This window comes from Rhodococcus sp. PSi06 (assembly GCF_054960675.1).
In genome coordinates this window covers 56,417-111,801 of sequence record NZ_JBHNYO010000014.1, presented here as the reverse complement: position 1 = coordinate 111,801, position 55,385 = coordinate 56,417, and the positions used below count along the sequence as shown (strand labels likewise).

Annotated in this window: 57 protein-coding genes and 1 pseudogene (2 of these 58 running past the window's edge); 34 read left to right on the top strand and 24 right to left on the bottom strand. The window is 63.7% G+C overall.

Features of this window, described 5'->3' with window-relative positions; all coding sequences use genetic code 11:
• From ACFI9K_RS18630 to ACFI9K_RS18615, 4 genes are all read right to left on the bottom strand, one after another.
• Positions 1–131, bottom strand: the 5' portion of a protein-coding gene (locus ACFI9K_RS18630) for a phosphatidylserine decarboxylase (protein WP_462664871.1). It extends 586 nt beyond the left edge of the window; only the first 131 of its 717 coding nucleotides appear in the window; the start codon lies at positions 129–131; its stop codon lies off the left edge, out of view.
• Between the two features lie 128 nt (positions 132–259).
• Positions 260–529, bottom strand: coding sequence for a GlsB/YeaQ/YmgE family stress response membrane protein (locus ACFI9K_RS18625; RefSeq protein ID WP_027498459.1), 270 nt, complete (start codon positions 527–529; stop codon positions 260–262).
• Positions 530–617: 88 nt separating this feature from the next.
• Positions 618–1,082: an SRPBCC family protein gene (locus ACFI9K_RS18620; RefSeq protein WP_462664870.1), complete on the bottom strand. Its 465-nt coding sequence runs from the start codon at positions 1,080–1,082 to the stop codon at positions 618–620.
• Positions 1,083–1,183: 101 nt separating this feature from the next.
• Positions 1,184–2,011: a DUF1206 domain-containing protein gene (locus tag ACFI9K_RS18615; protein ID WP_462664869.1), complete on the bottom strand. Its 828-nt coding sequence runs from the start codon at positions 2,009–2,011 to the stop codon at positions 1,184–1,186.
• 424 nt (positions 2,012–2,435) lie between these two features.
• Between ACFI9K_RS18615 and ACFI9K_RS18610 the strand changes: the two genes are divergently transcribed.
• From ACFI9K_RS18610 to ACFI9K_RS18590, 5 genes are all read left to right on the top strand, one after another.
• Complete coding sequence (locus ACFI9K_RS18610) at positions 2,436–4,091, top strand: NAD(P)/FAD-dependent oxidoreductase (protein ID WP_462664868.1); 1,656 nt, start codon at positions 2,436–2,438, stop codon at positions 4,089–4,091.
• Complete coding sequence (locus ACFI9K_RS18605) at positions 4,088–5,557, top strand: ATP-binding protein (RefSeq protein WP_462664867.1); 1,470 nt, start codon at positions 4,088–4,090, stop codon at positions 5,555–5,557. Before ACFI9K_RS18610 ends, ACFI9K_RS18605 begins: the two co-directional genes overlap by 4 nt.
• On the top strand, positions 5,554–5,898 hold the full coding sequence (locus ACFI9K_RS18600; protein WP_462664866.1) for a UBP-type zinc finger domain-containing protein: 345 nt from the start codon (positions 5,554–5,556) through the stop codon (positions 5,896–5,898). Before ACFI9K_RS18605 ends, ACFI9K_RS18600 begins: the two co-directional genes overlap by 4 nt.
• A gap of 81 nt (positions 5,899–5,979) precedes the next feature.
• Positions 5,980–6,657, top strand: coding sequence for a GOLPH3/VPS74 family protein (locus ACFI9K_RS18595; protein WP_462664865.1), 678 nt, complete (start codon positions 5,980–5,982; stop codon positions 6,655–6,657).
• Positions 6,658–6,663: 6 nt separating this feature from the next.
• Entirely contained in the window at positions 6,664–7,266 is a 603-nt protein-coding gene (locus ACFI9K_RS18590) for a DJ-1/PfpI family protein (RefSeq protein ID WP_462664864.1), read from the top strand.
• Here the strand turns inward: ACFI9K_RS18590 and ACFI9K_RS18585 are convergent.
• Positions 7,246–7,593: a DoxX family protein gene (locus tag ACFI9K_RS18585; RefSeq protein ID WP_462664863.1), complete on the bottom strand. Its 348-nt coding sequence runs from the start codon at positions 7,591–7,593 to the stop codon at positions 7,246–7,248. The genes ACFI9K_RS18590 and ACFI9K_RS18585 overlap by 21 nt on opposite strands.
• Before the next feature lie 79 nt (positions 7,594–7,672).
• On the opposite strand from ACFI9K_RS18585, the gene ACFI9K_RS18580 reads away from it, so the two are divergent.
• A complete protein-coding gene (locus tag ACFI9K_RS18580) occupies positions 7,673–8,002 on the top strand; it encodes a winged helix-turn-helix transcriptional regulator (RefSeq protein WP_222093966.1) in 330 nt (109 codons plus the stop codon).
• Positions 8,003–8,045: 43 nt separating this feature from the next.
• Here the strand turns inward: ACFI9K_RS18580 and ACFI9K_RS18575 are convergent, their stop codons facing one another.
• Positions 8,046–9,908, bottom strand: a complete 1,863-nt coding sequence (locus ACFI9K_RS18575) for a BCCT family transporter (protein WP_462664862.1) — start codon at positions 9,906–9,908, stop codon at positions 8,046–8,048.
• A gap of 258 nt (positions 9,909–10,166) precedes the next feature.
• On the opposite strand from ACFI9K_RS18575, the gene ACFI9K_RS18570 reads away from it, so the two are divergent.
• Positions 10,167–11,084 (top strand): serine/threonine-protein kinase, encoded by a 918-nt coding sequence (locus tag ACFI9K_RS18570; protein WP_462664861.1) that lies wholly within the window; start codon positions 10,167–10,169, stop codon positions 11,082–11,084.
• Positions 11,085–11,146: 62 nt separating this feature from the next.
• On the opposite strand, the gene ACFI9K_RS18565 is transcribed toward ACFI9K_RS18570, so the two are convergent.
• Complete coding sequence (locus ACFI9K_RS18565) at positions 11,147–12,628, bottom strand: amino acid permease (protein ID WP_462664860.1); 1,482 nt, start codon at positions 12,626–12,628, stop codon at positions 11,147–11,149.
• Positions 12,629–13,045: 417 nt separating this feature from the next.
• Here ACFI9K_RS18565 and groL point away from each other — a divergent pair, with 417 nt between their 5' ends.
• From groL to ACFI9K_RS18550, 3 genes are all read left to right on the top strand, one after another.
• The gene (groL, locus tag ACFI9K_RS18560) at positions 13,046–14,671 is read left to right on the top strand and encodes a chaperonin GroEL (RefSeq protein ID WP_008713461.1); all 1,626 of its coding nucleotides are present in this window, start codon (positions 13,046–13,048) and stop codon (positions 14,669–14,671) included.
• A gap of 163 nt (positions 14,672–14,834) precedes the next feature.
• Positions 14,835–15,614 carry an RsiV family protein gene (locus tag ACFI9K_RS18555; RefSeq protein ID WP_462664859.1) on the top strand — a complete coding sequence of 260 codons (780 nt, stop codon included), beginning with the start codon at positions 14,835–14,837 and terminating at the stop codon, positions 15,612–15,614.
• Positions 15,615–15,644: 30 nt separating this feature from the next.
• On the top strand, positions 15,645–16,547 hold the full coding sequence (locus ACFI9K_RS18550; RefSeq protein WP_462664858.1) for an alpha/beta fold hydrolase: 903 nt from the start codon (positions 15,645–15,647) through the stop codon (positions 16,545–16,547).
• On the opposite strand, the gene ACFI9K_RS18545 is transcribed toward ACFI9K_RS18550, so the two are convergent.
• The 4 genes from ACFI9K_RS18545 to ACFI9K_RS18530 all read right to left on the bottom strand — a co-directional run bounded on the left by ACFI9K_RS18545 (position 16,544) and on the right by ACFI9K_RS18530 (position 19,784).
• A complete protein-coding gene (locus tag ACFI9K_RS18545; protein ID WP_462664857.1) occupies positions 16,544–16,867 on the bottom strand; it encodes a putative quinol monooxygenase in 324 nt (107 codons plus the stop codon). The genes ACFI9K_RS18550 and ACFI9K_RS18545 overlap by 4 nt on opposite strands.
• 61 nt (positions 16,868–16,928) lie before the next feature.
• Positions 16,929–17,954, bottom strand: coding sequence for an NAD(P)-dependent alcohol dehydrogenase (locus tag ACFI9K_RS18540; RefSeq protein WP_057475466.1), 1,026 nt, complete (start codon positions 17,952–17,954; stop codon positions 16,929–16,931).
• A 5-nt stretch (positions 17,955–17,959) separates the two neighbouring features.
• Positions 17,960–18,739 (bottom strand): iron-sulfur cluster assembly protein, encoded by a 780-nt coding sequence (locus tag ACFI9K_RS18535; RefSeq protein WP_462664856.1) that lies wholly within the window; start codon positions 18,737–18,739, stop codon positions 17,960–17,962.
• A gap of 1 nt (position 18,740) precedes the next feature.
• A complete protein-coding gene (locus tag ACFI9K_RS18530) occupies positions 18,741–19,784 on the bottom strand; it encodes an amidohydrolase family protein (RefSeq protein WP_283315827.1) in 1,044 nt (347 codons plus the stop codon).
• 150 nt (positions 19,785–19,934) lie between these two features.
• Between ACFI9K_RS18530 and ACFI9K_RS18525 the strand changes: the two genes are divergently transcribed.
• Both ACFI9K_RS18525 and ligD read left to right on the top strand, forming a co-directional pair.
• Positions 19,935–21,395: an AAA-type ATPase lid domain-containing protein gene (locus ACFI9K_RS18525; RefSeq protein ID WP_462664855.1), complete on the top strand. Its 1,461-nt coding sequence runs from the start codon at positions 19,935–19,937 to the stop codon at positions 21,393–21,395.
• A gap of 34 nt (positions 21,396–21,429) precedes the next feature.
• Entirely contained in the window at positions 21,430–22,383 is a 954-nt protein-coding gene (gene ligD, locus ACFI9K_RS18520) for a non-homologous end-joining DNA ligase (RefSeq protein ID WP_462664854.1), read from the top strand.
• Positions 22,384–22,455: 72 nt separating this feature from the next.
• Here the strand turns inward: ligD and argG are convergent, their stop codons facing one another.
• Both argG and ACFI9K_RS18510 read right to left on the bottom strand, forming a co-directional pair.
• A complete protein-coding gene (gene argG, locus ACFI9K_RS18515; protein WP_462664853.1) occupies positions 22,456–23,871 on the bottom strand; it encodes an argininosuccinate synthase in 1,416 nt (471 codons plus the stop codon).
• A gap of 71 nt (positions 23,872–23,942) precedes the next feature.
• On the bottom strand, positions 23,943–24,650 hold the full coding sequence (locus ACFI9K_RS18510) for a FadR/GntR family transcriptional regulator (RefSeq protein WP_462664852.1): 708 nt from the start codon (positions 24,648–24,650) through the stop codon (positions 23,943–23,945).
• 99 nt (positions 24,651–24,749) lie between these two features.
• On the opposite strand from ACFI9K_RS18510, the gene aspA reads away from it, so the two are divergent.
• Genes aspA through ACFI9K_RS18490 form a run of 4 tightly spaced genes read left to right on the top strand, consistent with a single transcriptional unit; the run spans position 24,750 to position 28,881 of the window.
• On the top strand, positions 24,750–26,189 hold the full coding sequence (gene aspA / locus ACFI9K_RS18505) for an aspartate ammonia-lyase (RefSeq protein WP_462664851.1): 1,440 nt from the start codon (positions 24,750–24,752) through the stop codon (positions 26,187–26,189).
• Between the two features lie 4 nt (positions 26,190–26,193).
• On the top strand, positions 26,194–27,627 hold the full coding sequence (locus tag ACFI9K_RS18500; RefSeq protein WP_462664850.1) for an amino acid permease: 1,434 nt from the start codon (positions 26,194–26,196) through the stop codon (positions 27,625–27,627).
• Complete coding sequence (locus ACFI9K_RS18495; protein WP_462664849.1) at positions 27,620–28,504, top strand: asparaginase; 885 nt, start codon at positions 27,620–27,622, stop codon at positions 28,502–28,504. The genes ACFI9K_RS18500 and ACFI9K_RS18495 overlap by 8 nt, the downstream gene beginning before the upstream one ends.
• 56 nt (positions 28,505–28,560) lie before the next feature.
• Positions 28,561–28,881, top strand: coding sequence for a hypothetical protein (locus ACFI9K_RS18490; protein WP_462664848.1), 321 nt, complete (start codon positions 28,561–28,563; stop codon positions 28,879–28,881).
• Here the strand turns inward: ACFI9K_RS18490 and ACFI9K_RS18485 are convergent.
• Positions 28,846–29,652, bottom strand: a complete 807-nt coding sequence (locus ACFI9K_RS18485; RefSeq protein WP_462664847.1) for an MOSC domain-containing protein — start codon at positions 29,650–29,652, stop codon at positions 28,846–28,848. The two genes, ACFI9K_RS18490 and ACFI9K_RS18485, sit on opposite strands and share 36 nt — an antisense overlap.
• 21 nt (positions 29,653–29,673) lie before the next feature.
• Here ACFI9K_RS18485 and ACFI9K_RS18480 point away from each other — a divergent pair, with 21 nt between their 5' ends.
• A complete protein-coding gene (locus ACFI9K_RS18480) occupies positions 29,674–30,246 on the top strand; it encodes an isochorismatase family protein (RefSeq protein WP_462664846.1) in 573 nt (190 codons plus the stop codon).
• Here the strand turns inward: ACFI9K_RS18480 and ACFI9K_RS18475 are convergent.
• The gene (locus ACFI9K_RS18475) at positions 30,243–30,845 is read right to left on the bottom strand and encodes a hypothetical protein (RefSeq protein ID WP_462664845.1); all 603 of its coding nucleotides are present in this window, start codon (positions 30,843–30,845) and stop codon (positions 30,243–30,245) included. The genes ACFI9K_RS18480 and ACFI9K_RS18475 overlap by 4 nt on opposite strands.
• A 60-nt stretch (positions 30,846–30,905) precedes the next feature.
• On the opposite strand from ACFI9K_RS18475, the gene ACFI9K_RS18470 reads away from it, so the two are divergent.
• From ACFI9K_RS18470 to ACFI9K_RS18460, 3 genes are all read left to right on the top strand, one after another.
• Positions 30,906–32,318, top strand: coding sequence for a glucose-6-phosphate dehydrogenase (locus ACFI9K_RS18470; protein WP_462664844.1), 1,413 nt, complete (start codon positions 30,906–30,908; stop codon positions 32,316–32,318).
• 95 nt (positions 32,319–32,413) lie between these two features.
• Entirely contained in the window at positions 32,414–32,557 is a 144-nt protein-coding gene (locus tag ACFI9K_RS18465; protein ID WP_462664843.1) for a hypothetical protein, read from the top strand.
• A 140-nt stretch (positions 32,558–32,697) separates the two neighbouring features.
• Positions 32,698–32,853 (top strand): hypothetical protein, encoded by a 156-nt coding sequence (locus tag ACFI9K_RS18460; RefSeq protein ID WP_462664842.1) that lies wholly within the window; start codon positions 32,698–32,700, stop codon positions 32,851–32,853.
• Positions 32,854–32,936: 83 nt separating this feature from the next.
• Here ACFI9K_RS18460 and ACFI9K_RS18455 read toward each other — a convergent pair whose 3' ends face one another.
• The gene (locus ACFI9K_RS18455) at positions 32,937–33,143 is read right to left on the bottom strand and encodes a PspC domain-containing protein (RefSeq protein ID WP_462664841.1); all 207 of its coding nucleotides are present in this window, start codon (positions 33,141–33,143) and stop codon (positions 32,937–32,939) included.
• Between the two features lie 283 nt (positions 33,144–33,426).
• Between ACFI9K_RS18455 and ppk2 the strand changes: the two genes are divergently transcribed.
• From ppk2 to ACFI9K_RS18440, 3 genes are all read left to right on the top strand, one after another.
• Positions 33,427–34,371, top strand: a complete 945-nt coding sequence (ppk2, locus tag ACFI9K_RS18450) for a polyphosphate kinase 2 (RefSeq protein WP_462664840.1) — start codon at positions 33,427–33,429, stop codon at positions 34,369–34,371.
• A gap of 867 nt (positions 34,372–35,238) precedes the next feature.
• Complete coding sequence (locus ACFI9K_RS18445; protein ID WP_462664839.1) at positions 35,239–36,072, top strand: alpha/beta hydrolase family protein; 834 nt, start codon at positions 35,239–35,241, stop codon at positions 36,070–36,072.
• Positions 36,073–36,295: 223 nt separating this feature from the next.
• Positions 36,296–37,267 (top strand): alpha/beta hydrolase, encoded by a 972-nt coding sequence (locus tag ACFI9K_RS18440; RefSeq protein ID WP_462664838.1) that lies wholly within the window; start codon positions 36,296–36,298, stop codon positions 37,265–37,267.
• 2 nt (positions 37,268–37,269) lie between these two features.
• Here ACFI9K_RS18440 and ACFI9K_RS18435 read toward each other — a convergent pair whose 3' ends face one another.
• Entirely contained in the window at positions 37,270–39,303 is a 2,034-nt protein-coding gene (locus tag ACFI9K_RS18435) for a prolyl oligopeptidase family serine peptidase (protein WP_462664837.1), read from the bottom strand.
• Between the two features lie 115 nt (positions 39,304–39,418).
• On the opposite strand from ACFI9K_RS18435, the gene lpdA reads away from it, so the two are divergent.
• From lpdA to ACFI9K_RS18385, 10 genes are all read left to right on the top strand, one after another.
• Complete coding sequence (gene lpdA / locus ACFI9K_RS18430) at positions 39,419–40,834, top strand: dihydrolipoyl dehydrogenase (protein ID WP_222093942.1); 1,416 nt, start codon at positions 39,419–39,421, stop codon at positions 40,832–40,834.
• Positions 40,835–41,302: 468 nt separating this feature from the next.
• Positions 41,303–42,043 carry an ABC transporter permease gene (locus ACFI9K_RS18425; RefSeq protein WP_462664945.1) on the top strand — a complete coding sequence of 247 codons (741 nt, stop codon included), beginning with the start codon at positions 41,303–41,305 and terminating at the stop codon, positions 42,041–42,043.
• Between the two features lie 8 nt (positions 42,044–42,051).
• Positions 42,052–42,924: an MlaE family ABC transporter permease gene (locus ACFI9K_RS18420; RefSeq protein ID WP_462664836.1), complete on the top strand. Its 873-nt coding sequence runs from the start codon at positions 42,052–42,054 to the stop codon at positions 42,922–42,924.
• 2 nt (positions 42,925–42,926) lie between these two features.
• The gene (locus tag ACFI9K_RS18415) at positions 42,927–43,967 is read left to right on the top strand and encodes an MlaD family protein (RefSeq protein WP_462664835.1); all 1,041 of its coding nucleotides are present in this window, start codon (positions 42,927–42,929) and stop codon (positions 43,965–43,967) included.
• 5 nt (positions 43,968–43,972) lie between these two features.
• Complete coding sequence (locus ACFI9K_RS18410) at positions 43,973–44,968, top strand: MCE family protein (protein ID WP_462664834.1); 996 nt, start codon at positions 43,973–43,975, stop codon at positions 44,966–44,968.
• A complete protein-coding gene (locus ACFI9K_RS18405) occupies positions 44,965–46,002 on the top strand; it encodes an MlaD family protein (RefSeq protein ID WP_462664833.1) in 1,038 nt (345 codons plus the stop codon). The genes ACFI9K_RS18410 and ACFI9K_RS18405 overlap by 4 nt, the downstream gene beginning before the upstream one ends.
• On the top strand, positions 46,002–47,129 hold the full coding sequence (locus ACFI9K_RS18400) for an MCE family protein (protein ID WP_462664832.1): 1,128 nt from the start codon (positions 46,002–46,004) through the stop codon (positions 47,127–47,129). Before ACFI9K_RS18405 ends, ACFI9K_RS18400 begins: the two co-directional genes overlap by 1 nt.
• Entirely contained in the window at positions 47,126–48,148 is a 1,023-nt protein-coding gene (locus ACFI9K_RS18395) for an MlaD family protein (RefSeq protein ID WP_462664831.1), read from the top strand. Before ACFI9K_RS18400 ends, ACFI9K_RS18395 begins: the two co-directional genes overlap by 4 nt.
• Positions 48,145–49,089 carry an MlaD family protein gene (locus ACFI9K_RS18390; protein WP_462664830.1) on the top strand — a complete coding sequence of 315 codons (945 nt, stop codon included), beginning with the start codon at positions 48,145–48,147 and terminating at the stop codon, positions 49,087–49,089. Before ACFI9K_RS18395 ends, ACFI9K_RS18390 begins: the two co-directional genes overlap by 4 nt.
• Before the next feature lie 57 nt (positions 49,090–49,146).
• Positions 49,147–49,758, top strand: a complete 612-nt coding sequence (locus ACFI9K_RS18385; RefSeq protein WP_462664829.1) for a hypothetical protein — start codon at positions 49,147–49,149, stop codon at positions 49,756–49,758.
• A gap of 7 nt (positions 49,759–49,765) precedes the next feature.
• Here ACFI9K_RS18385 and ACFI9K_RS18380 read toward each other — a convergent pair whose 3' ends face one another.
• The 3 genes and pseudogenes from ACFI9K_RS18380 to ACFI9K_RS18370 all read right to left on the bottom strand — a co-directional run bounded on the left by ACFI9K_RS18380 (position 49,766) and on the right by ACFI9K_RS18370 (position 51,086).
• Entirely contained in the window at positions 49,766–50,005 is a 240-nt protein-coding gene (locus tag ACFI9K_RS18380; RefSeq protein ID WP_462664950.1) for a hypothetical protein, read from the bottom strand.
• 3 nt (positions 50,006–50,008) lie between these two features.
• Positions 50,009–50,298: pseudogene (locus ACFI9K_RS18375) on the bottom strand (class I SAM-dependent methyltransferase); the annotation flags it as partial.
• A gap of 227 nt (positions 50,299–50,525) precedes the next feature.
• Positions 50,526–51,086 (bottom strand): carboxymuconolactone decarboxylase family protein, encoded by a 561-nt coding sequence (locus ACFI9K_RS18370; RefSeq protein WP_462664828.1) that lies wholly within the window; start codon positions 51,084–51,086, stop codon positions 50,526–50,528.
• 557 nt (positions 51,087–51,643) lie between these two features.
• On the opposite strand from ACFI9K_RS18370, the gene ACFI9K_RS18365 reads away from it, so the two are divergent.
• Entirely contained in the window at positions 51,644–52,564 is a 921-nt protein-coding gene (locus ACFI9K_RS18365) for an ABC transporter substrate-binding protein (RefSeq protein ID WP_462664944.1), read from the top strand.
• 58 nt (positions 52,565–52,622) lie between these two features.
• Here ACFI9K_RS18365 and urtE read toward each other — a convergent pair whose 3' ends face one another.
• The 4 genes in view from urtE to urtB are tightly spaced (each overlapping or abutting the next) and all read right to left on the bottom strand, a layout consistent with a single transcriptional unit that may run on beyond the window.
• The gene (gene urtE, locus ACFI9K_RS18360; RefSeq protein WP_462664827.1) at positions 52,623–53,315 is read right to left on the bottom strand and encodes an urea ABC transporter ATP-binding subunit UrtE; all 693 of its coding nucleotides are present in this window, start codon (positions 53,313–53,315) and stop codon (positions 52,623–52,625) included.
• Positions 53,308–54,138 carry an urea ABC transporter ATP-binding protein UrtD gene (gene urtD, locus ACFI9K_RS18355; protein ID WP_462664826.1) on the bottom strand — a complete coding sequence of 277 codons (831 nt, stop codon included), beginning with the start codon at positions 54,136–54,138 and terminating at the stop codon, positions 53,308–53,310. Before urtD ends, urtE begins: the two co-directional genes overlap by 8 nt.
• Positions 54,135–55,226: an urea ABC transporter permease subunit UrtC gene (urtC, locus tag ACFI9K_RS18350; RefSeq protein WP_462664825.1), complete on the bottom strand. Its 1,092-nt coding sequence runs from the start codon at positions 55,224–55,226 to the stop codon at positions 54,135–54,137. The genes urtD and urtC overlap by 4 nt, the downstream gene beginning before the upstream one ends.
• Positions 55,223–55,385, bottom strand: the end of a protein-coding gene (gene urtB, locus ACFI9K_RS18345) for an urea ABC transporter permease subunit UrtB (RefSeq protein ID WP_222093926.1). The gene runs 722 nt beyond the window's last position; only the last 163 of its 885 coding nucleotides appear in the window; its start codon lies beyond the right edge, outside the window; its stop codon occupies positions 55,223–55,225. The genes urtC and urtB overlap by 4 nt, the downstream gene beginning before the upstream one ends.

The following is a 55,385-nucleotide window of genomic DNA, read 5'->3' as shown; positions in this document are numbered from 1 at the left end:
ACGGCGAGCGGACCACCCACGAACGTGAGTCCTGCCGGGTGTAGCGGTGGAACCGTTTCGCGAACCAAGTCGACGATGTGAGCCACTCCGGTGCGGGGCGGTTGACCAATCGGGGCGGGACGGCGTGCCACGGTCTCCTCTAACTTTTCGTAGGACAGGTGTTGGCAGGTCGTGGTACTGAAAGTAGGTGCAGACGCACGACTGCCGAGGCCCTCACAGCGTACGTGAGATGCCCCGGCAGTCGGGAGGTGCGAGTCGATCAGACGCGGCTACGGCCTGTCACGAGCTTGACCAGGAACAGCAAGATGCATGCACCGAGGATGCAGGTGATGAAGCTGAAGATCAGACCGCCACCCTCGACGTCGACGCCGAAGACCTTGAGCAGGTATCCGCCGATCAGGCCGCCGATGATGCCGACGACGATGTTCAGGATGATGCCCATCTGAGCATCCGTCTTCATGATCTTGCTGCCGATCCAGCCGGCGAGTCCACCGATGATGATCCAGCCGATGATTCCGAGACCCAACATGTGTTGCCCCCACTTTCCGTTCGTGTCTTTTGCTTGTCGAACCGCCGGATGCCCGAGAGGAACAAACCTGAAACATTCCTGAGAAAAATTATTTTCTGCCCAGCTTTTCGCTCTCGGTCTTGATGCGACGAAGGGTGCTGTTCATGCCCTCGACCAGCTCGACGTCGAACTCGTCGGTGCCGCCGAGGATGCGCTTGACCGCCAAAGAGGAGACCGCCGACGTCCCGTTGGGTGCCTGACGCTTCTCGACGACTGTCGTCCCGGTGGCGGTGGGCGTGAGGGTGTAAGACCAGATCGTCTTGTTCTCCACCACCCGAAACGCGAGTTCACGATTGGGCTCGAACGTGACCACCTTGGCCGTCGTCGGCCAGACGAGCAGGCCCTTGCGGTTGACGTTGAGCGTCCGGGTGCCTTTGCCGACCGGCCCGCCGAACACCTTCATCTTCTTGCACTGCGGGCTCCACTCGCCCATGCGCTGAAGGTCGGAGACGATCGACCAGACGGTCTCGGGGCTCGCGGCGATATCGATCGTGGCTTCGAGGGTCTTGCTCAACGGGGGCCTCCAGGTAGGGAATAGCTGCAACTGACTGTTACACCAATCGTGCGCATCCTATGTGTCCTGTGTGTCGGCAAACACAGTCGGCCACCTCCCGCTCACATACGGGCGAAGCGAGCCAGCACGAATGAGTACACCCCGTACAGTGCAATTCCCACTCCGGCCAGGATCAGGAGAACCTGTCCGTAGGGCTGAGCGCCCAGGGTCTTGACGGCACCGTCGATTCCGGTGGCCTTGGATGGATCGGACTGCAGTACCGCCACGACGACGAGGATTCCCGCACCGACCAGCGCTGTGCCCTTGGCTGCGTATCCGGCGATGCCGAGCTTTTCGACGGCTCCGCCCTGGTGACCCTCGAGATCGTCGAGGAAGTTCTTCGAGACGCCCTTGTAGACGTGGTATCCGCCGACACCGATGACGACCAGGGCGATGACGATCAGGACCAGTTTGCCGCCACCGGATTCCATCAATCGCGCCGAGTAGCCGGCGTTCTGCTGCCCGCTGGATTTACCCGATCCGGTCGCGAAACCGTAGGTCGAGAATGCGAAGGCGATGTAGACGACGGCCAGCGCAGCTGCCTTGAGCCGGTCCATCACGCTGCCCTCGTCGGAATCCGATTTCTTGCCGATGATCGCCTCGACGATGCGCCACAGGGCGAGCGCCACGAACGCGACGACAGCAACCCACAGTGCGATCTTGCCGCCTGGCTTCTCGGCGAGTTCGGCGAGTGCACCGGACTGATCGGCGTTACCGCCCTGGCCGAACGCCAACCGGATCGCGATGTACCCGATCAGGATGTGCAGCACTCCGCTGACGAAGTGGCCGCCCCGGGCTGCTTTCTCGAATGCACCGTTGTCCTGGACCGAGCCGGCCAACGATTTACCCGATCCCGAATGTCCCGATGTGGAGTTTCCCGACGTGTTCACTAACGTTCCCCGATCAGTAGATTTGGCCGCCTGTTTACCCGAAGTAGGGGTGGAGGAAACCGTTTTCGCCAGCGAAACGCCGCACGAGATCCCACCGCTGCGTTAACACCGAGCGGACACTGATCGATGTAGCAAGCGGAGTGTCGGGACCAACGAAGAAATTGTTCGGAGTGATCCACCGTGAAATTACAGTCGATAATGCGTCGTACCAGCAGCGATCTACCCCTGTTGAAGACCGCCAGAATGAGTGGGAGCCCACGCACCTGGCCCGCCGAGAAGCTCGAACGACTCCTCACTCCCCACGAACTCGATCTGATCAGGCGCGGCCGCATCTGACCCGGTTGCTTCCAGGCCCGCTTGCCTCCCATTCGGGGCCGGCCGGTGGCATGCTCATGAGGTTGGTGAGCATCAGTCCTGGAGGGTCATGAAACCGGTCATTCTCAGCGTCGACGACGATCCCGGAGTATCGAGGTCGGTAACCCGCGATCTACGCCGCCGCTACGGCGAGCAGTACCGCATCGTGCGAGCCGAATCCGGTGCCGGCGCGTTGGACGCACTCAAGGAACTCACGCTGCGCGGCACCCCGGTCGCCATCCTGCTGGCCGATTACCGGATGCCGCAGATGAGCGGCATGGAGTTTCTCGAGAAGGCAATGGACCTTTTCCCGACGGCCCGTCGCATCCTGCTCACCGCCTACGCGGACACCGACGCCGCGATCGACGCCATCAACGTCATCGATCTCGACTACTACCTGCTCAAGCCGTGGGATCCGCCGGAGGAAAAGCTCTACCCCGTGCTCGACGCCCAACTCGAGGCCTGGTGCGCCTACGACCACCGGGCCGTCGAGGACACCAAGATCGTCGGCCACCGCTGGTCTGCGCGGTCATCGGAGATCAGGGAGTTCCTGGCCCGCAATCAGCTGCCGTACCGGTGGTACATGTCCGACGAGTCCGAGGGCGCGCGACTGTTGGCCGCGGCAGGCGTGGACGACGACCGACTTCCGGTGGTCATCACCACCGAGGGCGATGCGCTGATCGAACCGTCCGACGCCGAACTCGGTAACCGGCTCGGGTTGACGGTGTCGCCGTCCGAGGAGTTCTACGATCTCGTCGTCATCGGCGGCGGCCCGGCGGGACTCGGAGCGGCTCTGTACGGTGCGTCCGAAGGTTTGCGGACCACGTTGATCGAGCGGACCGCGACGGGTGGTCAGGCCGGACAGAGTTCTCGCATCGAGAACTACCTCGGCTTTCCCGACGGCGTCTCCGGTGCTCAGCTGGCCGAACGAGCCCGGCGACAGGCACTGAAATTCGGTGCGGAGGTCGTCACCACCCAGGACGTGGTGGGTCTGGATGTCAACGGATCCGCACGCACCGTGCGGTTCGCGGACGGTCGCAGCATCAGTGCGCAGACGATCATCCTGTCCACCGGCGTCGCGTATCGCCGGCTGGATGCACCCGGGATAGACGACTTCACCGGCCGCGGAGTGTTCTACGGATCTGCGATGACCGAGGCCGCGCGTTGCGCCGAGCAAGACGTTTACATCGTCGGCGGCGCGAACTCGGCCGGTCAGGCGGCGGTGTACCTCGCGCGCGGGGCCAAGTCGGTCACCATCTTGATCCGCGCCACCTCGCTCGAGGCGTCCATGTCGTATTACCTGATCAAGCAGATCGAAGAGAATCCGAAGATCAGCGTTCGGCCGTGTACCGAGGTCGCGGGCGTGTCGGGTGACGGTCATCTGGAGTCGATCACGCTGCGCAACCGAGCCACCCAGGAGACGACGACCGTCGACGCGCAGTATCTGTTCCTGTTCATCGGTGCGGCTCCGCGCACCGAATGGCTCGACGGAGTGCTCGTTCGGGACGATCATGGATTCGTGGTCACCGGACCGGATCTCGTCGTCGACGGACGCGGGCCTGCCGGGTGGACGGCCAACCGCCTGCCGCACCACCTCGAGACGAGCGTGCCCGGGGTGTTCGCGGCGGGCGACGTTCGATCCGACTCGGCCAAACGTGTCGCGTCGGCAGTGGGAGAAGGAGCGATGGCCGTGATGCTGGTGCACAGATATCTGGCGAATCCATGAGTGGGCAGGAGCGGAGCCTGCGGAGCGACCCGAATACGCAGCCCGCATGCGATCCGGAGGAATTACGGACCCTGTTCCTGTTCGAGCATCTCACCGACGCTCAGTTGGCGGAGCTGTGCCGGGACGGTCGAATCGAGACCATCGAACCGGGTCCGGTGTATGCAGAGGGCGACCCGGCGACGTGTTTCTACGTCCTGATCGACGGGGCCGTGGTGCTCTCGAAGCTCTCGGGCGGCGAGGATCTGGTGATCAACAGAACGTCGCAGCGCGGGGTATATGCCGGTGCGTGGCAGGCCTATCTGGGTGATCGGGTGCCGCAGACCTACCAGGGATCGATGCGAGTGAGTGAGCCCTCGCGCTTCTTCGTGCTCGACGCGGACTGCTTCGCGTCGATCGTGCGCGAGTGGTTTCCGATGGCCCTGCACCTGCTCGAAGGGTTGTTCTTCGGAAATCAGAACACCAAACAGGTGGTGGAACAGCGGGAGCGCTTGCTGGCGTTGGGTTCTCTGTCGGCCGGGTTGACGCACGAGCTCAACAACCCCGCGGCGGCTGCGGTACGGGCGACGTCTGCGTTGCGCAATCGGGTGGGGCACATGCGGCAGAAATTGGCGATGATCGCCGGCGGCACCCTCGACCGTGCGAGCCTTTCTCGTCTGGTCGGACTGCAGAACGAGGCCGTGGAGTTGGTGGCGAAGGCACCCAAGTTGACCGCCATGGAGGCGTCGGACCGCGAGGACGAACTCGGAGAATGGTTCGAGGACAAAGATATTCGAGACGGCTGGGATCTGGCCCCCACTTTCGTCTCGGCGGGGCTCGATGTGCCATGGCTCGATCGGGTCTCGGCAACCGTCGACGATCCGGCCATGCTCGAGGGTGCGATCAGGTGGCTCAACTACACCGTCGAGACCGAGTTGCTGATGAACGAGATCTCGGATTCCACCACCCGAATCTCCACGCTGGTCGGTGCCGCGAAGCAGTACTCGCAGATGGACCGTGCGCCGTACCAGACCGTCGACGTGCGGGAACTTCTCGACAGCACCCTGATCATGTTGGGCCGCAAAATCGGTGACGATATCCGGGTGGTGAAGGAATACGACCCGGCGGTGCCGCCCATCCCCGCCTACGCTGCCGAACTCAACCAGGTGTGGACGAACCTGATCGACAATGCCGTGCAGGCGATGGGGGGTTCCGGAGTGCTGACCGTGCGCACGTCGTTGGACGAGGATCAGGTGCAGATCGAGATCTGCGACACCGGACCGGGTGTGCCCCAGGAGATTCGGTCACGGATTTTCGAGCCGTTCTTCACCACCAAGGCCGTCGGAGAGGGCACGGGTCTCGGCCTGGACATCTCGTGGCGGATCGTGGTGAAGAAGCATCAGGGTGATCTCCAGGTGGTGTCCGAACCCGGAAACACACGCTTCATCGTGAGGCTGCCCGTCAACCCTGCAATCGAGGAGGCAACATGACCATCGAAGGTATCGACCCCGCAGTTCCGCCGTCGGGTCCGGGCTGTGTGGAGTGCACGCAGACGGAAGGGTGGTGGGTTCACCTGCGTCGCTGTGCGCAGTGCGGCCACATCGGCTGCTGTGATTCGTCGCCGTCGCAGCACGCGAGCAAGCACGCCGAATCCACTCGGCATCAGTTCGTGCGCAGTTACGAGCCCGGGGAGGACTGGTTCTACAACTACGAAGACGAGCAGATGTACGACGGGCCCGAACTTGCTCCGCCGCAGCATCATCCGCTGGACCAGACTGTTCCGGGCCCCAGTGAACGGGTGCCGTCGAACTGGCAGAGTTTGGTCAACTGACCTCGTCGGGGCCGGTGAAACAGTTCATTTCCAAAAAGTGAACAACGCAAATCGGGCGCGTCTTGTGGGTAATCTCGCTCCATGACGTTGATTGCGGAGGACCTGCTGCTGCTGTTGCTCGACGACGACTCCGGCAAGCCGTCGGCCGACAGCACGAAGTTACCGCGGGTGCTGGCCGGTGCGCTGGTCGTCGAGCTCGCGCTGGGCGGGTCGCTCCGGATCATCGGACCTGGTGAGCAGGTCAAGAAGGATCATGTCGTCGTGGCAGGCGAGCCGCCCGCGGACCCGCTGCTGCGTCGGGTGTTCGATCTCGTGGCCACGTCACCGCGGCCGATGAAGCCGCAGAAGGTGATCGAGAAGTCGCAGAAGAATCTGGTGAACGAGCTGGCTGCACGTCTGGTGTCGCAGGGTTTCGTCACCGAGAACCGGGACAAGGTCTGGGGGCTGTTTCCGGCGACGACGTGGCCGGCGCGTGACACCTCGCGGGAGAAGGTCCTGCGAGATGCACTACGGAGCGCTCTCGTCGACGGCACGACGCCCACGCCGCATTCGGCTGCCCTGATCTCGCTGATCTCGGCAATCGATCTGACCCACAAGGTGATCGTCGATGCCGACAAGAAGCTACTGAAGAACAGAGCCAAGCAGATTGCCGAGGGTGAGTGGGCGGGCGCGGCTGTGCGCAAAGCGGTCTCGGACGTCAATGCCGCGGTGACGGCCGCGATCATGGTGCCCGTCATCGTCTCGACCACGAGCAGCTGAGGCAACATGAGAACCATTGCGATTCTGCTGTTCGACGACGTCGAGGTACTCGATGCCTGTGGGCCGTTCGAGGTGTTCTCGGTGGCCGGTCGGGTGGCCGAACGTGCCGGTAGTGCGGTTCCTTTCGAGGTCACGCTCGTCGGGGTCGATGACGGAGCGGTACGCGCCCGAGGTGGCATGAGGATCGGCGTCGACACCACGATCGACGATCCACGGACCTACGACCTGGTGTTGGTTCCCGGCGGCGTCGTCGACGCGGTCGAAGCGGACGGCCGAGTTCTGGAGTGGTTGAAGCGAATTCGACCCACGGCAGAAACTGTCGCATCGGTGTGCACCGGTGCGTTCGTGCTCGCGGCGGCGGGGTTGCTCGATGACCGTCCGGTCACCACGCACTGGGAAGATCTGGAATTGCTTCGCGCCCGGTGGCCCGAACTCGTTGTGCACGAGGGCGTTCGGTACATCGATCACGGCGATCTGGCGACATCGGCCGGGATCAGCGCCGGTCTCGATCTGGCGCTGCATCTGGTCGCGCGGTGGGCGGGCGCGGATCATGCCCTCGCCACCGCGGGCCAGATGGACTACGACTGGTCAGGCGCTGAGCACCCGTAGTACCAGCGCGACGACGGCGAACACGGCGAGTCCGGCGGCCGGGGCGAATTCCTTGTCCTTGGCCCGCAGGTGTGCGGCGACCGCGCCGACGAAGTACAGAACGACGCCGACGGCAGCTGCCACACCGATCGGCCAGATCACCAGCCCCACGAGGAGGCCGACGGCGCCGAGTATCTCCGCGTAGGCCAACCACGGAATCCTGTCGGCGGGAACGCCCACCTGCTCGAGCATCGGAATGACGGACGGATTCTTCGTCAGTTTGCCGATTGCCGAGAACGTGAGCGCCACGGCGAGCAGAACCGAGACGACGAGGGTTGCGATGAACATGATCCCTGCTTTCATTTCTGAGGCCACTAGTAATTCAGAAGTAGCAAGGCGGACTGTAGCACCTCGGTAGGGTGGGGTCATGGTCACGAACGAGCAGCCACACGACCCTCGGGCCTGTGATGGAGCGCTGACCAAAGCCTTCGGCTTTCTCGGTAAGCGATGGAACGGAATTCTTCTTGCGACACTGATGAACGGGCCGATGGGATTTTCGGACCTGCGCCGCGCCGTCGGCGGAATCAGTGACTCGGTGTTGTCCGAGCGACTCGGAGAGCTCGGAAAAGCGGGGCTCGTAGCACGCGCTGTGACGGACGGACCGCCGATCTCGGTGGAGTACAGCCTCACGACGTCGGGCGAGGCATTGCTGCCGTCACTCGATGCGCTCACCGAGTGGGCTTCGAAAAACCTCTGACCCCCGCAACGCCTGTCGCGAGGGCCAGAGATGGATCTAGCGATCAGCCGGGGTGGTTGCTGTCCTTCTGACCCTCGGCCGAGTCGGCGAACTCCTGAGTGTCGAACACCTCGCCGCCCAGCGGATCGACGGGAGCGTTGTCATTCGAATATTCGACGGCTCCGGTCTCGGGATGAACCTCGAGCTGTTCGGTGGACACCTCGTGCACCGCAAGTACGACGGTTCCGCTGCGCGTAGGTGACGTCAGCCCGTCCCGTGACGGCGCAAGTCCGGCGAACGTGCTCGAAATTCCGGCCGTCGCCCTCTTGCGTGGTGCCGACTGTGCTGGACTGTCCGACTCGCTGCCCGAAACCTCCGGTGTAGTGGTCACGCGCACGTACCGCGGAGTGGTAGCGACGTCGTAGCGGAATGCCTTGAGCATCGACACGCACGCGAGCACCAGAATGATCGAGAACGGCACCGCCGTCGCTATCGACATCGTTTGCAAGGCCGTCAACGATCCTGTTCCGCCGATGAGCAACAGAACCGTTGCGGCCACGCCTTCGAGAATCGACCAATACACACGGGTGATCTTCGGGGGCTCGAGGTCGCCGCCGGTCGAGAGGATGTCGATGACCAGCGAGCCGGAGTCGGAGGAGGTCACGAAGAAGAACACGATGACGAAGATCGCCAGCACACTGCTGATCGTGGCCAACGGCAACGTGTCGAGCAGCTGGAACAGGCTCGTATTGGTATCGACGGCACCGTCGACCAACAGGTCGCCGTTCTCGCGCTGACGCAGGATGCCGGCATCACCGAAGATCGTGAACCACAGCGATCCGATGACTGTCGGTGCCAGCAGCACTCCGAACACGAACTCGCGGATGGTGCGGCCACGGGAGATGCGGGCAATGAACATGCCGACGAACGGCGCCCAGCTCATCCACCAGCCCCAGTAGAAGATGGTCCAGGCACCGGCCCAGCCGTCGTCGGAGAACGGTGACGTGCGCAGCATCAATTCGGGCAACGCCTGGATGTAGCCGCCGAGGTTCTGCACCCAGGATTGCATGAGAAACAGGCTCGGTCCGGCAATCAGAACGAAGACGGCCAGAGCTGCGGCCATTCCCATGTTGATGTTGGAGAGCCATTTGAGACCGCGTGAGACGCCGGATACAACAGAGAACGTCGCGAGACCGGTGACTCCGGCGATGATGATGACCGTCACCCAGTTGTTGGTGTCGATCCAACCCAGGTATTCGAGGCCGGCCGAGATCTGTTGCACACCGAAACCGAGCGAGGTGGCGACGCCGAACAGTGTTCCGATGATGGCGACCGCATCGATCGCGTGGCCGATACCGCCCTCGATGCGCTTGCGTCCCAGTAGCGGCTCGAGCAGCCAGCGCACGGACAGCGGGCGTCCCTTGCGGTACGTCATGTATGCCAGTCCCAGGCCGACGACCACGTAGATGGCCCAGGCGTGCAGACCCCAGTGGAACAGGGTCAGCTCCATCGCCTGACGGGCGGCCGGGTCGGTGCTTCCGGGAACACCGCCGGCCTCGGGTGGTGTGACGTAGTGCGAGAGAGGCTCGGCGACGCCGTAGAACACCAGGCCGATACCCATGCCCGCGCTGAACAGCATCGCGAACCACGAGAGAACGCCGAACTCGGGCTTCTCGTCGTCGCGCCCGAGTCGGATGTTGCCGACTTTGCTCAGTCCGCAGTACAAAGCGAACACGACGAATCCTGTGGTGGCCAGGATGTACCACCAGCCGACTCCATCGGTTATGGCGTTGTTGAGCTTGTCGAATGCGTCGGCGGCAGTGCCGGCGTAGATCACCGAGAAGGCGATCATGACGAAAATGACGACAGATGCGGGGACGAAGACCGGCTTGAGCAGGCCTCCCCAGGCTTCTTTGACTGCTTTCACTTACTTGACTTCCTTACAGCTCGAATCGCGGCTGACCACTATCGGTATGCCGTTGCATTTCTCTTGTTTCGGTCAAGTACCGGTAAACACCATAGGGGACATCGGCGCTGGTGGCGAAACTGCCGAAGGTTCCTGCGGCACCACCGAGTCGCCGGAACGTTCTTTGCGGACTACAGTTCTGTCGATGCTGCGGACCCGTCCGATCGTCTTTCTCGAGAGCCCGTGTGCCGCGAGTGAGGCTGGGCAGCAGGTGATTCCGTGACACCCGGTCGGTTGCAGTCGGGCACGAACTTCGCTGGTTTTCACGTGCAGCGTCGCCTCGGGGTCGGCGGCATGAGTGAGGTGTACCTCGTACTCGGCCGCGGACACGACAGGTTCGAAGCTCTGAAGATTCTCGACCGCGACGCCTCGCGTTCGCCGCGACTGCGCACGAAATTTCGTACCGAGGCCACGGTGGCCACACTGCTGGTGCATCCGAACATCGTCTCGGTGCACGAGCACGGTGAGTTCGAGGGCCAGTTGTGGATGTCGATGCACTACGTCGACGGATACAGCGCTGCGCGGTTGGTTGCTCGCGGACAGATCCCTCTCGACGTCTCCCGTGTGGCGCGCATCGTCGCCGAGGTGGCCAAGGGGCTGGACTACGCCCACTCGAACGGAGTGCTGCACCGAGACGTCAAGCCGTCGAACATCCTCATCTCCACCGAGCGCGTGGACGGCTACGAGCAGGTGTTGTTGTCCGACTGGGGAATTGCACGTCTGGTCGACGACTCGACACCGCTGGTGGTCGGCGGAACGGTACTGGCATCCATTCATTACGCGGCACCGGAACTGCTCCGCGGGGGAGTGCTGACCGCGCAGACCGACGTCTACGCGTTGGGGGCGACCCTGGTCGAACTGCTCACCGGGCAGACGCCGTATCCGTTGGCGACGCCACTGGCGATCACCGCCGCACATCTGTCGACCGAACCGCCTGCGGTGACGAGGCGTCGGCGATCACTGCCGCCGGGGCTCGACGCGGTGGTCGCACGCGCGTTGGCCAAGGACCCGGCGGATCGATTCGACACCTGCGTGGAATTGGCCGACGCTGTCGCCGCGGCCATCGTTGCGGGGGCGCCGGAACCGCCGGTTCGGCGTTCGCCGTTCACTCGATCGAGATGGCTCAGGTTCTCCTGACCAGATGAGAAAGGGCCCCGCATCGGATCGATGCGGGGCCCTTTTCTCGGGGTACGGCGGTGTCACTCCTCCGGTTCGGTCGGACGATTCGCCACCACCGGGTACTGGCCGGTGTAGCCCATTCGCTCCTCGGCCACGGCGAGCACTTTGGTGCGTACCAGGAACCAGCCACCGATCAGTGCGGGAATGATGACCACCAGGGTGGCGATGGTCCACGACCCGATCGGAGCGTCGAAGGCCATCAGGACCAGCACGCCGAACAGGAACACCAGCGTCGCGTAGCTGGTGTACGGCGCCCCGAACAGGCGGAACTTGGGCCGCTCCACGATGCCCTTCTTGGACCAGCGATACAGCTGGATCTGGCACAGCACGATGGTCGCCCAGCTGGCGATGATGCCCAGTGCAGACATGTTCAGCACGATCTCGAACGCCTCGCCGGGGGCGATCGCGTTGAGGGCGACACCGAACAGCGTGATGAAGCAGGTGAGCAGAATGCCGCCGAACGGCACCCCACCCTTGGTCATCTTCTTGGTGAACTCCGGCGCGCTGCCGTTCATGGCCATCGACCGCAGGATGCGCCCGGTCGAGTACAGACCGGCGTTCAGGGAAGACAGCGCCGCGGTCAGCACCACGATGTTCATGATGGTGCCTGCACCGCCGAGTCCGATGCTCGAGAAGAACGTGACGAACGGCGAGGTGCCGGCCTGGTAGGCGGTGTACGGCATCAGCAGGGCCAGCAATACCAGTGAACCGACGTAGAACAGGGCGATACGGGCAATGACCGAGTTGATCGCCCGCGGCATGATCTTCTCCGGGTTCGCGGTCTCGCCGGCCGCAGTTCCGACGAGTTCGACTGCGGCATAGGCGAACACAACACCCGAGATGACGATGACCAGCGGCCAGGCACCTGTCGGGAACAAGCCGCCGTTGTCGGTGATGAGGCTGATACCCGGCATCTGCGAGCCCACCGGGATGCGTCCGGCGAGGAAGACGATGCCCACGATCAGGAACGTCACCAAAGCGACAACCTTGATGATCGCTGCCCAGAACTCCATCTCGCCGAACCACTTGACCGAGACCAGGTTCACGCTCATGACGATGACCAGCGCGATCAACGCGATGACCCACTGAGGGATCACCTCGAAACTGCCCCAGTAGTGCATGTAGGTCGCGACGGCCGTGGTGTCGACGATGGCCGTCATCGCCCAGTTCAGGAAGTACAGCCAGCCTGCGACGAACGCTGCCTTCTCGCCGAAGAACTCCCGGGCGTACGAGACGAAGCTGCCCGAGGACGGACGATGCAGTACCAACTCGCCGAGGGCGCGCAGGATGAAGAAGACGAAGATTCCGCAGAGGGCGTAGGCGAGGAAGAGGCCGGGTCCGGCGCTGGCGAGGCGTCCGCCCGCGCCGAGGAACAGGCCGGTGCCGATTGCGCCGCCGATCGCGATCATCTGTAACTGCCGAGGTTTGAGGGTCTTGTGATAGCCCTCTTCCTCGTGGTCCATCGCCGAGTTGTCGTACGAAGTATCGACCGTATCGGACATGTTCGATCCTCACTTGTCGCTTTTGCGGGGTTTTGTCCGAATTTTCGGGCGTCGAAGCTGTTGTCACTCAACGGTATTGGCGTGGAGCGATCTGCGCACAGTATTCGGGTGTTAACAATGCGTACAGGTGTGAACAGTGTGTGACGGATGCCGGCTCGGGGCGAGCATCTGCTCTGAACCGGTGCCGGGCGGTGGCGTCGAGCATGCGGGTTCGAGGTTTCGCCCCTCGGCCGGTAGCTGTGGTCGACCTTGCACTCGCCATGGGCGAGTGCTAGAAATGCAGTTGGCACTCTCGACACGTGAGTGCCAGGTCGGGACACGGTGAGGCCGGGGAATCAACGACACCCCTGGTCGTCCGTCGCGGGCACCGAGCTCGGCCAGCAATGTGTCACCCCCAATCCGGAGGATCACTTCGCAATGGCCAAGATCATCGCGTTCGACGAAGAGGCACGCCGTGGCCTCGAGCGAGGCCTCAATGCCCTCGCCGACGCAGTAAAGGTGACGTTGGGCCCCAAGGGTCGCAACGTCGTACTCGAGAAGAAGTGGGGAGCTCCCACGATCACCAACGATGGTGTTTCCATCGCCAAGGAGATCGAGCTCGAAGATCCCTACGAGAAGATCGGTGCCGAGCTCGTCAAGGAGGTCGCCAAGAAGACCGACGACGTCGCAGGCGACGGCACCACCACCGCTACCGTTCTCGCTCAGGCACTCGTCCGTGAAGGCCTGCGCAACGTCGCAGCCGGCGCGAACCCGCTCGGCCTCAAGCGCGGCATCGAGAAGGCTGTTGCAGCCGTCACCGAGTCGCTGCTCGCGTCCGCCAAGGAGATCGACACCAAGGAGCAGATCGCTGCTACCGCCGGTATCTCCGCAGGCGACCCGTCCATCGGCGAGCTCATCGCCGAGGCAATGGACAAGGTCGGCAAGGAAGGCGTCATCACGGTCGAGGAGTCCAACACCTTCGGCCTGCAGCTCGAGCTCACCGAGGGCATGCGCTTCGACAAGGGCTACATCTCGGCGTACTTCGCCACCGATGCAGAGCGTCAGGAAGCCGTCCTCGAAGACGCGTACATCCTGCTCGTCAGCTCCAAGATCAGCACCGTCAAGGACCTGCTGCCGCTGCTGGAGAAGGTCATCCAGTCCGGCAAGCCGCTCGTCATCATCGCCGAGGACGTCGAGGGCGAAGCTCTCTCCACCCTCGTGGTGAACAAGATCCGTGGCACCTTCAAGTCCGTCGCCGTCAAGGCTCCCGGATTCGGTGACCGTCGCAAGGCGCAGCTCGCCGACATCGCCATCCTCACGGGCGGCGAGGTCATCAGCGAAGAGGTCGGCCTCTCCCTGGAGACCGCCGGACTCGAACTGCTCGGCCAGGCACGCAAGGTCGTCATCACCAAGGACGAGACCACCATCGTCGAAGGCTCGGGAGATTCCGACGCCATCGCCGGTCGCGTCAACCAGATCCGCGCCGAGATCGAGAACTCCGATTCCGACTACGACCGCGAGAAGCTGCAGGAGCGCCTGGCCAAGCTGGCCGGTGGCGTTGCAGTCATCAAGGCCGGAGCAGCAACCGAGGTCGAGCTCAAGGAGCGCAAGCACCGCATCGAAGATGCCGTGCGTAACGCCAAGGCAGCCGTCGAAGAAGGCATCGTCGCCGGTGGCGGCGTGGCACTGCTCCAGGCAGCGCCCGCACTCGACAACCTCAAGCTCGACGGTGACGAGGCAACCGGCGTGAACATCGTTCGCGTCGCACTGTCCGCTCCGCTCAAGCAGATCGCATTCAACGCCGGCCTCGAGCCCGGCGTCGTTGCGGACAAGGTCTCCAACCTGCCCGCCGGTCACGGCCTCAACGCCGCGACCAACGAGTACGAGGACCTGCTCGCTGCAGGCATCAACGACCCGGTCAAGGTCACCCGCTCGGCACTGCAGAACGCAGCGTCCATCGCGGCTCTGTTCCTCACCACCGAGGCCGTCGTCGCCGACAAGCCCGAGAAGGCCGGAGCGCCCGCTGGCGATCCGACCGGTGGCATGGGCGGCATGGACTTCTGAGTCCACCCCCTCGCTGAAGAAGCCCGACTCCGCTCCGCGGGGTCGGGCTTTTTCGTATTCGAATCGGGTGCAATCAGCCGCGCTCAGCGCGGTTTACTGCACCCGATTCGAAGCAGACGGTGCGGAGTTGTGGTTAGTGTGGGTAATGACTCGAATCCGCTCGATGGCCGCTGTACTCGCCGTGACCGCGGCACTGGCAGGATGCGCTTCTTCGGGAACCGCCACCCCGGCGTCCGCACCGACCACTGCTGCACCGACGATCACTGCTGTACCGACGACCACGACCGAGCCGACCACGACGGCGGTGGCCACGTCTACTGCAGCCGCCGAACCGTATGTCGTCGGCAGTACCCGGGTCACCGGATCGACGGCGCGTGCGACGTACGACGTCGCAATTCCACAGCTCAGCGGCGGCGATCCTGCCGTGACAGCGGAGTTCAACGAGTCGATGCGCGCAGCGCTGCAAGACCAGATCGATGGTGATTACGGGAACGACTTCGCCCTCAGCGACGGCTATGCGCAGGGCACCACCTACGTCGGTCGGCGCGTGATCAGTGCCGAACAGATCACCGACTGGATCGCCGTCCCGCCCGGAGCGCACGGCAATTCGCTGATTGCGACTGTGACGATCGACGCCGACACCGCGCAACCGATCTCTCTCGGCGATGCCTTCACCGATCTGGACGCGGGCCTGGCTCGGCTGTCGGAGCGAGCAGCGCAGATTCTTCCGACCACGCGCGCAGGGGACGGCTTCGAGCGCTCGGGCATCGAGCCGACGGTGGCGAACTTCGGCAACTGGACCGCCTCGCCGGAGGGGATGAACATTCACTTCGGGGACTACCAGGTCGGGGCGTACGGCATCGGCCTCATCACGATCACCGTTCCGTGGACCGAGCTGTCCGACGTCCTCGCTCCCGGCATGCAGGACGTGCTCAGCAGCTGAGCCGTGTCCCGACAATGCGAACATGGACCGATGATGATTCGCGCAGGGGTGCTGGAGGTGGCATTCGACCGCGTCGGTGATCCGTCCGGTCGCTCGGTGGTACTGATGCACGGGTTTCCGTACGACCCGCGCGGTTACGACGACGTCGCGCGGTTGCTCGCCGACTCCGGATACGACGTGGTGGTGCCATACCTGCGCGGCTTCGGACCGACCCGGTTCGTCGACGCGGACACGATGCGCTCGGGTGAGCAGGCCGCGATCGGCCACGATCTTCGCGAGTTGATCCTCGCGCTGGACCTGAACGAACCGATCGTCGCCGGTTACGACTGGGGTGGGCGCGCGGCCTGCGTCGTCGCCGCGCTGTGGCCGGAATTGGTGTCGGGCCTGGTGAGCGTCTCCGGGTACCTGATCCAGGACATCGAGGCGGCGGTGTCCACGCCGGTGCCGCCGCACCTCGAGAAGCGCTACTGGTATCAGTACTATCTGCACTCCGAGCGGGGCCGGGCCGGGCTTGGCGCCTACCGCGCCGAAATCGCCCAGACTCTGTGGACGGATTGGTCGCCCACCTGGCGGTTCGGTGATTCCGAATTCGCGGCCACCGCGCCCTCGTTCGACAACCCCGACTTCGTGGACGTGTCCGTGCACTCCTACCGACATCGGTACGGCATCGAGGCCGGGGATCCGGCCTACGCAGCAACGCAGGAGTTGCTGACGCGTCAACCGACGATCACGGTGCCCACGGTCGTGATCGATCCGACCGAGGACACCGTTGCCTCGTTGTACGGCCGCCCGGACCACGCGGCGCATTTCACCGATCTGATCGATGTGCGTCAGGTCGACTGCGGCCACAACCCGCCCCAGGAGCTACCCGGGCAGTTCGCCGACGCTGTCATGACTCTGGGCCAGGTGGTCCGGGACCGCGAACGGACCTAGTCGACCGCGAGCTCGCCCAATTCGTTCCAGTCGGTGCCGTCCACTTCCTGGCTGATGATCTTGGGGGTCTCCTGCAGGTACGGCGGGAGATCCTTCTGGGCCTGCTTGAAGTGATCCGAATTCACATGGGCACCGCCGGCATCAGGGTCCTTGAAGGCCTCCACGAGGACGTACTCGGTGGGGTCGTCGAGGGTGCGGGACCAGAAGTACCAGAGGCATCCTTCTTCGGCCTGGCATGCTTCGGTGAAATCGCGCGAGATCTCGGGCCAGTTGTCGGCGTGCTCTGGCTTGACCTTGAACTTGGCGGTGATGAAGATCAACGTTGCTCCCTGTGTTCGATGTGACCGTAGTCGGTGTGGTGCTGACGGTTACTACCCCGTTTCACGGTACGAGAATCGCGCGGCCGCGAACCCGTCCGTTGTCGAGGTCGTCGATGGCGCTTTGAAAATCGTCCAGTGCGTACGTCTGCGTGTGCAGGTTGACGGCGCCACGGGCGGCGAGAGACATCAGATCGCACAGGTCGTTGTAGGAGCCGACGAGATTGCCGACGATGTTCTTCTCGGCCGACACCAGATCGATCGTCGGTACGTCGACGTTCTCGCCGTACCCGATGACGTGGTAGTCGCCCGCCCGCCTCGTCATGGCCAATCCCTCTGCGGTGGAACCGTTCTCGCCGACGAAGTCGAGGACCACCTCTGCGCCGAATCCGCCGGTGAGTTCCATGACCTGATCGACCTGACTGCCGTCGGCCACCACCGCGTGGTCGGCTCCGAGAGTCAGCGCGAGCTTCACCGCGTCGGCATTGCGGTCGATGACGATCAACTCGGCGGGCGAGAGCGCCTCGAGCACCTGAATGCCGATATGTCCGAGGCCGCCTGCGCCGATGACGACACATTTGTCGCGGGGAGTCAGCCGCCGGGCCGCCTTCGCCGCCGCGTGATACGCCGTCAGGCCGGCGTCGGCGAGCGCCGCCACTGCGGACGGTTCGAGTGAATCGTCGATCTTCACGACGGTTCGCGCATTGGTCCGCAGATAGTCGGCGTAGCCACCGTTGGTGTCGATGCCGGGGAAGTCGCTCGTCTCGCAGTGGACGTCGTCGCCCGAGCGGCACGCCCGGCACAACCCACACGTGACGAGTGGATGCAGAATCACCTTGTCGCCCTCACGGACGTTGGTGACGGCCGACCCGACGGCATGTACCCACCCGGCGTTCTCGTGGCCGATCGTGTAAGGCAGTGTGACGCCGGACTTCTCGGCCCATTGGCCTTCGAGGATGTGCAGATCGGTACGGCAGACGCCGGCACCGCCGATCTTGACGATCACGTCGAGAGGTCCCTGTACTTCGGGAATCGGCACCTCGGTCATCTCCAGGTTCTTGTGGTACCCGACCACCTGAACTGCGCGCATCGTGCTCATGAAGAGTGCTCCTGTGTAGTGCCGGTCTGGACGGTGAGAGTGCTGAGGGGAATGAACGCGCCTTCCGTGCGAGGTACTTGCTGCTCCTCCGACCCGGGGTAGCGGGTCTGCAGCAGACCGCGGCAGAAGTGCGCATTACCGTCGATCGAGACGCGGGTGGCGCGGGCGCGGCGCATCACCATCGTCAGGTCGCCGGTGTGCGGGCGGCCAGTGTGATCGACCAGTGCCGGAGCGGCCGGGTCGGTCCGCAGGCCGAGGGCCTCACGCCGGCGAAGCAGCGCAGTCGTCGTGCGATCATCCGGAAGGTCTCCGAGAACAACTGCGGCCAAGTCGTTCTCGGTCGAGTCGGGATTGACGCGCAACCACGCCATGAGAGACCGTTCCATCGCCGCCACGTAGGCCTTGCGCCGGAACGTTGCTCGCAGTTCGTCGAGGTCTTCTTCGGCCTCGTGCCCGAAGGTGCCCCGGTAACCCGCGTCGGCGGCGAGCCCGGCGTTGATCTTGTCCGAGTCGTGGTGGTCGTCCAGTTCGACGAGAACGTGCTCGGTCCAGGGCAACGCCGTCAACACATCTTTCGCATCGCCCGACATGAGGTACGCGAAGTTCGGCGAACAGAACGACGTGGGCAGCCGGAGGTGAACGTGGACGGTGCCGTCGTCGACCTCGAGGGATCGGACGAAGCCGAGATCGGTGATGGGTTCGTCCAATTCGGGATCCAGGACGACGTCGAGAGCGCGGTACGCCTCGTCCTTCCTGGTGGTCACAGCAGTGGTCATCTCACACCGCCGCGAGGTCGGCGCGCTCGGGCTGACGCGGTCCGGTCTCGGTTTCGTCGGCGTCGGGCAGCTGCAGTTCGGCGGGCACCGGGATGTCGTACATCTTCGCGGCGTTCAACCCGAGCACCTTCTTCTTCTGCTCGAGCGTGATCGGCGCGTACTCGTCCAGTGACTCGTGGATCTGGAAGTCGACGAATCCTTCGACCAACCACTTGGGCGTCCACAGCGCGTAGTCCGAGGAGAAGAAGATGCGGTCCTCGCCCAGCCAGTAGAGCAGCTCACCCATGATCTGACCGAAGTACTTCGGACGCGTGTGCATGAACGGGATCGCCACGGCGAGGCCTGCGTACACGTTGGGTTCCTGGGTGGCGATCCAGCAGAAGTCTTCGAGTCGTGGCAGTCCGCAATGTTCCACGACGAAGTTCAGATCGGTGAAGTCGGTGGCCACGTGGTCGACGTCAGCAACGTCGAATGCATCGCGATCGAGCGGACGGATGGTCGGTCCCTTGTGTACGTGGATGTTCTTGATACCGACCTCGCGGCACACCTCGAGGTAGCGCCGCGTCCAGTCGTCGTCGAGCTTGTAGCCGCGAGAATCGCCGTGCCACTCGGCGGTGTACAGCTTGACGCCTTTCAATCCGAAGCGTTCTGCATCCGCACGCAGCTGATCGAGGCCACGTTCGCCGTTGCGCGGGTCGAAGTGATGGTTGTAGGTCAGCTTGTCCGGGTGAGCCGCCGCGAGCGCGGATGCCTCCTCGGTCTGCCCGAAGCCGGATTTGTAGAACTCGCCCAGGTGAGCGGGCTGGAAGATGGCGTGATCGACGTATCCGATATCGAACAGGTCGTGCATCAGACGCTCGCCGCCCTGATAGAGGTACTCGTCGTACGTCCACAGCTCGCTCTCGGGAGAAAGGTTGCGGTGGTAATCGTAGAAGCAGTCGATGAACTGCTTGCCGTGGATATTGCGTTGGTTCTCCTGCCGCGCATCCCAGAGTGCGACGTGGGCGTCCACGATGAAGTAGTTCTCGCCGTTCTTGCTGTACATGCCTGACCTCCAGAAGTTGTGCGTGACGTGCGTCACAAGCGATCTGTTTTCGACGGTAGGCGCGGAGGCGGCTCGATGACGTGGGGCGATGTCTCAATTCGAGACACTGGTGGCGAATGCATGGCAACCGGCGAATGTAACCTGGATCACATGGCAGATTCCGAGGGTCTCGTCCGGGCCCGGATGCATTCGGAGCCCCTCGCTGCCGTCTCACATCGGTTGCTCGCGTCCTGGCATCGAAGCCAGGAGTTCGGAGTGCCGCTCGAGGACGTCGCACCCGCATTCTCGGGTACCTACGACGGCGAATCGCTGTTCTATCGATGTGGGCGCGAGGTGCTCGACGGACTGCGCGATACGTTGGCCAACGAGCCGGTGTCGATGATGCTGACCGATGCGGACGGTCTGGTGCTCGATCGGGTGAGCGCGGATCGTGAGTTGTTGGCCGCGCTCGACCGCGTGCATCTTGCCCCCGGTTTCTCGTACGGCGAGAACCAGGCGGGCACCAATGGCCTGGCCCTCGCGCTCGCCGATCGAGTGCCCGCAGTGGTCCGCGCGTCGGAGCATTATTCGCTCTCGCTCACCGGGTACACGTGCGCGGCGGCCCCGGTTCTGAACCCCATGACCGGCGCCGTCGAGGGTTGCGTCAACTTCACCACGTGGTCGGAATCGTCGACGGATCTTCTTCTGGCCCTTGCTCAATCTGCAGCAGGCAACACGGCCGCGATGATGCTTGCCAGAGCACAGGGGCAGCATGCGCGTCCGGCTCCCCGCGGGACGGTATTCCGCGTCGAAGCGTCCTCGGCCAGGCCGGGCGGCGGCAGTGCCCCGGCTCGATCGCCGTTGTGGAATCGTGCCCTGATCTCCGCTGAATCGGCTCTGTCGCAGCATGGTTCGGTATTGCTGGTGGGGGAGTCGGGAGCCGGTCGAGCCACGATCCTGGCCGGAGCACTTCGCAGCATTCGACCGCGCGGGCGCATTTTGAGCGCGGGTGTTCCAGCGGCGGCCGACGTCGATGCCTGGCTCGATCTGTGGACACCCGAGCTGGCCAAGCCCGACACCGCGGTGATCGTCCGCGACGTCGATCGGTTGCCGGCGCGAGGGGCGGACGCGCTGGCGGAGATCATCTCTCGGGCCGGCGAAGGGGTGCCCGTCACCCTCACCGCCTCGAACTACGACGCCGTTCCATCCGCCCTGGCGCAGCGGGTGCATTCGGTCGTCGAGGTGCCGCCGCTACGCGATCGGACCGAGGACATCGCTCCGCTCGCTCTGCACCTGGCATTGCGGGCGCGTGGACGCGACGTGAGTCTGACCGGCGACGCCGAACGAGCGCTGGTTGCATACTCGTGGCCCGGCAACGTTGCGGAATTGGCGACGGTGATGCACGACGCAGCTGTCCGAGCCGACGTCGTGGGAGTGAATCACCTGCCGCCGCAGGTTCTCTCGCGCACCACGCAGCGTCTGACCCGAATAGAGACCTTCGAACGCGACGAAATGATCAGGGTGCTCAGCCGGCCCGGTATCACGATGAGTCAGGCGGGTGAGGAGCTGGGAATGAGCCGGGCGACGATCTACCGCAAGAGGGACCGTTACGGCATCACGCTCCGTTCCTGAACAGCTGCGCACATGATCGCCTACTCTCGATCTCATGGCCAGTAGCTCACCGTCGATCGAGTTGCCGGTCGGCGACCGCATCGTCCGAATCTCCAACCCCGATCGGGTGTATTTCCCCGAGAGCGGCGCCACCAAATTGGATCTGGTGAACTACTACCTGAGCGTGGGTGACGGGATCGTGCGCGCGCTGCGGGAGCGGCCGTGCATGATGCATCGATTCCCGAAAGGCCTTGCCGGCGACAAGGTGCACCAGAAGCGCGTGCCGAACGGGGCACCGCCGTGGCTCGAGACCGTCGAGGTGACGTTTCCCCGCTACAACCGCACCGCGGACGAGCTGTGTGTGACCGAATTGGCGCACGTGGCGTGGGCAGTGCAGATGTCCACCGTCGAATTCCATCCGTGGAACAGCCGTCGCGCCGACGTGGAGATGCCCGACGAGTGGCGCATCGACCTCGATCCGATGCCCGACTGCCCCTTCGATCGGGTGCAGCGCGTCGCCGGGGTAGTGCAGGAAGTTCTGTCGGACCTCGGTGCCGTCGGCTGGCCCAAGACATCGGGCGGTCACGGGCTGCACATCTACGTTCGGATCGACCCCGCCCACGGTTTCAAGGACTTGCGAAGGGCTGCACTGGCATTCGCGCGGGAGGTGGAGCGCCGCGCACCCGACGACGTCACGACGACGTGGTGGCGCAAGGACCGCGATCCGTCGAAGCTGTTCGTCGATTACAACCAGAATGCCCGCGACCATACGATCGCCAGTGCGTATTCGGTGCGGGGTAACGCGGAAGCGACTGTCTCGACGCCCATTTCGTGGGACGAGGTGCCGGACGTCGATCCACGCGAGTTCACGATCTTCACCGTGCCCGCCAGGTTTGCCGAGTTGGGAGACCTGCACGCGGGCATCGACGACGCGGTGTTCGCCATCGACGAGCTACTCGAATGGGCGGAGCGAGACGAGCATCAGGGTTTGACCGAGCCCGAGGAGTAGCCGAACTCGAAGTTATGGACGGAAATCGGCGAAAATCCGTTCATAACTTCGAGTTCGGCAGCAACAAGACAGCTAGTCGGTACCGGACTCGATGGCGGCGTTGTCGAGGGCCGAGGAATCCACCGAACTGCCGGGGCTGCTTGCGGCGATGGCGTCGGCTCCGCCCGCGGGAAGCTCGCCGATGAGATCGCCCCAGGCCGTGAGCTGATTCTGTGCGGCGTACTGCTCGAGTTTGCTGCGCGAGTCCGCGATGTCGAGATTGCGCATCGTCAGTTGGCCGATGCGGTCGCCGGGGAAGAATGCCTGGCCCTGGCTGCGTTCCATCGACAGCTTCTCGGGGTGGTAGCTGAAGTTGGTGCCCTGAGTGTCGACGATGGTGAAGTCCTGGCCGCGGCGCAGACGCACCGTCACGCTGCCACTGACGACGTTGCCGACCCAGCGCTGCAGACCCTCGCGCAGCATCAGTGCCTGCGGGTCGAACCAACGTCCCTCGTACAGCAGACGCCCGAGTCGTCGACCCTCATTGTGGTACGACGCGACGGTGTCCTCGTTGTGGATTGCGTTGACGAGGCGCTCGTAGGTGATGTGCAGCAACGCCATTCCGGGAGCCTCGTAGATGCCGCGACTCTTGGCTTCGATGATGCGGTTCTCGATCTGGTCGCTCATGCCGAGTCCGTGGCGGCCACCGATGGCGTTGGCTTCCATGACCAGGTCGACGGGGCTCGCGAAGCTCTGTCCGTTGATTCGGACCGGGCGGCCGCGCTCGAATTCGACGGTGACCTCCTCGGGCGCGATATCAACCTCGGGGTCCCAGAACCGAACGCCCATGATGGGGCTGACGATTTCGAGAGAGGTGTCGAGGTACTCGAGCTTCTTCGCTTCGTGGGTGGCACCCCAGATGTTGGCGTCGGTGGAGTACGCCTTCTCGGCGGAATCGCGGTAGGGGAGTGTGCGCTGGCTGAGCCACTGCGACATCTCGTGGCGGCCGCCGAGCTCGGTCACGAACGCCTCATCCAGCCAGGGCTTGTAGATCCGCAGCTCCGGGTTGGCGAGCAGGCCGTAACGGTAGAACCGCTCGATGTCGTTGCCCTTGTAGGTAGAACCGTCGCCCCAGATCGAGACGCCGTCTTCTTGCATCGCGCGCACCAGCATGGTGCCGGTCACCGCGCGGCCGAGTGGGGTGGTGTTGAAGTACGTCTGCAGCGACGACCGAATATGGAATGCACCGCAGGTCAGTGCAGCGAGGCCTTCCTCGACGAGGGGCTCGCGGCAGTCGATGAGCCGCGCCTGCTCGGCCCCGTAGGCCACGCCGCGCTCGGGCACATCGGACAGATCCGGCTCGTCGTACTGGCCGATGTCCGCGGTGTAGGCGTACGGGATCGCGCCGTGCTCGCGCATCCATGCCACCGCGACCGAGGTGTCGAGACCACCGGAGAAAGCGATGCCGATGCGTTCACCGACCGGGAGGGAGTTCAGTACCTTCGTCACGGCCTGCAGCTTAGTGGGGGTCGTTCCGCAGGCTTCACTCCCGGCCTAGTCGTAGCGCTGCCCGGGCCGATTCACTGGCTGGGCCGATCGGCGAGCGACTCCACTGCACCCCTGACAGCATCGAGGTGGGCGGTCATGGCACGGGCAGCGGCGTCGTATCGGCCGGATCGAATGCCGTCGACGATGGCGTCGTGCTCGATATTGGACTGCTGCTGCCGATGCGCGACGAGATTCAACGTTTCGGACTGGCGCGTCAGCGCATCGCGGATGTCCACGATCATCGACTCGAACACTCGGTTCTTGCTCGCCCGTGCGATTGCGGTGTGAAATTGCGCGTCCAGCAGCACCCAGGCTTCGTGGTCGTCCTCGGAGCGCATCTCGTCGGCCAGGCCGGCCAGCACGGTCAACTCCTCCTCGGTGCGACGCTCCGCGGCCCAGCCGGCTGCCGGGATCTCCACGTGAGGGCGGGCTTCCATGAGTTCGCGGGCCTCGTAGTTGCCGATGTCGAGGTCGCTGCCGACGCGATCACGGACGACGAACGTGCCGAGACCAGTTTTGGTTTCGGTCAGACCGAGGGCGTGGCACGAGCGCAGAGCTTCGCGGATGACGGATCGGCTGACGCTGTGACGAGCAGCCAATGCGGCCTCGGACGGCAGCTTCTGCCCGACGGGAAGATCACCCGACGAGATCGCTGTACGCAGGTCTGCGAACACCGCCTCGGCCGCGCTCATGCGGGCATTGGTGGGCGCACTGACTGCCCAGCTGTCCGACAGGTTCATGCAGTGATCCTAGCGTGGGGTTGACCGATGAGGTGTTCTGCGCCACACTCTACCTGTCAGACAGCCGGACAGCTGGACACCCCCACCTAGGAGCGCACTGTGGCCGATACCCGTATCGAGAAGGATCTTCTCGGGGAGCGTGACATCCCGACGAGCGTGTATTGGGGAATCCACACTCTGCGAGCCCTCGAGAACTTCCCCATCACCGGGCGTCCGATTTCCACCAACTCGCACCTCGTGCGTGGGCTCGCCGCGGTGAAGTGGGCGGCCGCGTCGGCCAATCAGGACCTCGGGATTCTCGACGCCACCCGCGGGGAAGCAATTCGCGCAGCGTGCCAGGAGATTCTCGACGGCCAGTGGCACGAGCAGTTCGTCGTCGACGTCATCCAGGGCGGTGCCGGCACCTCGACCAACATGAACGCCAACGAGGTGATCGCCAATCGCGCCCTGGAAATCCTCGGGCATCCCCACGGCGACTACGCGATGCTGCATCCCAATGAGCACGTGAACGCCTCGCAGTCCACGAACGACGTGTACCCGACGTCGGTGAACATCGCGACCATCTTCGCTGTGCACGAGCTCATCGCCTCGATGAAGGTGCTACGAGATTCGTTCCAGCGCAAAGCAAGCGAGTTCGCCACCGTCGTCAAGATGGGCCGCACCCAGCTGCAGGATGCGGTGCCGATGACGCTCGGCCAGGAGTTCGGCACCTACGCGATCATGATCGACGAGGACTGCTCTCGGCTGGAAGAAGCCGCCCTGCTGGTGCACGAGATCAATCTCGGTGCCACCGCCATCGGCACCGGCCTCAACGCGCCCGCCGGATACACCGAATCGGCCGTCGCGCACCTGCGCACCATCACCGGCCTGCCGCTGGTCACCGCGACGGACTTGATCGAGGCGACTCAGGACGTCGGGCAGTTCGTGCATCTCTCCGGCGTGCTCAAGCGCGTCGCGGTGAAGCTGTCGAAGATCTGCAACGACCTGCGCCTGCTGTCGTCCGGTCCGCGCGCGGGCTTCAACGAGATCAATCTGCCTCCGATGCAAGCGGGTTCGTCGATCATGCCGGGCAAGGTCAACCCCGTCATTCCCGAGGTGCTCAATCAGGTCGCCTACGAGGTGATCGGACACGACGTCACCATCACGATGGCCGCCGAGGCAGGGCAGCTGCAGCTCAACGCATTCGAGCCGATCATCGTCAAATCCCTGTCCGACGGCATGGCGCATCTGAGTGCCGCGTGCCGGACCGTCGCGCATCGGTGTGTCGACGGCATCACCGCCAACGTGGATCTGCTGCGTGAGCGCGTCGAGAACTCGATCGGTCTGGTCACCGCGCTCAGCCCGTATCTCGGATACGTCGAATCCACTGCCATCGCGCAGGAAGCACTGGTCACCGGCCGCAATGTCGTCGATCTGGTGCTCGAGAAGGGGCTGCTGGCCCGAGAAGAGCTGGATCGCCTGCTCAGCCCCGAGCATCTCGCGAACCTGCGGGTGGCTCCCACCGAGCATTCGGTTGCTCCCGAGACATCGACGAGGTGACGCGATGAGCACAGAGAACCCGACCCAGAAGCAGGCCTTCACGGAAGAGAATCTGGGATACCGAAAAGAACTGGCTCCGCGCCAGATTCAGATGATCGCCATCGGCGGCGCGATCGGCACCGGACTGTTCATGGGGGCCGGTGGCCGGCTGCGCGACGCCGGGCCCGCGCTGGTTCTGGTCTACGCGCTGTGTGGATTCTTCGCGTTCCTGATCCTGCGCGCGTTGGGTGAGCTGGTGATGCACCGCCCGACGTCGGGATCGTTCGTCTCGTACTCGCGTGAATTCTTCGGCGAGAAGGTCGCTTTCGCGGCCGGATGGCTCTACTGGATGAACTGGGCGATGACGGCGGTTGTCGACGTGACCGCCGTGGCGCTGTACATGAACTTCTTCAAGAAGTACTGGGCTCCACTGGGCAACGTGGATCAATGGGTGTTCGCGCTCGCCGGCCTGGTGCTCGTGCTCGGGTTGAACCTGGTGTCGGTCAAAGTTTTCGGTGAGCTCGAATTCTGGTTCGCACTGATCAAAGTCGTTGCGCTGGTGACGTTCCTGGCTATCGGCACCTACTACGTCATCTTCGGCACACCCATCGACGGGCAGGAGCCGGGGCTGAGTGTGCTCACCGACAACGGCGGTCTCATCCCCAACGGACTGCTACCGGCGATCGTCGTGATCCAGGGCGTCGTGTTCGCGTACGCCTCGATCGAGCTGGTCGGTACCGCAGCCGGGGAGACGCAGAACCCCGAGAAGGTCATCCCCAAGGCGATCAACACCGTCATCGTCCGCATCGTCGTGTTCTACGTCGGCTCGGTGCTGCTGCTTTCGCTACTGCTGCCGTACACCGCCTATCAGGCGGGCGAGAGTCCCTTCGTGACGTTCTTCGGAGCCATCGACGTCGAGGGTGCCGACGCGATCATGAACCTCGTCGTCCTCACTGCGGCACTGTCCTCGCTCAATGCCGGTCTGTACTCCACCGGGCGCATCCTGCATTCGATGGCCGTCGCCGGATCGGCACCGAAATTCGCTGCTCGGATGAACAAGTCGGGTGTGCCCTACGGCGGCATCGCACTGACCTCGGTGGTGACGTTGCTCGGCGTTGTGCTCAACGCCGTCGTTCCTGCGCAAGCGTTCGAGATCGTGCTCAATCTCGCCGCGCTCGGCATCATCAGCGCCTGGGCCGTGATCGTGGCGTGTCAGCTCAAATTCTGGTCACTGTCGAAGAGTGGAGCAGTGACCAGACCGGCGTTCCGCTTGTTCGGTGCTCCGTACACCGGATACGCAACGCTAGGCTTTCTGGCGTGTGTACTTGTGCTGATGGCTTTCGACAAACCTGTGGGAACCTGGACGGTGGCGTCGATCCTACTGATCGCGCCGATGCTGGTCGGCGGTTGGTACTTGTGCCGCAACAGGATTCGAGAGGTGGCCGCACGTAATGGCTGAGTTCGTTTCGTTGTTGACCACCGGTGGCACGATCGCCAGTAGTCGCGACGAGCACGGGGTCTCTCGGCCGGTGGCCGGTGTGGGAATCGATCTCGACGGTGTTCGGGTGCATGAGGTGATGTCGAAGGACAGCTCCGCTCTGGATTTCGCGGACCTCGACACCATTCGCACTGCAGTGGTCGATGCCCTGGCCGAAGAGGGCTGCGTGGGAGTGGTGGTGCTGCACGGCACCGACACCATGGAGGAGTCCGCGCTGTACGTCGATCTGTTCCACGACGACGCACGCCCGGTGGTGTTCACCGGTGCGCAGCGCACGGCCGATCACCCGGACCCCGACGGGCCGGGCAACATCGCCGCGGCGGTGGCGGCCGCGCAGTCCGAACACGGTGTACTGATCGCTTTCGGCGGACGGTTGCTGCACGCTCGCGGTGCGATCAAGAAGCACACCACCGAGCTCGATGCGTTTCGCTCGGCCGCTCTCCCTCGACCGAAACCCCTGCAGTGGAAGCCTGTTGCGCAGACTCGAATCGACATCGTCGCCCTGTATCCGGGTGCCGACGGTGTCCAGATCGACGCCGCGCGCGCGGCCGGGGCGTCGGGCATCGTGCTCGAGGCGCTGGGGTCGGGGAACACCAATGCCGGTGTCGTGGAAGCGGTGACGCACGCGGTGGATGCCGGGGTGCACGTGGTCGTCACGACGCGGGTGCCGTTCGGCGAGACCTCGGCGACCTACGGCGGCGGCGGCGGTGGACACGATCTGGTCGATGCAGGGGCGGTGTTCTCGCGCGAACTACGAGCAGGACAGGCACGCATTCAGTTGGCCGCGCTCCTCGCCACCGGAGCCACTGACGTGACGGTCCACAATTCGTTCGCGTAGGCGGAAAACCGTGTGCAGACGGCAATAGTGGGCGATGAGGTCAGTACCCTCGGGCTATGGGCACCATCGAGATCGAATTCGCTCCGCACTGGGTGAACGCGTCGTTGGTACGCACACTGGCGCGGCCGTTCGTCACGATCGACGGTGTCGAACATCGACAGTCGTGGACCGAGCCGTCGACCTATCCGCTCGAACCGGGCCGTCACGAGCTCACCGCCTTCATCCGGTATCGCGGCACTCACGCTGCGCTGGGCACCGGCCGACGAACGGTGACCGTGCAAGCAGGGCAGCAGCTTTCGCTGCGCGCTCGCAACGGTTGGGCCAATCACATGCCGTTCGAGCTACAGCTCCGACTCGCCCCAGGTCTCGACGCGTAGTTCGTCGCCGACCGACACGGTGCCGTTCTGCAGCACCGAGAACTTCGCGCCGAAGGCCACGCCCTTCTGTCGTGCGCGGCGGTAGCCGGCGAGGGTGCGCAGGGGCTCGGGGCCGCCGCGTTCGCCGGTGGTCTGCTCGACCGTGGTGACGGCACACCGGATTGCCAGCTTGGTGTACGCGAGGCGAGTGGACCCGATCGCAACGTCGCGGACCTCGTCTTCCCGATGCGGTTCGTCCCAGCCGTCGACGACGATGTTGGGGCGAAACCGATCCATCGGCAGTGCGACGTCGAGTCGGGAGTTGAGACCGGCCAGCGTGGCGGTCGAGAGGATGTGCACGGCGGCGCTGTCGGCGAATTGCGCTGAACCGGGCGAGATTCCATCGGTGACTCGGCCGTGGTCGCGTGGGGCGGCGACCAGCCTCGACGGTTCTCCGATCACTTCGGTGAGCCAGGCGGCGACGTCGTTGCCCTGATCGACTCCGTGCATCGGTGTGCGGAACATGGTGATGTCGCGCGACGCGGAGTCCCGATCGACGGACACGGTCACCGAACCCGTCGCCGCATGGTCGAGAGTGAGTTCCCCGCCCGCTACCGAGCAGCGAACGACCGCGAGGACGGGGTCGGTGCGTTGACTGCGAAAAGCGCCGTCCGCGTCGACGACCATGAATGCTCGATCGTGTTCGAGGCCGGTGGCACTGACCTGGGCAGAATCGAGAACGACACCTGCACATCCCTTGACGGGGTAGGTGACGAGAGACGATATGCGCACGCGTCGAGGATACTGGGCTCCATGACACGTGCTCTGTTGGTAGTGGATGTGCAGAACGATTTCACCGAGGGCGGCGCGCTCGCGGTGACCGGTGGTGCGGAGGTCGCTCGCAAGATCAGCGCGTACCTCGCGCGCCACGGCGACGAGTACGACCTCGTGGTGTCCTCGCGCGATTGGCACGACGCCGAGGGCGACAACGGCGGGCACTTCGCCACCGATGCCGCTCCCGATTTCGTCTCCACGTGGCCGGTGCACTGCGTCGCAGGCACGGTCGGAGCCGAGTATCACCCTGACTACGTGACCGGTTCCGTGGACGTGCACGTCTACAAAGGTCAGGGCAAACCGTCCTATTCGGCGTTCGAGGGCGTCACCGAGGACGGGACGCCCCTGGCCGAAATCCTGTCCGCCAACGAGGTCACCGACATCGACGTCGTCGGACTGGCAACGGACTACTGCGTGCTGGCCTCGGCGAAGGACGCCGTAGCCGGAAGCTTCGAGGTCCGTGTTCTCGCCGATCTGGTTGCGGGAGTTGCGCCCGAGACCTCGGCAGCAGCCCTCGACGAATTGCGCGGAGTCGGAGCAGCAGTGGTCTAAGAGTCGATCGTCGTCGTGATCGTGGTGACCGACGGTGCCGCGGGGGTGCTGCCGAAGCCGAAGGTCACAGGGGGAGTGACCGGGGTGAGGGTCCCGAGGTCCTCGCCCTGCCACGATGCCGTGACATCGGTGACGCGATGTTGGCCGCGCGCACCGTAGTACTCGCGTCGACCGCCGCCGGCGCTGCCACGGGTGCGCACTCCGCGCAGTATCACTCGGGCGATGGGGTCGCTGATCGCGCAGAACCACGGTGCCGTCGACACCGCATCGGGCACGAGGCTCAGGGCGCGGCCGAGGAACGTCGGTCCGGCCACTCGAATGCGCACCGACAGATCTCCGGCGACGATGGACCTCCACCCGTCGGACTGCGCGGAGAAGGTGACGGGGACGAGTTCGGTGGAGTCGAACGAGTAAGTGGCCGTGACGAACTCACGCACCTGCTCGTTCGGAGCCACGAGCAGGCGGCGGCCGTCCGCGAATTGAATCATGACGTCGGTGAATTCTCCGAGCGGGGACCGCGTCCAATGCCCGACGACGATCCGCACACCAGACGTCGTACCTACCCCGTAGATCTCTCCGTGAAACCGTGATCTGTTCATCGTGACCCTCACCTCGTCGGCACTGTGCGCTCCCAATCCGGGCGGTGCATAGTGGAGGTCATGGCGTCCTCGCAACCCACTGTATTCGTCCTGTTCGGCGCAACCGGAGACCTCGCGAAGCGAATGGTCCTGCCGTCGTTCTACCAACTTCATCTCGAAGGGCTGCTGCCCGAGAAATGGGTCCTGATCGGCAACGGTCGCAAGGACTCGTCCGACGACGAGTTTCGTGACCATGTACGCAGCGTGCTCGACGAGTTCGCCGAGAACGTCTCCGAGGGCGACTGGTCGACGTTCTCCGAGCGAATCCGCTTCGCGGGCAACGGCTTCACCGTCGACGATCCAGGCACGCTGCCCGACGTCGTCGCGGAGGCGAAAAAGGACATCGGCGACGACGCCCAGCTGGTGCACTACATCGCGTTGCCGCCGAGCACCTTCGTCGATTACACCAAGGCCCTCGGCGCACACGATCTCGCCGACGGTGCCCGAGTGGTCTACGAGAAGCCCTTCGGCACCTCGCAGAAGAACTTCGAGGAACTCGACAAGGCCGTCCACGAGGTGGTGGACGAGAAGCAGGTCTACCGAATCGACCACTTCCTCGGTAAGGAAGCGACCCAGAACCTGCACGTACTGCGGTTCGCCAACGGAATGATCAGTGGCATCTGGAACGCCGAGCACGTCTCCCAGGTACAGATCGATGTGCCCGAGACACTCGACATCGACGACCGCGCCGAGTTCTACGACGCCACCGGGGCAGTACTGGACATGCTGGTAACGCACCTGTTCCAGGTTGCGGCCGAAGTGGCGATGGAACCGCCGGCGTCGCTGGATGCCGAGGACCTACAGTCCGCTCGCGAGGAAGTGATCGGCAAGTTCCGCCCGCTCGACACGGCCGAGGTGGTCCTGGGGCAGTACGACGGGTATCGCGACGTCGAGGGCATCGACGAGAATTCGGAGGTGGACACGTTCGTCGCCGCGAAGCTGTGGGTCGACACCGATCGCTGGCGCGGAGTTCCGTTTCTGCTCCGCACCGGAAAGATGTTGGGGGTGAGCCAACAGCGCGTCTCGTTGGTGTTCCGCAAGCCGGCCGATAGTCCGCTGGGCGAGCTGCCGGAGGACGGCGCGGTGCTCTCGTTCGACCTCTCCGGCGACGGCAGCATCGACATCGCCATGACGGTCAAGGAGCCGGGTCCCGATTTCGACCTGTCGGTCGGACACCTGGCGCTCCCACTCGAGTCGGTGCCCGATGCCGAGCCGCTCAGCCCGTACGCGCGCCTGATTCTCGACGTGCTCAGCGGCGATCGTTCGCTGTTCACTCGGCCCGACGGCTTGGCACACGTGTGGGACGTGGCCGCACCGTTGTTGGACAATCCGCCGACGGTGCAGAGTTACGCACCCGGTTCGATGGGACCCGCCGCGGCCGACGACCTTGCGGCACCCTGCGGTTGGTTGATCACCGGGAAGAGCGAGGACTGAGCGACAACCGTTCGATCGACCGACTGTGTTGCAGGAGCTGTGGAGGTTGAATGGTCCGTGGAAATTCACACGAAATACCGGTGAAAGGCAGAAACATGCAGTTGTTCGATCTTGTCCACTCGTTGCTCGACAATGCCGTGACGGCGGTTGCCGACGAGCATTTCAACGACATCTTCACGCCCGCAGGATTCTTGCGGGAGTTGCTGGGCAGCAACACCGGTAGCTTCGGTTCCAGCTAGTCGGATCGGGCGGCCCAAACAGTCGTTAGGTCCTTTTTGTCCGAAACGATGGACGGGATTCCTGCTGGAACGCTATGTTGCTGTCGCCTGGGCAGACGAATACTCAGGTCACGCGCGTGCCATCGAAAGGGAACAAACTCATGTGGGAACTCATCACCGGACTGCTGCCAATTCTCGGTGGCGGTGAAGAGGGCGGCATCCTCGACCCCATCACCGGCGTTATCACCGACGGCCTGCTCGATGGTCTTCTCGACGGTCTACTCGGCGACAGCACCGGTAGTTTCGGCTCCAGCTAGACCCTGAGTCGAAGAGTCTCACGGAAGCGGCCTCGCTCCTCGCTCGTCGAGGTGCGAGGCCTTTCTGTTGTCGATGCGGTCGGTCACGGGCGGCGCGGCATCAGCATCAGAGCCGCGAGGTAGATCAGGACTACTGTGCCGCCGGTCAGGACCGCTCCGGCGACGGTGGCCAGTCGGACGACGTTGACGTCCCAGTCGAAGTAATCTGCGATGCCGCCGCACACACCTCCGATCATCTTCTGCGAACTGGACCGGGTGAACTCTCTGGGTGAACCGCTCTCGAATGTCATGGTGAAAAGTCTGCGTCATCAATGGCTTTCGGCACATCAGGGCTTTCACCCATATCGACCCCGATAAGCGAACAGTCTCACAACGGGTCGCCGAACAAGTTCGAAGACTTTTTCGGCGCAGACGCTGGACCCGATGTTGCCGAGAGGTTTACGGTCGGATCGATCGGACGCGTCCGGTCCGTCCCCCTTGCGGGCCGGACGCGTTGCCGATGCACCATTGTCTGCGCGGGGTGTTCACCGAATCGCCATCGGCCGGTCACCCAGCAGCACTAACTTTCGGCGCATGACCGCCAACGATCTTCGCAACGGTGAGGCATCACGCACCGATCTGAGCAGCCTGCTCGACGTCACCACGGCCGTGGATCTTGCCGACACCTCGGGTTTCACCGTCGACGACTCCGATGACGACGACCCCGTGCTGCTGACGGTTCCCGACGGGCACGTCGTCGACACCTGGCGTGAGAACTACCCGTACGACGAGCGTATGACCCGGGCGGAATACGACCTCGAGAAGCGCCTTCTGCAGATCGAACTGCTCAAGCTGCAGATGTGGACCAAGGAGACCGGGCGTCGTCACGTCATCGTCTTCGAGGGCCGTGATGCTGCCGGTAAGGGCGGCACCATCAAGCGATTCATGGAGCACCTGAACCCGCGCGGTGCCGGCGTCGTCGCCTTGGAGAAGCCGTCGGCCCGCGAGTCCACGGAATGGTATTTCCAGCGCTACATCGCACATCTGCCCGCCGCCGGCGAGATCGTGATGTTCGACAGGTCCTGGTACAACCGGGCCGGTGTGGAGCGCGTGATGGGTTTCTGCAGCGACGAACAGCACGCCCAGTTCGTGAGGCAGGCACCGCTGTTCGAGCAGATGTTGGTGGACGAGGGCATCAGTCTGACCAAATTCTGGTTCTCGGTGTCGCAGCACGAGCAGCGCACTCGCTTCGCGATCCGGCAGGTCGACCCGGTTCGGCAATGGAAACTCTCGCCCATGGACCTCGCATCGCTGGACAAGTGGGATGCGTACACCGCAGCGAAGGAAGAGAACTTTCGCGCTACCGACACCGACGTCGCACCGTGGACCGTCGTCAAGAGCAACGACAAAAAGCGCGCCCGCATCAATGCAATGCGATTCGTGCTCAACAAGTTCGACTATGCCAACAAGGATCCCGAAATCGTCGGTGAAACCGACCCGCTGCTCGTCGGTCGCGCGAAAGACGTGATCGGAGAATAGTTTCGGCGTCTGAGCAGGCGTTTGCTCGGCGAAGCTGGTGCAGCCGTACAACATCCGGGTCTCGACTTCGTGCCGCGTTCTGCACCGGACCTGAGCGTGGGGTAAGAACGAAGGAGGTCGTATTACCTACGGCTGTACGTACACACGAGCATCAGGAGTACTCATGGGTTCAGCAGCACAGTTCTTCACCGACATCGCCACCGGCGTCTACGACGGCATCGTCGACGCGATCGTCGATCAGATCGTCGGCGTGCTGACGTCGGGTAGCGCCGCATAGTCGTGCGTCACAGCCGCGGTCGCCGTCGGGGGGCGGCCGCGGCGCTCGACGTCTTCGTGACCGTTTTGTGATAGCTCACCAAGATTTTCGACTTTTAGTATCAATTGTGTGTACAGAACGTGATCTCACCGGGTAGAAATCTCCTTGCAGAGGAAATCGAGTGACGACCGTCACCTTCGATCTGCACATCCCCCTCGTCAAGGAGTTCCCATGGAATTGCTGCTTCTGCTGCTCAAGCTTCTCGCCTCCGGAAGCGCCGACAGCGGCCCCATTGTCGATGTACCGGATCTCCCAAGCCTCTGATGACACCGCGAACCGGGCCCGACGCCGTCGGGCCCGGTTCGTCGTATCTACAGCTGGTGCTTCAAGAGTGTGACCGTAGCGGTATCGATTCGGCGGTAGCGTCGCGTGGATCGACGTAGCCGTTGGCTCGCCACCGGACGTAATCTTCACCCCGTTTCGACCTCAGTTCTTCGTCGGCCGTTTTCGCGTGGATCACGCGGACACGGCCAGTAGTCTTTCGAACGGTGCACCGTGTGCCTCGGCAATCCAGTGCTGCTGGCAATCGCCCAACCACTTAGGGTGGGCCGATGCTCACGGTTCCCATCCAAATGCCCGACGGTTCGACGGTGCCGGTGTCGCTCTTCCCCGGCGAGGGTCGTGACGATGCTCCCGTGATCGTCGTCCTTCCCGGCCTCGGTATTCCTGGCGGCTACTATCGCTTGTTCGCCGAGGCACTCGTCGCACGTGGATTTCACGCCGCTATAGGCGACCTCCGCGGCCAGGGCGACAGTGTGCCGAAACCGAGTTCGGCAAGTCGGTACGGCTACCAAGAATTGGTCTCGGTCGATTTTCCGGCGATCTTCGAGGTGGTTCGGGAGCAATTCCCGGAGGCGACGCCGTACCTTCTCGGTCACAGTATGGGTGGACAGCTCGGTTCCATGTACGCCGCGCGCATCCGGGGCAGGCTCGGCGGATTGATACTGGTGGCGTCGGGATCGCCGTATCACCGTGGTTTCGGCACCACCCGCGGCGTCCCGCTGTACTTCGGTGCCGCCGCCATGGCGATCACCAGCAGTATCGCCGGGTTCTGGCCGGGGGATCGAATCGGAATCGGCGGCTTCGGTCGTCAATCACGCGTTCTCATCGACGACTGGTCCCGGTTCGCGCGCACCGGATCGATCGAGCCGGCCGGCGCGGACATGGACTACGAGGAGCGCATGGGCCGGCTGACCCTCCCGGTGCTCGCGGTGACCATCGAGGGTGACGACCTGGCGCCGCGCGGCTCGATGGACAACCTCGTCCGCAAGCTCGTACGTGCCGACGTCACCTCGAAGCATGTCGACGAGCCCCTCGGTCACAACGGTTGGATTCGTAACCCCACCGCGGTGGCAGACCTTGTCGACGAGTGGATGCGCAAGTAGGTCACTTAAATTAACTTTCGTCTTTCCGCCCACTATTTCGAATTTCTACATACGTTCGGTCCGTTTTGGTGTAGAAAGCTGTTGAACCAACAATTGTTCGGCGAGGTTAGTGGGCACGACTATGGACGGCGTGGGGGCTTCGATTCGTCGACTCAGGGGCAGGGCCAGGTTCACCGGGTCGTTTGCAGCACGCAGAGTTGTTGTCCTGTGTGCTGCCGCATGCATGACGGCAGTGGTGCATCCAGTCGCGAACGCGACGCCCGTCGACCCATTGTCGATTCCGTCGACTTCGTCCTACGTGGTGAGCACCGAGGATGCCGGTGACGTGGCCATGACCGCGTTCGTGCACTCGGCTGCGATGGATCGAACGATTCCTCTCAAAATTTTGCGCTCACCCGACCGGGCGGCACCGAGCCCCACGCTGTATCTGCTCAATGGGGCGGGTGGCGGTGTGGACGGAATGGACTGGTACACCCAAACCGATGTCGTGTCCTTCCTTGCCGACAAGAACGTCAACGTCGTCACCCCGGTGGGAGGGGCGTACTCCTACTACACGGACTGGCAGCACGACGATCCCGTCCTCGGTCGGAACAAGTGGGAAACGTTCCTCACCCGCGAACTGCCGCCTCTCGTCGACGAGCTGCTGAAGACCGATGGACGCAACGTCATTGCCGGAATATCGATGGCTGCAACGTCGGTGCTCAATTTGGCCGCCCACAACCCGGGGTTGTTTCGCGCGGTCGGCTCCTACAGCGGCTGCGCCTCGACTACCGACCCGCTGGGCCGCGCCTACGTCAAAACCGTCGCGTCGTTGGCTCTCGGAACCGACGTGACCAACATGTGGGGCCCGGACAGTGATCCCGACTGGACTCGCAACGATGCAGTGGTCAACGCCGAGAAGTTGCGTGGAACAGCGCTGTACATCTCCAACGGCAGCGGCCTGGCAGGCGCATCGGACACCCTCGACGGCACGAACCCCAACGGCCCTGGATTCGTGTTGCTCAACCAGATGGTGGTGGGTGGCGCGATCGAGGTCGCCACCAGCGACTGCACCCGTCGCCTGAAGAGCGCGCTCGAAAAGCTCGATATCCCAGCTCATTTCGAGCTACGGGACCGTGGTACGCACTCGTGGGGGTACTGGCAGGACGACCTTCACAATTCGTGGCCCATGTTCGAGCAGGCTCTCGCGGACTGACGTCAACGACTCCCGAGGTGTCGCCACAGGAACTCGTAGGTCAATGCCGTCTTGAAGGCCAACTGCGCATTGTCCGACGCCCCGCCGTGTCCACCTTCGATGTTCTCGTAGTAGCTCACGTCCTGGCCGAGTTCGGCCAGTAAGGCGGCCATCTTGCGAGCGTGCCCGGGGTGGACGCGGTCGTCTCTCGTCGACGTCGCGATCAGGATCGGCGGGTATCGACGCTCCGCCGCGGCCACCACGTTCTGGTACGGGGAGTACTGCGAGATGAACTCCCACTCGTCCGGATCATCGGGGTCACCGTATTCGGCCACCCAGGAGGCGCCTGCGAGCAGGAGGTGGTAACGCTTCATGTCCAGCAGCGGTACCTGACAGACCAACGCCCCGAACAGTTCCGGGTACTTGGTTTCCATGATGCCCATCAACAGGCCGCCGTTGCTTCCACCCTGTGCTGCCAACTGCGCGGTGGTGGTGATGCCGCGGGTCACCAGGTCCCGTGCGACGGCGGCGAAGTCCTCGTGCACGAGATGGCGTCCGGCACGCAGAACCTGGGTGTGCCAGGACGGTCCGTACTCACCGCCGCCGCGGATGTTGGCCACGACGTAGGTTCCGCCGCGCTCGAGCCAGGCCCGCCCGGTTGCGCCGCTGTATCCGGGGGTCATCGAGATCTCGAAGCCGCCGTAACCGTAGAGCAGCGTCGGACCCGGCCCGGCGTCGACGCGGCGAACGACGAAGTAGGGGATCGATGTTCCGTCGTCCGAGCGGGCGAAGAACTGCTCCACCGTCATACCGTCGGCATCGAAGAACGCCGGGGCCTGCTTGAGTATCTCGAGTTCGGCTCCTACCGTGCCGACCAGGAGCGTCGCCGGAGTGAGATAGCCGGAGGAGGTGAGAAAGAACTCGTCCCCGTTTTCTTCCGCGTCGGTGCCGATGATCTCGGTCGAGGTCAACTCGGACAGTCCGTCGACCGTCGTTGTATCCCAGCGGTTTTCGCTCGGTGTCAGCACATGCAGCCGAGTGCGAACGTTCTGCAGCGTGACCAGCAGCAGGTGGTTCTCGGTCCACGCGTACTGATGCAGTGATGTGTGCTCGTCGGGAGTGAACAGCGCGGACAGAGTTGCTGTGCCGGAGATGAACTCGGCGAAGTCGGCGGCCAGGAGTGCGCCGGCCGGGTAGGTGGTGTCGCCGACCGTCCACGGAGTCATGGTCCGAACCAGCAACCAGTTGCGGTGCACCGACGTCGATGCGTCTGTAGGCGTGGGGATCCGGGTCAACGCGGACCCGTCGAGCACGTAGGTCTCGGAGTTGTAGAAGTCGGTGGCTCGCTGGACGAAATCTCGCTCGAATCCCGGTGTGCGGTCGTGCCAGGCCGAGATCGAGATATCCTGCGGCGCACCCTCGAAGACGGTGTCGGCCTCGTCGAGGGGAGTGCCGCGCCGCCACCGCTTGGTGATCCGCGGGTAGCCCGACTCGGTGAGCGATCCGTCCCCGAAGTCAGTTCCCACGAAGACGGTGTCGGCATCGATCCAGCCGATGTCGGTCTTGGCCTCGGGCAAGGCGAACCCGCCGTCTTCCGGGGCGCGGAACGTGCGCGACTCGACGTCGAACTCACGAACCACGGTGGCATCGGCCCCGCCGCGCGAGAGGGTGACCAGCGCCAGCCGTTGATCGGGGCGCAGTACCTGAGCGCCGCCCCACACCCAGTTCTCGCCTTCGTCGGCGGCCAGGGCATCGAGATCGAGCAGGACGTCCCACGCCGGCTCGTCCTTGCGGTACTCGTCCATCGTGGTTCTACGCCAGAGGCCGCGGACGTTCTCGCCGTCGCGCCAGAAGTTGTAGAGGAACCGCCCTCGACGGCGTGCGTAGGGGATACGAGCGTCGGTGTCGAGGACTTCTCGGATACGGGACTCGGTGGCGTCGAATCCCTCGCCGGCGAGGGTCTCGGTGGTCATCGCGTTGCGATCGCGGACCCAGTTCAGAGCCTGCTCGCCGGTGACGTCTTCGAGCCAGAGGTACGGGTCGTCCGAAATTGCCATTCCACAGTTCTAGCAGCAGGCGGGCCGTAGGGTCGGTCGGCAACCGCGAGGCTACCGGCGGGTAACGAAGACCAGGTCGAGACAGTGTCGGATGGCACGACTACGCTGGGGACTCGTGACCTCACACTATGACGTCGTTGTCCTCGGAGCCGGTCCCGGTGGGTACGTCGCTGCTATCCGCGCGGCACAACTCGGACTCAGCACCGCCATCATCGAGAAGAAGTACTGGGGCGGTGTCTGCCTCAACGTCGGCTGCATCCCCTCGAAGGCCCTTCTCCGTAACGCCGAGCTGGCGCACCTCTTCACGAAAGAGGCAAAGCTGTTCGGTATCTCGGGCGAAGCATCCTTCGACTTCGGCGCAGCCTTCGACCGCAGCCGCAAGGTCGCGGACGGCCGCGTCAAGGGCATCCACTTCTTGATGAAGAAGAACAAGATCCCCGAGTACGACGGCCAGGGCACGTTCACCGACGCCAACACCATCGAGGTCGAGCTGACCAAGGGCGGCACCGAGACGATCACGTTCGACAACGCGATCATCGCGACCGGCAGCACCACCAAGCTGCTCCCGGGAACCGAGCTGAGCAAGAACGTCGTCACCTACGAAGAGCAGATCATGACCAAGGATCTGCCCGGTTCGATCCTCATCGTCGGTGCCGGCGCGATCGGCATGGAGTTCGGCTACGTGCTCAAGAACTACGGAGTCGACGTCACCATCGTCGAGTTCCTCGATCGCGCGCTCCCGAACGAGGACAAGGACGTCTCGAAGGAAATCGAGAAGCAGTACAAGAAGCTCGGCGTCAAGGTCGTAACCGGCGCGGGTGTGCAAAGCATCGACGACGACGGCTCCAAGGTCACCGTCGAGATCAAGCACAACAAGTCCGGTGAGACCGAGACCTACACCGTCGACAAGGTGATGCAGTCCGTCGGTTTCGCACCCCGCGTCGAAGGGTTCGGCCTCGAGAAGACCGGCGTCGAGCTCACCGACCGCGGAGCCATCGGGATCACCAACACGATGCAGACCAACGTTCCGCACATCTACGCCATCGGCGACGTCACGGCCAAGCTCCAGCTCGCCCATGTGGCTGAGGCTCAGGCCGTGGTGGCTGCCGAAACCATCGGCGGCGCAGAGACTTTGCCGATCGACGACTACCGCATGATGCCGCGCGCGACGTTCTGCCAGCCGCAGGTCGCCAGCTTCGGTCTCACCGAGGATCAGGCCCGCGAAGAAGCGCAGGCCCGTGGCTCCGACATCAAGGTCGCGAACTTCCCGTTCGCGGCCAACGGCAAGGCGCACGGCTTGGGCGACGCGACCGGCTTCGTCAAGCTCATCGCCGATACCGAGCACGGCGAACTGCTCGGCGGTCACCTCATCGGACCGGACGTCTCGGAGCTGCTGCCCGAGCTGACCCTGGCCCAGAAATGGGACCTGACGGTCAACGAGTTGGCTCGCAACGTTCACACGCACCCGACTCTGTCGGAGGCACTGCAGGAAGCGATCCACGGCCTTGCAGGCCACATGATCAACTTCTGATCTGTGCCGTAGAACACCCCACGGCGGCGACCACTTCGGTGGTCGCCGCCGTTTCTCGTTGTTGTGCAGGCTACGACTTCCGCCAGTGATCGAATCTGCCCTTGATGTTCGACGCCACGTCACCGATTACACCGCGTGGCCGGATAAGGCGCTGTGTTGCTCCGGGTCTGATCGGTCTGTTTGTCAAAGTATCAGTAAAGCTTTTGTGCTGGTTCGATCTTCACCACGGCGACGGCGCAACGATCTTGTGAATACTCATATGCCTCTCACTGAGGAAAACGTCAACTCGCGTCGTCTGCGGCTGATAATTTTCTGTGCGACACACCGAGGGGTTCGGTGTGAGCAGCGAGGCAGCGGGGGCGTCTTGCTTTTCAGGGGTGGGGGTGAGCTGCGTTGTCGACTCGTTCGAGTGTCTCGGGCGCGCCGCGATCGCGGGTGTCGTCGGGGTTTCGTACGTTCGGACAGGCTCTGGAACTCGCTCTCGATGCGTTCACGTATCTGTTCGGCGACATCGCACGACTTCGTCATCCGTGGCGCGATTCGATCGAGCAAGCGTGGTTCGTCGTCACCGTCACGGCAGTTCCGGCGATTCTGGTGTCCGTTCCGTTCGGCGTGATCGTCTCGGTTCAGGTGGGTTCGCTGACCGATCAGGTCGGTGCCACCTCCATCGCCGGGGCCGCAGGTGGGCTCGGCGTCATTCGCCAGGGGGCGCCTATCGTCGCGGCGCTGCTCCTCGGCGGCGCAGCCGGATCGGCCATCGCCGCAGACCTGGGAGCTCGCACGATTCGCGACGAGATCGACGCTCTGAAGACCATGGGCATCGATCCGGTGCGCCGCCTGGTGGTGCCGCGCCTGGCCGCGATTCTGTTCGTCGCGCCGTTGCTGTGCATTCTGATCATCTTCATGGGGATCACCGCCGGCTACGTGATCAACGTCGGCTTCCAAGGTGGGACTCCTGGCAGCTACATCTCCTCGTTCGGTTCCTTCGCGTCCGTCGGTGACCTCGTGGTGGCACTGATCAAGGCCGAGATCTTCGGGGTCATCGTCGTGATCGTCGCCTGCCAGCGCGGCTTCTCCGCCGTCGACGGTCCGCGCGGCGTGGCCAATGCGGTCAACGCCACCGTCGTCATCGGTGTGATCGCGGCGTCGACCGTCAACGTGGTCATCACCCAGTTGGTCGTCATGTTCATGCCGCAGAAGATCGGATAGAGACACCGATGTCGACTCCCTCCCGGCACAGTCCGTACGGCACCCGTGTCGCGGCCCACTACACGCGACGTGTAGTTCGGGGACCCGGTCTGCTGCTGCAATCGCTCGGCCATCAACTGACGTTCTGCGTGCAGGTCCTTGCCGCGATTCCACACACCGTCCGCACCTACCGCAGGCAGATGCTCCTCATTCTGAGCGATATCACCTGGGGTAGTGGAGCTCTCGTCGTCGGCGGGGGAACCGTCTCGGTGTTGATCGTGCTGGGCGTCGCGCTCGGTGCCTCGATCGGAATCGAAGGGTTCAACAGCCTCGGCATGGTCGGCATGGAGCCGCTCACCGGTTTCGTCTCCGCCTACGCCAGTACGAGGGAACTTGCTCCGATGGTGGCGGCCATCGGATTCGCCGCACAGGCCGGTTGCCGAATGACCGCCGAGATCGGCGCGATGCGGATCTCCGAGGAAATCGACGCTCTCGAAGCCCAGGGCATCAGGTCGATCCCGTTCGTGGTCACCACACGCGTGATCGCCGGCATCGTCACGATCGTGCCGCTGTATCTGCTGACACTGATTCTCAGCTACCTCTCCTGCCAGGTGATCGTCAATGTGTTCAACGGACAGTCATCCGGTACCTACGAGCACTATTTCACCGCATTTCTCCAGCCGTTGGACGTGGTGTGGTCGCTGCTCAAGGCGACGATCTTCGTCATCACCGTCATCGTGATCCACGGCTATCAGGGCTATTACGCATCCGGTGGCCCCGAGGGCGTCGGTCGCGCGTCGGGTCGCGCGATCAGGGCAAGTTTGATTTCGGTGGTGGTGCTGGACATGATCCTGACGATCGTGCTCTGGGGATTCGATTCCGGCATAAGGATTTCGGGGTAGTCATGGCAGTGTTCGAGGATTTGTCGGGCAGGTCGGCCGGCCCTGCGACTCTGCGGACGAGGGGCATCGCGGTGGTGGCGCTCATCGCCGTCGTCGCTGTGCTGCTCACCGCCTACGCGCGCGGCTACTTCGACTCGACCTTCGATCTGACCGTCGATGCGGCCACCGTAGGCGACGGTCTCACGTCCGGCGCGGAAGTGAAATTTCGTGGGTTGGCGATCGGGTCGGTGGAGCAGGTCGAGACTCTCGGCTTCGGTCGTCAGCGACTCGAACTGTCCATCAACGCAGCGCAATCGAAGGAATTGACCGATACTACCGAGGCGCAGTTCACGTCCTCGAACATCTTCGGCTCGACGGCGATCGAACTTCTTTCCGACGGCACCGGTTCGGCGTTGCCGGAGAACTCGACTCTCGTGATCGCTCCCGATTCTGCCAACGTGACGGTCACCAGTGTGTTTCGGCGAGTGGCAGCGCTCACCGAGGTGCTCGACTCCGATCAGGTCGACCGGCTCCGTGATCTGCTGGCCCGAATTTCGTCGGACATATCGGGAAACCTGAAGCCGTACTTCGATACTGCCCGACTGCTCGCCGAGAACCAGATCGACCCACTGTCACTGAAATTGCATCGCGGCGGTGAACTGGGCCAGGGCATCGACGATCTGGTTCCGCCCTTGCTGGATCTGGTGGTGGGCGTGGTGGACAACAGCGCCTACTACGAGCCGATTGACAACCGGAAGCGCACGCTCGACGCGATCGACGGTCTGAGCAACGAACTGCTCTATCCACTCGGCAAGATGCTCGAGACGAACAACCCCAATCTGACGAAACTGTTGTCGACCACGTTGGATCTGCTGGTCCCGATCACCGCTTCTCTGGGCACCCTCGCACCGGCATACGACCGCATTCCGGCGGTGCTCGACGGGGTAGCCGATGCGTTCCCGCTCGTCGACGGTGCCCCGCAGCTTCAACTCGACGTCATCGCCGCGACCATGCCGAATCTCGCGGACTCGGTGGCGGCCTACCGAAGTGAGGCCGGACAGTGATCAAGGTGCGCGGAACCGCCATCAAGTTGGCAGTGTTCACGGTGGTCGTTCTGGTGTGCGGATACGTTGTCGTGGCAGCGCTTCGGACGCCGGTCTCGGGACCCACCTCGATCTACACTGCCTCGTTCGACGACGTGTCGGGCTTGTACGAGGGCGACGACGTGCGGATGTCCGGAGTGCAGATCGGGAAGGTGAACGCCGTCGAACTCGATGGCACCACCGCCATGGTCACGTTCGATATAGAAAGCAATCGAGCGGTCTACGACACGACGCAGGCCGCGGTGCGGTACCAGAACCTGCTCGGCCAACGCTATGTCGAGTTGATGCAGGTCGGCACGGCCACCGGGGAGGTCATGCCCGCCGGATCGGCCATCCCACTCGACAACACGGTGCCCTCCTTCGACATCACCGAGCTGTTCGACGGGTTCCAACCGATCTTCGACACCCTCGACACCGACCAATTGAACCTGTTCGGCGAGAACATACTTCGCATGGTGCAGGGCGACGGCAGTGGCATCGCACCGGTATTGAAGGACATCGACTCGATCACCACGTTCGCCAACCAGCGTGAAGCGATCATCGCCCTGCTCATCGACAACCTCGGGCGGATCTCGCAGACCATCGGCGGCAAGTCCGCGTCGGTGGCGAGCCTCGTGGAGCAGCTCACGTCGCTGGTCTCGCGGCTCAGTACCGAGATGGAGCACGTGTTGTCGTCCCTCGACCAGGCCAACTACGGTCTGGGCCCACTGGTGGGGCTGGCCGAGCAACTTCGGGACGCTTACGACGGTGGCTACGCGCCGGTCGATGGGGCGCTACGCCGGTTGATTCCACAGACCGATCAGGTGACGGAATTGCTCGCACTTGCGCCGTCCCTGCTGACATCGCTGAATCAGCGAATCCCAGGGCCCGGCGAGACCTACACGTGTAGTCAAGGGCAACAGGACATTCCGGGGATCGGACAGATCGTTCTCGGCAATCAGAAGCTGGTGGTGTGCCGATGACGAGCAAACAGAGCGGGCGTTCCACGACGCTACGCAAGGGCGTGCGCGACGAGCAATCGGAGAATCGTCGTCATCTGCTGTGGGGTGTGGTCGGCGTGGGCGTCACCGGAGCATTGTTGCTCACGGCCGGTGCCGTGTACGCGGTGCCGTTGGGGGAGAAGACGTACACCGCACATTTCGGTACGTCCGGCGGCCTGGCGTCCGGTGACGAGATCAGAGTCGCCGGCATCGGCGTCGGTAGCGTCCGGACGGTCGCTCTGGCCGGTGACCACGTGGACGTGACGTTCGGAATCGACCGTGACGTCTTCGTCGGCGATACTTCCAGTGTCTCGGTGCAACTGCTGACGCCCATCGGTGGCCACTATGTCAAGCTCGATCCCACCGGCGATCGGCCGCTGGACGGAGCGGCGATTCCCAAGGAGCGCACCAAGACTCCGTTCGATCTGTCTGCCACACTGGAACAGGCGACACCGTTGATCAGGGACGTCGACGGTGCCACGCTCCGCGCGACCGTCGCCGAGGTGGACAAAGCCCTCACTGTTCAACCCGAGTCCACGCGTCGAGTGGTCGACAACCTCACCCAGTTGACCGACCTGATTGCGCAGCGTTCCGAACAACTCGAGCGCGGTCTTGCCGTGTCCGACGAGTACACCGCGGCGCTGTCGTCCGATCAGCTCATGCTCGACGAGCTGGTGCGCCAACTCGGAACGTTGACCAAGGGGTTCGGCGACAAGCGTACGTCCGTGGTCAGTGCGTTCGATCTGCTGAAGCGGCTGTTCGAGCTGTTCCATCGACCGTTGGTCGCCTACGCGGACGGAGTGGAACCTTCGGTGGTGCAGCTCGAAGAAATAGTCCAGAAGGCATTCGCACAGTTCGGGAACTTCGATTCGGCGCTGACCCAGATAAAAACTGCGTCGGACCAGATTTCGACTCTGGTGGCGAACGGGAATCAGGACGGTCCCGTGATCGATCAGTCCCAGAGCGTCGTGCGCGGTGCCACCGTGTGTGTGCCACTTCCCGGGAAGGCGTGCTGATGCGCGCAAGAGTGTCTCGTCCGGTCGTCGTCGGGGTATCCCTCGTGGGGATCGTCGCCCTGGCCGCAACCGCCGCGTCGGCCAGCGGGGTCGTCGACGTCACGACTCGAACGTCCAGTGTGTGTGCCGAATTCACCGACACGGTCGGATTGTACGAAGGAAACTCGGTCAAGATGCTCGGCATCGACGTGGGAACGGTGACGTCCATTTCCAGCGACGACAGTGTGTCCGGCGGGGTGCTGGTGACGATGGACGTCGACGAGAACGTGTCGTTGCCCGCCGACGTCGGAGCGGTGACGATGTCCTCGTCCATCGTCACCGATCGATACGTCGAATTCACCGAGCCCTACACGGAGGGCCCGACCTTCGATCGTGGTGAGTGCATTCCTCTCGAGCGCACCCGAACACCGCTCGGGGTGAGCGAGACGTTCGATGCGGTGTCCAAGCTGGCAACCGACCTACTCGGGCCCGCCGACGAGAACGGCAAACGCAAAGAAATTCTGGGTGATGCGCTGCGGTCGATCGACGGTGCACTCGACGGCTCGGGGCCGCAGGTCAATTCGGCAATCCAACAACTGTCGGTGCTGGCCGGGGAGCCGACCGATCGCGACGCGACCGTGCGGCGACTGATCGACAACATCGACAAGCTCGTCGACGTCTTCGCCGTCAATTGGCCGGACGTGGCGAAACTGCTCGACAATCTCAAAGCCGGCATGATCACCCTGACGGAATTCACCACTGAATTCAGCGGTGCCGTGGGTTTGTCGGTCGAGCTCATTCCCGTGCTCGCCCGTCAGCTGGACAAGTACGGTGACAAGATCTACGGATTCCTCGATCAGCTCATTCCGATCGTCGACGTCGGTCTGGGCCGCGTCGGGGACATCAAGGACATTCTGGAACAAGTTCCCGCCGTCAGCGACGCACTCGTCACGATGTACGACGAAGACCTTCGGGCCGGCCGATTGACGTACCACCCACCGCAATTCGAAATCGCGACGGCGTCACCGAACGAGATTTGCGCGTTGATCAACAAGTATCGGCCCACCTGCTCCGCCGATCAGCAGCGCGGCGACGTCATCGACGTCGGACTGGTGCAGTTGATTCTGGGATCGGCGGGATGGCGATGAGTAGGACTACGACAGTGGCGGCGTTGGTGCTCGCATCCGCGGTATCGATCGCCGGGTGCAGTGCGAACCCGGCCGATCTACCCATCCCCGGCAGTTACGTCGACGGCGACAAGTACACCGTGGACATCGAATTCGCCAGCGTGCTGAACCTGCCCGCAAAGGCGAAGGTCATCGTCGACGGCGTGGAAGCCGGGGTATTGGATTACGTCACGCTCGACGACGACAGAGCCGTCGCCACAGTGGATCTCGCAGCGAACGTCTCGCTGCCCAGGGACACCGTCGCCGAACTGCGACAGAGCACGATCCTGGGTGAGATCTACATATCGCTGCAACCTCCGAAAGACACATCGAGCACTGCGGTCCTGGTCGACGGGGATGTCATTCCTCTCGATCACACCGTCCCCGCAGACAATGTGGAAGACGTTCTGCGCGGGTTGTCCAATGTGGTGACCGGTGGTCATGTCGTGGAACTGCAGGAAGCGGTGAACAATTTCAACGCGGCCGTGCCGCAGGATCCGCTGGTGTTCGACCGCGTCAACACCGCGGCACGAGCGGCCATCTCCGATCTCGGATCCAACACCGCAGACATCGATCGCATACTGGCTGCGGCAGAGGGGGTTTCGAACACCATCGTCACCCAGGAGTCGGGACTGACCCGCGTGCTCGATCTGGGTCCGTCTCGAGCGGAGGGACTGTCCGAAGTGTTGTTCTCCGTCGTCAACCTCATCTTTGCGCTGGGGTACATGTCGCAGAACGTCGGTGATGTGCTCGGACCCCCCTACGAGGAACTCAGCGGAGCAATCGGCATCATCCTGCCGGCGATCATGACGGTCTCGCGAGCCGACACCACCGTTCCGATGAACGTTGCGAAAGTCGATGCGCTACTGCGTGAGCGACTCGTTCCGTTCTTCTCCGCAACTCCGAACATTCGGATCGCGTCGGTTTCGGGACCCGACGACCCGGGTGCGCGTGCGGACGACATGATCGGTGTACTTCGATCGATAGGGATCGTCCGATGACGAGATCCACCGTCTTCTCACTCGTGGGCCTGCTGCTGTTGACCGTGGCGGGAGTCGGATACATGACCGTCGGTGTTCTCGACATGGATCCGCGGCGCGAATACAACTCCGTCACAGTGCGGCTCGCCTCGTCCGGCGGGCTGATGGACACCTCGCAGGTGACCTCGCGCGGGATGAAGGTGGGCAAGGTCGAGAACATCGCCGTCACCGCCGAGGGTCTCGATGTGACGTTGGCTCTCGATGCGGCCCACGAGATCCCGGTCGACTCCGATGTCGTCGTCGCCAATCTGTCGGCGGCGGGGGAGCAGTACCTCGACATCCGCCCACGACATCCCGGCGGGCCGTACCTGTCCGACGGTGCGGTGATCGACGTCGATCGGACCGTGGTATCTGCGACGGTCAGCGACACCCTCGGCAAGGTGGATGCCCTTGTTGCCCAAATCGATACCTCGGCGCTCGGCGGTCTGGCGGACACGGCGGCGCGAGCGGTCGACGGGCGCGATCCCGATATCGACAATCTCGTTTCGACCTTCCGCCTTCTGGCTCTGACGTTGCACGACAAGCGGGCCGAAATTCAGCACCTGTACGACAACGCCCAACAACTGGGGCGGAAGGCCTACGGCTACGGGCCGGTGCTCAGCGACGCGGGGCCGTGGGTGGGATCGACAGGGGAAGGCGTATCGAGTCTGCTGCAGGGCTTCGAGCAATACTCCTACGTCGCCTCGGATGTCTGGAAAGACCCGATAGGACCTCTCATCACGAAAATCGACAGCTACCTGACCCCGACATCTCCAGACCTCGCCCTGATCGCCACTCTGTTGAAGCCCTACACCGCACCGATCAAGCCGCTTCGTGTGGATGCAGGCAAGATCATCGACCTGCTCGGAGGCACCTTCCCTCAGGGCGGACCTGCTCGCGTGGCAGTGACGATCCCCAACTGACCGCACTCACCGATGTACCCGATCCGCCGAATACCTTCCCGACATTGGAGACACCCGATGACCGACACCGCACCCGCATCCGCCGAGGCACCCGCAGCACCCCCCGAGAAAGTCGAGGCGTCCGACGGCGCTGCCGCACCAGCAACCGACGGCGCTTCCGCACCAGCACCCGGTAAGTCGAAGGCTGCGACAGTGGCGGTCGTCGTGGCGGCACTCGCCGTCGTCGCCGCGGCGGTGTTCGGCTACCTCTGGTACTCCGCTAGTGCTGATCTGAATTCCCAGCGCCAGGCCGAGACCGATCGCCAGATTGCCTTGAACACGGCCAAGGACTACACGAGCCGTTCGTTGACGTACGACTACAACGACCTCGACGCGTTCTTCGCCAGTGTCAAGGATGGAGCGGCGCAACCTCTGCAGGACCGCTACGACGGGGTGAAGGATGCGCTCACCGCCATCATGAGCGAATCGCAGGTGGTCGCCACCGGGGAAGCGCTTTCAGCCGCAGTCGATTCCGAGTCGGACGGGGTGTACAAGATCTCGGTCTACGCCGAGCAGCAGACCCGCAACGTGCAGACACCCGACGGCGGTTCGGTGGCCAACATCCTGTCGGTGACCGTGTCCGACCACGACGGCCGGTGGATCGTCGACGACTACGGCCCGAAAAGCTGACCGCTGTCTAAGTTTTGGTGGCGCTGACGAATTGGGCGAGACCTCGGATCTCCTGCTCGATGTCGGTCATTCCTGCGGCCGCGAAGATCTCGGTGAAGCGATTCTTCGGGAACATCCTGACGCCCGCCAGGCCGGTTCCGAAGCCCACCAAGGAACCGAGCGGTGCGGGGCTGGGCTCGCAGCTCGTCATAATGGCGATCCGTCCACCCGGACGTAGGACGCGAATCAACTCGTCCAGCACTGTCATCGGCTGCGGTACGAGATACAGTGCGGCGTAGCAGCATACGGCGTCGAAGGTGGCGTCCGATACGGAAGATTCGCCGCATCCCCGCGTACGTAGGCCGCACGTGGTCCTCGATTGTCCTGTACTGCCCGCGCGATCATCGCCTCGGAGATGTCGAACCCGACAGCGAGCCCGTCACCGGTGAGAGCCTCGGACAGGAATCTTGTGAAGTTCCCTGGGCCACAGGCGACGTCGAGCACACGCTGGGGACCGTTCAAGCGGAGGTCGGCGACGGCTTTGGCCCGCTCGGCCGACATCGACATGCCGGCGATGCCCATCAAGGACACCCCGAACGGGCGCCACAGTTTCTCGTAGATCGCTGCCACCACACGATTGTTCATCGCGATACTTGCCGGCGACGGGTTCGGTGCCGGAACGTCGGGCAGCAGTTCCACGTAACCGCCGTCGGTGCGAGCCGACTCTCGCAGCATCTTCGGCTCGATCATCTCGAGGGCGCGGCGCAATGCGGTCTCGGGTGTCTCGTTCATCGTCGTGGCGGCCGATCGCCGTAGTCACGTTCGACGCGAAGGGTGCCCAATGTGGTTGCCAATCCGTCGTATTGGGTGACCAGTAGCACGAATTCGATGAGGCGGCGCTCGTCGAACTGTGTCGCCAGATCGGACCAGGTGGCATCGGAGACCGTCTTGGTCTCGATCAGCTCGTCCACCGCAGTGAGGATGGTGCGGTAGCGAGTCGACAGTCCGGGTGCGTGCGGGCCGGTCATGATCAGCCCCAGCAGGTCTCGGTCGATGCCGGCGCGTCGGCCCAACCGAATGTGATGGTCCATCTCGTATTCCGATTCGCGCAGATGCGCCACTCGAAGAATGACCATCTCCGATTCCTTGCGTGAGATCTTTCCACCCGGCATCAGATGGCCGCTGTAGAACAGCCACGCTCGAAACAGGCCGCCGGTACGGCCGAGGGTGGTGAACAGGTGCGGGTTCGGCACCCCCGCACCCTTGGCGATCACCTTGCAGATGACCCAGTTGACGGGCCCGAGAGTTCGGGCGGTGCCGGACGGAATGCGTGGAGTGGTCACGATCACACCCTACCGACTGGTAGCTCTGCCGTCTCGGGAGAGCCGCAAGCCTTCGGCACTCACCGGGTCAGGAGGAGACGAGTGCGACGACGGCGTCGGTGATCGAGTCCAAGTAGGCGTCGTCCACCGGGCGACCGCGCACGGCCGACCGCCAGTAGATGGGCCCGGCCACGCGTAGGCGAGTTCGTACTCACGGGGCCGCGTGCGACCGTTACAGCGAAGCAGCGCAGATCATCAGCGATGTCTCGGGCGAACGATGCGTCCATCGGTCGGTGACTGCGGAGGAGTTGGCCGCGATGCACGTCGGGCATGGATTGCCGGCCGAATACGCGCCCATTCTCGCCGCCCTCGACCTCGACATCGCGGCCGGCTCCGAAAACCGCACCACCGACGCCGTAGAGCGGATAACCGGTCGGCCACCGCGGGGCTTCGAAGACTTCGTCCGTGAATCTTGGAGTCGAGTGCGTGCACAGCCCGTCGAGCCCAGAAGTTCGTCGCCAGGTACAGGCTAGGCTAACCTCCGTTGTGTCTCGTATTGTTCTATCCGGAGGTCTCTCGAAGTGGTGCAGTTCAAACGCGGCCTGACGGCGCTGGCCATCATCACGCTCGCCGTGGGTGCAGGAGCGACTGCGTGCTCGTCGGTCGATACCGCCGAGGGCTCCGGCGGTGAGGCGACTCGAACGGTCGAGACCGTTCGAGGACCCGTCGACGTCCCCGACAATCCTCTGCGTGTGGTCACCCTGGAACCGGTGGAACTCGATACCACGGTGTCGCTCGGCATCGTGCCCGTCGGTACAGCTGTGCTCAGTGAAACTGCCGGTGTGCCGGCCTATCTCGGTACCGACGCGGCCGACATTGCGACCGTGGGCACAGTTGCCGAGCCGACCGTCGAAGACATTGCGGCGCTGCAGCCCGACCTCATTCTGGGTACCGAGACTCGGCACGCGCAGTACTACGACCAACTCTCCGCTATCGCACCGACGGTGTTCATCGCCTCCCAATCCGATCCGTGGCGCGACAGCGTTCGATTCGTGGGACGCATTCTCGGCAAGGAAACGAAGGCGGAGGAACTGCTCACCGCATACGACGACCGGTGTGCCGAGATCGCCGAAAAGCACGACACCGCCGGGAAGACGGCGCAGCTGATCAGGCCGCGGAGCGGTGAGTTGACCCTGTACGGGCCGTCCTCGTTCGCCGGGAGCACCCTCGAGTGCGCAGGCTTCACCACCCCGCCGAGGCCGGAATGGGCCGACGAGATCTCGGTCGATCTCTCGCCCGAGCTGGCGGCTCAGGCGGCAGCGGACCTGATCATCGTCACCGCCGACGACCCGTCGGACCCGGCGGCGATCCCGGCGTCGATCACCGCCAACGCTGCACTACTGCCGAATCCGCATGCGGTGGACTTGTCGTACTGGATCACCGGCGTCGGACCCAAGGGTGGGCAGACAGTGCTCGACGACATCGATCGAATTCTCTCGGAGTAGTACCGCCGACTCGTTGTCGGACTGCGTCCTCGAGTGCCGCGCAGCATGATACGTCCGGTCAGATCGCCATGGCTGCGCGTACGTCGGCCTCGGATTCGGCACCACCGACGCCGGTGGAGCTGATCCGACCGGCTTCGAGAATGTAATAGTTCTGCGCCGACTCCAAGGCGAAGCCGATGTGCTGCTCCACCAACAACACTCCGAGGCCGCCGCGGCGGGTGAGCTCGAGGATGGTGCGTTCGATCTCGGCGACCACCGACGGCTGGATGCCCTCGGTCGGCTCGTCGAGAATCAACATCCGCGGTTCGGTGATCAATGCTCGCGCGATCGCGAGCTGCTGGCGCTGACCGCCCGAGAGCAATCCTGCTCTGCGGCCGAGCAATTCCTTCAACGCCGGAAAGAGATCCAGCGCTTCGTCTATCAGAGCCTTGCCGCGCTTCCGGCCGTCGGCCACCACCTGCAGATTCTCCGCCGTCGTCAACTGCCCGAACGACTGCTGACCCTGCGGCACGTAGGCGAGACCGCGGGCGACGCGGGCACTGGGCCGCAACGCACTGACGTCCTCACCGTCGAACATGACCTTGCCGGAGTTCACCTTCAAGAGTCCGACCGCTGCGCGCAACAGCGTCGTCTTGCCCGCACCGTTGTGGCCCATCACCGCGGCGACACCATCGGCCGGAACCGTCAGCGACGCACCGTGCACTACTTCGCTACGGCCGTACCCTGTTCTGACGTCCACCAGTTCAAGCATGACCGGCTCCCTCTTCTGCAATGTGCTCGAGTTCCTCGCCCGCTGCGGCGGTACCGAGGTAGACCTGCTGAACCTTCGGATCCGCCTGTACCTCGGCCACGGTGCCCTCGGCCAGAACGCGTCCGGCCGCCAACACCGTTACCGAGGTGGCGAACATGCGCATGAAGTCCATGTCGTGTTCCACCACCACCACGGTCCGTTCCCCGCCGATGCGCTGCAGCAGCTGACCCGTCTCCTCGCGTTCCTCGTGGCTCATCCCGGCGACCGGCTCGTCGAGCAGAAGTACATCGGCGTTCTGTACCAACAACATTCCGATCTCGAGCCACTGCTTCTGACCGTGCGCAAGAATTCCTGCGGCTTTGTCCCGTTCGGCCGTCAGACCGATGGTCTCGAGCGCCTCCTCGATCTGGGGAAGCACCGACCCTCGACGACGCAGCATCGTCAGCACCGACCGGCCGGACCCGGCGGCGATGTCCAGGTTCTGCAGCACTGTCAGATTCTCGAAGATGCTGGCGGTCTGGAAGGTTCGACCGATACCGAGCCTGGCGATCTGGTGCACCTTCTTGCCCAGCAGTTCCACTCCCGACTTGGTGACCGAGCCGGTGGCCGGGACGAGGCCGGTGATGGCATCGATCAGCGTGGTCTTGCCTGCCCCGTTGGGCCCGATGAGGAAGCGAAGATCGCCCTGCATCAGCGTCAGATCGACGTTCGTGTTGGCCTTGAAGCCGTCGAAACTGACTGTCAGGTCGCGGACTTCGAGGTACTGACTCGACATGCCGGCGTTGCCGCCGAACGTGGGCTGCGGGCCTTCGACGTGGATCATCGTGCAAGCTCTTTCTCTGGTTCCGCGCTCGGTTCGAGGACCGATTCTTGTTCCTGCTTTCGCTTACGCAGTGCGAAGAGTCCGGCGATACCGGCGGGGAAGAAACCGACGACCACGACGAACAGCAGTCCCTGCGCGTACGTCCAACCGGACGGGAATTGCTCGGACAACGTGGTCTGCGCCCATGCCACGCCGAGTGCGCCGAGTACCGGGCCCAGCAGAGTGGTGCGGCCGCCGATGGCGACGCCGATGAGGAACGCGATGGACGGGACGATGCCGACGTCGTTGGGGGAGATGATGCCGACGATCGGAACGAACAGTGCCCCAGCCAGACCGGCGAAGAAGGCCGCGGCGACGTACGCGACGATCTTGACGTTCGCCGGGTCGTAGCCGAGGAAGCGCACCCGCTCCTCCTGGTCACGGACCGCCACCAACAGTTCGCCGTAGCGCGAGTACATCAGCTGGCGGGTGATGGCGACGACGGCCAGCAGTACGCCGGCCGCGATGAAGAACAACATCTGCTTGTTCGCTGGGTCGTTCAAGTTGAAACCGAAGAACGTACGGAACCTGTTGAGTCCGTTGGATCCACCGGTGCTCTGCTGGCCGATGAGCAGGATCGCGAAGGCCGCGGCCAGGGCCTGACTGAGGATCGCGAAGTACGCGCCCTTGACTCGGCGCTTGAACACACCGAGACCCAGTACCAGCGCCACCAGGGCGGGCACGAACAGGATGCCCAGGATCGTGGTGATGGGGGAGGTGAACGGCAGCCAGTACGAGGGCAGTTCACGGATGCCGGCGATGGACATGAAGTCCGGTACGGCGTCGCCGCGCAGGTCCGCGTCGGAGATCTTCAGGTGCATGGCCATGATGTAGGCGCCGATGCCGAAGAAGACGCCCTGTCCGAGGGTGAGCATTCCGCCTCGGCCCCAGGCCAATCCGATTCCCACCGCTACGATCGCGTAGCAGATGAATTTGCCCAGCAGGTTCAACCGGAAGTCGCTGAGGACGGCGGGAGCTACGGCGAACAACAGGATTGCGGCGAGCGCGAAACCCAGCAGAGCGCCGCGCTTGGCGATGAACTCGCTCATACCAGGCTCCTAGTCTTGACGGCGAACAAGCCCTGCGGGCGGGCCTGCAGGAAGATCACGATGAGGACGAACACGATGACCTTGGCGATCGAGGCCGTGGTGCTGTATTCGATGAACGAGTTGAGAATCCCGAGGGCGAACGCGGCGATCACCGCGCCC

What these genes read in the sequence shown, in the direction of transcription:
- ACFI9K_RS18625 (WP_027498459.1), bottom strand. Translation starts at nt 529, where the DNA reads ATGTTGGGTCTCGGAATCATCGGCTGGATCATCATCGGTGGACTCGCC.
- ACFI9K_RS18610 (WP_462664868.1), top strand. Translation starts at nt 2,436, where the DNA reads ATGAAACCGGTCATTCTCAGCGTCGACGACGATCCCGGAGTATCGAGG.
- ACFI9K_RS18605 (WP_462664867.1), top strand. Translation starts at nt 4,088, where the DNA reads ATGAGTGGGCAGGAGCGGAGCCTGCGGAGCGACCCGAATACGCAGCCC.
- ACFI9K_RS18600 (WP_462664866.1), top strand. Translation starts at nt 5,554, where the DNA reads ATGACCATCGAAGGTATCGACCCCGCAGTTCCGCCGTCGGGTCCGGGC.
- ACFI9K_RS18595 (WP_462664865.1), top strand. Translation starts at nt 5,980, where the DNA reads ATGACGTTGATTGCGGAGGACCTGCTGCTGCTGTTGCTCGACGACGAC.
- ACFI9K_RS18590 (WP_462664864.1), top strand. Translation starts at nt 6,664, where the DNA reads ATGAGAACCATTGCGATTCTGCTGTTCGACGACGTCGAGGTACTCGAT.
- ACFI9K_RS18585 (WP_462664863.1), bottom strand. Translation starts at nt 7,593, where the DNA reads ATGTTCATCGCAACCCTCGTCGTCTCGGTTCTGCTCGCCGTGGCGCTC.
- ACFI9K_RS18580 (WP_222093966.1), top strand. Translation starts at nt 7,673, where the DNA reads ATGGTCACGAACGAGCAGCCACACGACCCTCGGGCCTGTGATGGAGCG.
- ACFI9K_RS18565 (WP_462664860.1), bottom strand. Translation starts at nt 12,628, where the DNA reads ATGTCCGATACGGTCGATACTTCGTACGACAACTCGGCGATGGACCAC.
- groL (WP_008713461.1), top strand. Translation starts at nt 13,046, where the DNA reads ATGGCCAAGATCATCGCGTTCGACGAAGAGGCACGCCGTGGCCTCGAG.
- ACFI9K_RS18555 (WP_462664859.1), top strand. Translation starts at nt 14,835, where the DNA reads ATGGCCGCTGTACTCGCCGTGACCGCGGCACTGGCAGGATGCGCTTCT.
- ACFI9K_RS18550 (WP_462664858.1), top strand. Translation starts at nt 15,645, where the DNA reads ATGATGATTCGCGCAGGGGTGCTGGAGGTGGCATTCGACCGCGTCGGT.
- ACFI9K_RS18540 (WP_057475466.1), bottom strand. Translation starts at nt 17,954, where the DNA reads ATGCGCGCAGTTCAGGTGGTCGGGTACCACAAGAACCTGGAGATGACC.
- ACFI9K_RS18535 (WP_462664856.1), bottom strand. Translation starts at nt 18,739, where the DNA reads ATGACCACTGCTGTGACCACCAGGAAGGACGAGGCGTACCGCGCTCTC.
- ACFI9K_RS18530 (WP_283315827.1), bottom strand. Translation starts at nt 19,784, where the DNA reads ATGTACAGCAAGAACGGCGAGAACTACTTCATCGTGGACGCCCACGTC.
- ACFI9K_RS18525 (WP_462664855.1), top strand. Translation starts at nt 19,935, where the DNA reads ATGGCAGATTCCGAGGGTCTCGTCCGGGCCCGGATGCATTCGGAGCCC.
- ligD (WP_462664854.1), top strand. Translation starts at nt 21,430, where the DNA reads ATGGCCAGTAGCTCACCGTCGATCGAGTTGCCGGTCGGCGACCGCATC.
- ACFI9K_RS18510 (WP_462664852.1), bottom strand. Translation starts at nt 24,650, where the DNA reads ATGAACCTGTCGGACAGCTGGGCAGTCAGTGCGCCCACCAATGCCCGC.
- ACFI9K_RS18500 (WP_462664850.1), top strand. Translation starts at nt 26,194, where the DNA reads ATGAGCACAGAGAACCCGACCCAGAAGCAGGCCTTCACGGAAGAGAAT.
- ACFI9K_RS18495 (WP_462664849.1), top strand. Translation starts at nt 27,620, where the DNA reads ATGGCTGAGTTCGTTTCGTTGTTGACCACCGGTGGCACGATCGCCAGT.
- ACFI9K_RS18490 (WP_462664848.1), top strand. Translation starts at nt 28,561, where the DNA reads ATGGGCACCATCGAGATCGAATTCGCTCCGCACTGGGTGAACGCGTCG.
- ACFI9K_RS18480 (WP_462664846.1), top strand. Translation starts at nt 29,674, where the DNA reads ATGACACGTGCTCTGTTGGTAGTGGATGTGCAGAACGATTTCACCGAG.
- ACFI9K_RS18475 (WP_462664845.1), bottom strand. Translation starts at nt 30,845, where the DNA reads ATGAACAGATCACGGTTTCACGGAGAGATCTACGGGGTAGGTACGACG.
- ACFI9K_RS18470 (WP_462664844.1), top strand. Translation starts at nt 30,906, where the DNA reads ATGGCGTCCTCGCAACCCACTGTATTCGTCCTGTTCGGCGCAACCGGA.
- ACFI9K_RS18465 (WP_462664843.1), top strand. Translation starts at nt 32,414, where the DNA reads ATGCAGTTGTTCGATCTTGTCCACTCGTTGCTCGACAATGCCGTGACG.
- ACFI9K_RS18460 (WP_462664842.1), top strand. Translation starts at nt 32,698, where the DNA reads ATGTGGGAACTCATCACCGGACTGCTGCCAATTCTCGGTGGCGGTGAA.
- ACFI9K_RS18455 (WP_462664841.1), bottom strand. Translation starts at nt 33,143, where the DNA reads ATGACATTCGAGAGCGGTTCACCCAGAGAGTTCACCCGGTCCAGTTCG.
- ppk2 (WP_462664840.1), top strand. Translation starts at nt 33,427, where the DNA reads ATGACCGCCAACGATCTTCGCAACGGTGAGGCATCACGCACCGATCTG.
- ACFI9K_RS18445 (WP_462664839.1), top strand. Translation starts at nt 35,239, where the DNA reads ATGCTCACGGTTCCCATCCAAATGCCCGACGGTTCGACGGTGCCGGTG.
- ACFI9K_RS18440 (WP_462664838.1), top strand. Translation starts at nt 36,296, where the DNA reads ATGACGGCAGTGGTGCATCCAGTCGCGAACGCGACGCCCGTCGACCCA.
- ACFI9K_RS18435 (WP_462664837.1), bottom strand. Translation starts at nt 39,303, where the DNA reads ATGGCAATTTCGGACGACCCGTACCTCTGGCTCGAAGACGTCACCGGC.
- ACFI9K_RS18420 (WP_462664836.1), top strand. Translation starts at nt 42,052, where the DNA reads ATGTCGACTCCCTCCCGGCACAGTCCGTACGGCACCCGTGTCGCGGCC.
- ACFI9K_RS18415 (WP_462664835.1), top strand. Translation starts at nt 42,927, where the DNA reads ATGGCAGTGTTCGAGGATTTGTCGGGCAGGTCGGCCGGCCCTGCGACT.
- ACFI9K_RS18405 (WP_462664833.1), top strand. Translation starts at nt 44,965, where the DNA reads ATGACGAGCAAACAGAGCGGGCGTTCCACGACGCTACGCAAGGGCGTG.
- ACFI9K_RS18400 (WP_462664832.1), top strand. Translation starts at nt 46,002, where the DNA reads ATGCGCGCAAGAGTGTCTCGTCCGGTCGTCGTCGGGGTATCCCTCGTG.
- ACFI9K_RS18395 (WP_462664831.1), top strand. Translation starts at nt 47,126, where the DNA reads ATGAGTAGGACTACGACAGTGGCGGCGTTGGTGCTCGCATCCGCGGTA.
- ACFI9K_RS18390 (WP_462664830.1), top strand. Translation starts at nt 48,145, where the DNA reads ATGACGAGATCCACCGTCTTCTCACTCGTGGGCCTGCTGCTGTTGACC.
- ACFI9K_RS18385 (WP_462664829.1), top strand. Translation starts at nt 49,147, where the DNA reads ATGACCGACACCGCACCCGCATCCGCCGAGGCACCCGCAGCACCCCCC.
- ACFI9K_RS18380 (WP_462664950.1), bottom strand. Translation starts at nt 50,005, where the DNA reads ATGACAGTGCTGGACGAGTTGATTCGCGTCCTACGTCCGGGTGGACGG.
- urtE (WP_462664827.1), bottom strand. Translation starts at nt 53,315, where the DNA reads ATGCTTGAACTGGTGGACGTCAGAACAGGGTACGGCCGTAGCGAAGTA.
- urtD (WP_462664826.1), bottom strand. Translation starts at nt 54,138, where the DNA reads ATGATCCACGTCGAAGGCCCGCAGCCCACGTTCGGCGGCAACGCCGGC.
- urtC (WP_462664825.1), bottom strand. Translation starts at nt 55,226, where the DNA reads ATGAGCGAGTTCATCGCCAAGCGCGGCGCTCTGCTGGGTTTCGCGCTC.